This window comes from Paraburkholderia sp. RL17-337-BIB-A (genome assembly GCF_046025895.1).
Lineage (GTDB): Bacteria > Pseudomonadota > Gammaproteobacteria > Burkholderiales > Burkholderiaceae > Paraburkholderia > Paraburkholderia fungorum_C.
Map to the genome: position 1 here is coordinate 2,533,411 of NZ_JARESY010000002.1, position 56,252 is coordinate 2,589,662.

General features: G+C 61.3%; 51 protein-coding genes, 2 tRNA genes, 3 rRNA genes and 1 pseudogene (2 of these 57 only partly in view). 19 read left to right on the forward strand and 38 right to left on the reverse strand.

Going from position 1 to position 56,252, the window contains the following annotated elements; genetic code table 11:
• Positions 1–135 carry the beginning of an alpha-ketoglutarate-dependent dioxygenase AlkB family protein gene (locus P0D84_RS32025; RefSeq protein WP_408343279.1) on the reverse strand. 471 nt of this gene lie to the left of the window's left edge, so the window shows 135 of its 606 coding nt (coding positions 1–135); its start codon is at positions 133–135; the stop codon falls past the left edge of the window.
• Positions 136–279: 144 nt separating this feature from the next.
• On the opposite strand from P0D84_RS32025, the gene P0D84_RS32030 reads away from it, so the two are divergent.
• The gene (locus P0D84_RS32030) at positions 280–864 is read left to right on the forward strand and encodes a malonic semialdehyde reductase (protein ID WP_408343281.1); all 585 of its coding nucleotides are present in this window, start codon (positions 280–282) and stop codon (positions 862–864) included.
• Between the two features lie 23 nt (positions 865–887).
• Here P0D84_RS32030 and P0D84_RS32035 read toward each other — a convergent pair whose 3' ends face one another.
• Positions 888–1,217: a hypothetical protein gene (locus tag P0D84_RS32035; RefSeq protein ID WP_408343283.1), complete on the reverse strand. Its 330-nt coding sequence runs from the start codon at positions 1,215–1,217 to the stop codon at positions 888–890.
• Between the two features lie 367 nt (positions 1,218–1,584).
• Between P0D84_RS32035 and P0D84_RS32040 the strand changes: the two genes are divergently transcribed.
• The gene (locus P0D84_RS32040; RefSeq protein ID WP_408343285.1) at positions 1,585–2,748 is read left to right on the forward strand and encodes a metallophosphoesterase; all 1,164 of its coding nucleotides are present in this window, start codon (positions 1,585–1,587) and stop codon (positions 2,746–2,748) included.
• Between the two features lie 133 nt (positions 2,749–2,881).
• Here P0D84_RS32040 and P0D84_RS32045 read toward each other — a convergent pair whose 3' ends face one another.
• Positions 2,882–3,403 (reverse strand): hypothetical protein, encoded by a 522-nt coding sequence (locus P0D84_RS32045; RefSeq protein WP_408343287.1) that lies wholly within the window; start codon positions 3,401–3,403, stop codon positions 2,882–2,884.
• A gap of 662 nt (positions 3,404–4,065) precedes the next feature.
• On the opposite strand from P0D84_RS32045, the gene P0D84_RS32050 reads away from it, so the two are divergent.
• Entirely contained in the window at positions 4,066–4,773 is a 708-nt protein-coding gene (locus P0D84_RS32050) for an MgtC/SapB family protein (protein ID WP_408343289.1), read from the forward strand.
• Positions 4,774–4,937: 164 nt separating this feature from the next.
• Positions 4,938–5,192 (forward strand): GlsB/YeaQ/YmgE family stress response membrane protein, encoded by a 255-nt coding sequence (locus P0D84_RS32055; protein WP_028197420.1) that lies wholly within the window; start codon positions 4,938–4,940, stop codon positions 5,190–5,192.
• Positions 5,193–5,257: 65 nt separating this feature from the next.
• On the opposite strand, the gene scpC is transcribed toward P0D84_RS32055, so the two are convergent.
• The 3 genes from scpC to P0D84_RS32070 form a co-directional block, all read right to left on the reverse strand.
• The gene (scpC, locus tag P0D84_RS32060) at positions 5,258–6,772 is read right to left on the reverse strand and encodes a succinyl-CoA:acetate CoA-transferase ScpC (RefSeq protein WP_408343291.1); all 1,515 of its coding nucleotides are present in this window, start codon (positions 6,770–6,772) and stop codon (positions 5,258–5,260) included.
• A 188-nt stretch (positions 6,773–6,960) separates the two neighbouring features.
• Positions 6,961–7,176 carry a hypothetical protein gene (locus tag P0D84_RS32065; RefSeq protein ID WP_408343293.1) on the reverse strand — a complete coding sequence of 72 codons (216 nt, stop codon included), beginning with the start codon at positions 7,174–7,176 and terminating at the stop codon, positions 6,961–6,963.
• Between the two features lie 171 nt (positions 7,177–7,347).
• Complete coding sequence (locus P0D84_RS32070; protein ID WP_408343295.1) at positions 7,348–9,513, reverse strand: FUSC family protein; 2,166 nt, start codon at positions 9,511–9,513, stop codon at positions 7,348–7,350.
• 202 nt (positions 9,514–9,715) lie between these two features.
• Here P0D84_RS32070 and P0D84_RS32075 point away from each other — a divergent pair, with 202 nt between their 5' ends.
• Together P0D84_RS32075 and P0D84_RS32080 are read left to right on the forward strand one after the other, a co-directional pair.
• Positions 9,716–10,717 (forward strand): LysR family transcriptional regulator, encoded by a 1,002-nt coding sequence (locus P0D84_RS32075; RefSeq protein WP_408343297.1) that lies wholly within the window; start codon positions 9,716–9,718, stop codon positions 10,715–10,717.
• A 206-nt stretch (positions 10,718–10,923) separates the two neighbouring features.
• Positions 10,924–11,169, forward strand: a pseudogene (locus P0D84_RS32080) (lipocalin family protein); the annotation flags it as partial.
• A gap of 216 nt (positions 11,170–11,385) precedes the next feature.
• Here P0D84_RS32080 and rrf read toward each other — a convergent pair.
• From rrf to phnS, 13 genes are all read right to left on the reverse strand, one after another.
• Positions 11,386–11,498 (reverse strand): 5S ribosomal RNA (rrf, locus tag P0D84_RS32085).
• Between the two features lie 153 nt (positions 11,499–11,651).
• Positions 11,652–14,530: ribosomal RNA gene (locus P0D84_RS32090) — 23S ribosomal RNA — on the reverse strand.
• Positions 14,531–14,867: 337 nt separating this feature from the next.
• A tRNA-Ala gene (locus P0D84_RS32095) sits at positions 14,868–14,943 on the reverse strand.
• Between the two features lie 75 nt (positions 14,944–15,018).
• A tRNA-Ile gene (locus tag P0D84_RS32100) sits at positions 15,019–15,095 on the reverse strand.
• Positions 15,096–15,159: 64 nt separating this feature from the next.
• A 16S ribosomal RNA gene (locus tag P0D84_RS32105) occupies positions 15,160–16,690 on the reverse strand.
• Together the 16S, 23S and 5S rRNA genes with 2 tRNA genes alongside form the textbook arrangement of a ribosomal RNA operon.
• A 580-nt stretch (positions 16,691–17,270) precedes the next feature.
• Positions 17,271–17,831 carry a phosphonate degradation HD-domain oxygenase gene (locus P0D84_RS32110; RefSeq protein ID WP_408343299.1) on the reverse strand — a complete coding sequence of 187 codons (561 nt, stop codon included), beginning with the start codon at positions 17,829–17,831 and terminating at the stop codon, positions 17,271–17,273.
• Between the two features lie 4 nt (positions 17,832–17,835).
• Positions 17,836–19,287, reverse strand: coding sequence for a phosphonoacetaldehyde dehydrogenase (phnY, locus tag P0D84_RS32115; RefSeq protein WP_408343301.1), 1,452 nt, complete (start codon positions 19,285–19,287; stop codon positions 17,836–17,838).
• Positions 19,284–20,558 (reverse strand): phosphonoacetate hydrolase, encoded by a 1,275-nt coding sequence (gene phnA, locus P0D84_RS32120; protein ID WP_408343303.1) that lies wholly within the window; start codon positions 20,556–20,558, stop codon positions 19,284–19,286. Before phnA ends, phnY begins: the two co-directional genes overlap by 4 nt.
• Before the next feature lie 57 nt (positions 20,559–20,615).
• Positions 20,616–21,350 (reverse strand): phosphonate utilization associated transcriptional regulator, encoded by a 735-nt coding sequence (locus tag P0D84_RS32125; protein WP_408343305.1) that lies wholly within the window; start codon positions 21,348–21,350, stop codon positions 20,616–20,618.
• 74 nt (positions 21,351–21,424) lie between these two features.
• A complete protein-coding gene (gene phnV, locus P0D84_RS32130; RefSeq protein ID WP_408343307.1) occupies positions 21,425–22,288 on the reverse strand; it encodes a 2-aminoethylphosphonate ABC transport system, membrane component PhnV in 864 nt (287 codons plus the stop codon).
• Entirely contained in the window at positions 22,278–23,225 is a 948-nt protein-coding gene (locus P0D84_RS32135; RefSeq protein ID WP_408343309.1) for a 2-aminoethylphosphonate ABC transporter permease subunit, read from the reverse strand. The genes phnV and P0D84_RS32135 overlap by 11 nt, the downstream gene beginning before the upstream one ends.
• On the reverse strand, positions 23,203–24,303 hold the full coding sequence (gene phnT / locus P0D84_RS32140; protein WP_408343311.1) for a 2-aminoethylphosphonate ABC transport system ATP-binding subunit PhnT: 1,101 nt from the start codon (positions 24,301–24,303) through the stop codon (positions 23,203–23,205). Before phnT ends, P0D84_RS32135 begins: the two co-directional genes overlap by 23 nt.
• 88 nt (positions 24,304–24,391) lie before the next feature.
• On the reverse strand, positions 24,392–25,483 hold the full coding sequence (phnS, locus tag P0D84_RS32145; protein WP_408343313.1) for a 2-aminoethylphosphonate ABC transporter substrate-binding protein: 1,092 nt from the start codon (positions 25,481–25,483) through the stop codon (positions 24,392–24,394).
• Positions 25,484–25,846: 363 nt separating this feature from the next.
• Between phnS and P0D84_RS32150 the strand changes: the two genes are divergently transcribed.
• Entirely contained in the window at positions 25,847–26,959 is a 1,113-nt protein-coding gene (locus P0D84_RS32150) for a 2-aminoethylphosphonate--pyruvate transaminase (protein ID WP_408343315.1), read from the forward strand.
• A gap of 193 nt (positions 26,960–27,152) precedes the next feature.
• On the opposite strand, the gene P0D84_RS32155 is transcribed toward P0D84_RS32150, so the two are convergent.
• Entirely contained in the window at positions 27,153–27,908 is a 756-nt protein-coding gene (locus tag P0D84_RS32155) for a DeoR/GlpR family DNA-binding transcription regulator (RefSeq protein ID WP_179737906.1), read from the reverse strand.
• Between the two features lie 179 nt (positions 27,909–28,087).
• Here P0D84_RS32155 and P0D84_RS32160 point away from each other — a divergent pair, with 179 nt between their 5' ends.
• The 3 genes from P0D84_RS32160 to nadE all read left to right on the forward strand — a co-directional run bounded on the left by P0D84_RS32160 (position 28,088) and on the right by nadE (position 32,308).
• The gene (locus tag P0D84_RS32160) at positions 28,088–29,647 is read left to right on the forward strand and encodes an ABC1 kinase family protein (RefSeq protein ID WP_408343318.1); all 1,560 of its coding nucleotides are present in this window, start codon (positions 28,088–28,090) and stop codon (positions 29,645–29,647) included.
• A gap of 327 nt (positions 29,648–29,974) precedes the next feature.
• Complete coding sequence (locus tag P0D84_RS32165) at positions 29,975–30,847, forward strand: DMT family transporter (RefSeq protein WP_408343320.1); 873 nt, start codon at positions 29,975–29,977, stop codon at positions 30,845–30,847.
• Positions 30,848–31,447: 600 nt separating this feature from the next.
• The gene (gene nadE / locus P0D84_RS32170; RefSeq protein ID WP_408343322.1) at positions 31,448–32,308 is read left to right on the forward strand and encodes an NAD(+) synthase; all 861 of its coding nucleotides are present in this window, start codon (positions 31,448–31,450) and stop codon (positions 32,306–32,308) included.
• Between the two features lie 126 nt (positions 32,309–32,434).
• Here nadE and P0D84_RS32175 read toward each other — a convergent pair whose 3' ends face one another.
• From P0D84_RS32175 to P0D84_RS32200, 6 genes are all read right to left on the reverse strand, one after another.
• A complete protein-coding gene (locus tag P0D84_RS32175; RefSeq protein WP_408343324.1) occupies positions 32,435–32,704 on the reverse strand; it encodes an RNA-binding protein in 270 nt (89 codons plus the stop codon).
• A 5-nt stretch (positions 32,705–32,709) separates the two neighbouring features.
• The gene (locus P0D84_RS32180) at positions 32,710–32,856 is read right to left on the reverse strand and encodes a hypothetical protein (protein WP_408343326.1); all 147 of its coding nucleotides are present in this window, start codon (positions 32,854–32,856) and stop codon (positions 32,710–32,712) included.
• A 277-nt stretch (positions 32,857–33,133) separates the two neighbouring features.
• Positions 33,134–33,478 (reverse strand): hypothetical protein, encoded by a 345-nt coding sequence (locus tag P0D84_RS32185; RefSeq protein WP_408343328.1) that lies wholly within the window; start codon positions 33,476–33,478, stop codon positions 33,134–33,136.
• Positions 33,479–33,579: 101 nt separating this feature from the next.
• The gene (locus tag P0D84_RS32190) at positions 33,580–34,242 is read right to left on the reverse strand and encodes a hypothetical protein (RefSeq protein ID WP_408343332.1); all 663 of its coding nucleotides are present in this window, start codon (positions 34,240–34,242) and stop codon (positions 33,580–33,582) included.
• 244 nt (positions 34,243–34,486) lie between these two features.
• Positions 34,487–36,151 carry a S10 family peptidase gene (locus P0D84_RS32195; RefSeq protein ID WP_408343334.1) on the reverse strand — a complete coding sequence of 555 codons (1,665 nt, stop codon included), beginning with the start codon at positions 36,149–36,151 and terminating at the stop codon, positions 34,487–34,489.
• 254 nt (positions 36,152–36,405) lie between these two features.
• On the reverse strand, positions 36,406–37,965 hold the full coding sequence (locus P0D84_RS32200) for a S53 family peptidase (protein ID WP_408343336.1): 1,560 nt from the start codon (positions 37,963–37,965) through the stop codon (positions 36,406–36,408).
• A gap of 305 nt (positions 37,966–38,270) precedes the next feature.
• On the opposite strand from P0D84_RS32200, the gene P0D84_RS32205 reads away from it, so the two are divergent.
• Positions 38,271–38,780, forward strand: coding sequence for a DUF1993 domain-containing protein (locus P0D84_RS32205; RefSeq protein ID WP_408343338.1), 510 nt, complete (start codon positions 38,271–38,273; stop codon positions 38,778–38,780).
• Between the two features lie 219 nt (positions 38,781–38,999).
• Here the strand turns inward: P0D84_RS32205 and P0D84_RS32210 are convergent, their stop codons facing one another.
• The gene (locus P0D84_RS32210; RefSeq protein ID WP_408343340.1) at positions 39,000–39,320 is read right to left on the reverse strand and encodes a YnfA family protein; all 321 of its coding nucleotides are present in this window, start codon (positions 39,318–39,320) and stop codon (positions 39,000–39,002) included.
• Between the two features lie 133 nt (positions 39,321–39,453).
• Here P0D84_RS32210 and P0D84_RS32215 point away from each other — a divergent pair, with 133 nt between their 5' ends.
• Positions 39,454–39,627 (forward strand): DUF1289 domain-containing protein, encoded by a 174-nt coding sequence (locus tag P0D84_RS32215; RefSeq protein ID WP_408343342.1) that lies wholly within the window; start codon positions 39,454–39,456, stop codon positions 39,625–39,627.
• Between the two features lie 330 nt (positions 39,628–39,957).
• Here P0D84_RS32215 and P0D84_RS32220 read toward each other — a convergent pair whose 3' ends face one another.
• A complete protein-coding gene (locus P0D84_RS32220) occupies positions 39,958–40,587 on the reverse strand; it encodes a LysE family translocator (protein ID WP_408343344.1) in 630 nt (209 codons plus the stop codon).
• Between the two features lie 156 nt (positions 40,588–40,743).
• Between P0D84_RS32220 and P0D84_RS32225 the strand changes: the two genes are divergently transcribed.
• Positions 40,744–41,211, forward strand: coding sequence for an Lrp/AsnC family transcriptional regulator (locus P0D84_RS32225; protein ID WP_408343346.1), 468 nt, complete (start codon positions 40,744–40,746; stop codon positions 41,209–41,211).
• 66 nt (positions 41,212–41,277) lie between these two features.
• Positions 41,278–41,511 carry a hypothetical protein gene (locus tag P0D84_RS32230; RefSeq protein WP_408343348.1) on the forward strand — a complete coding sequence of 78 codons (234 nt, stop codon included), beginning with the start codon at positions 41,278–41,280 and terminating at the stop codon, positions 41,509–41,511.
• A 313-nt stretch (positions 41,512–41,824) separates the two neighbouring features.
• Here P0D84_RS32230 and P0D84_RS32235 read toward each other — a convergent pair whose 3' ends face one another.
• Complete coding sequence (locus P0D84_RS32235; protein ID WP_408346196.1) at positions 41,825–43,279, reverse strand: carbohydrate porin; 1,455 nt, start codon at positions 43,277–43,279, stop codon at positions 41,825–41,827.
• Between the two features lie 1,175 nt (positions 43,280–44,454).
• Between P0D84_RS32235 and P0D84_RS32240 the strand changes: the two genes are divergently transcribed.
• On the forward strand, positions 44,455–44,610 hold the full coding sequence (locus P0D84_RS32240; protein WP_408343350.1) for a hypothetical protein: 156 nt from the start codon (positions 44,455–44,457) through the stop codon (positions 44,608–44,610).
• A gap of 134 nt (positions 44,611–44,744) precedes the next feature.
• The gene (locus P0D84_RS32245) at positions 44,745–46,412 is read left to right on the forward strand and encodes an NRAMP family divalent metal transporter (protein ID WP_408343352.1); all 1,668 of its coding nucleotides are present in this window, start codon (positions 44,745–44,747) and stop codon (positions 46,410–46,412) included.
• A gap of 143 nt (positions 46,413–46,555) precedes the next feature.
• Here P0D84_RS32245 and P0D84_RS32250 read toward each other — a convergent pair whose 3' ends face one another.
• Positions 46,556–47,032 carry an OsmC family protein gene (locus P0D84_RS32250; protein WP_408343354.1) on the reverse strand — a complete coding sequence of 159 codons (477 nt, stop codon included), beginning with the start codon at positions 47,030–47,032 and terminating at the stop codon, positions 46,556–46,558.
• Between the two features lie 117 nt (positions 47,033–47,149).
• Here P0D84_RS32250 and P0D84_RS32255 point away from each other — a divergent pair, with 117 nt between their 5' ends.
• The gene (locus P0D84_RS32255) at positions 47,150–47,791 is read left to right on the forward strand and encodes a GntR family transcriptional regulator (RefSeq protein WP_408343355.1); all 642 of its coding nucleotides are present in this window, start codon (positions 47,150–47,152) and stop codon (positions 47,789–47,791) included.
• On the opposite strand, the gene P0D84_RS32260 is transcribed toward P0D84_RS32255, so the two are convergent.
• On the reverse strand, positions 47,792–48,157 hold the full coding sequence (locus tag P0D84_RS32260; protein WP_408343357.1) for a hypothetical protein: 366 nt from the start codon (positions 48,155–48,157) through the stop codon (positions 47,792–47,794).
• Between the two features lie 357 nt (positions 48,158–48,514).
• On the opposite strand from P0D84_RS32260, the gene P0D84_RS32265 reads away from it, so the two are divergent.
• Positions 48,515–50,521 (forward strand): bifunctional DedA family/phosphatase PAP2 family protein, encoded by a 2,007-nt coding sequence (locus P0D84_RS32265; RefSeq protein ID WP_408343358.1) that lies wholly within the window; start codon positions 48,515–48,517, stop codon positions 50,519–50,521.
• A 275-nt stretch (positions 50,522–50,796) separates the two neighbouring features.
• Here the strand turns inward: P0D84_RS32265 and P0D84_RS32270 are convergent, their stop codons facing one another.
• Together P0D84_RS32270 and P0D84_RS32275 are read right to left on the reverse strand one after the other, a co-directional pair.
• Complete coding sequence (locus tag P0D84_RS32270; RefSeq protein WP_408343360.1) at positions 50,797–51,051, reverse strand: DUF2934 domain-containing protein; 255 nt, start codon at positions 51,049–51,051, stop codon at positions 50,797–50,799.
• A gap of 273 nt (positions 51,052–51,324) precedes the next feature.
• Complete coding sequence (locus P0D84_RS32275) at positions 51,325–52,107, reverse strand: ABC transporter substrate-binding protein (protein WP_408343362.1); 783 nt, start codon at positions 52,105–52,107, stop codon at positions 51,325–51,327.
• 304 nt (positions 52,108–52,411) lie between these two features.
• Here P0D84_RS32275 and P0D84_RS32280 point away from each other — a divergent pair, with 304 nt between their 5' ends.
• Positions 52,412–52,924 (forward strand): DUF6622 family protein, encoded by a 513-nt coding sequence (locus P0D84_RS32280; protein ID WP_408343364.1) that lies wholly within the window; start codon positions 52,412–52,414, stop codon positions 52,922–52,924.
• A gap of 87 nt (positions 52,925–53,011) precedes the next feature.
• Here P0D84_RS32280 and P0D84_RS32285 read toward each other — a convergent pair whose 3' ends face one another.
• The 5 genes from P0D84_RS32285 to P0D84_RS32305 all read right to left on the reverse strand — a co-directional run.
• Positions 53,012–53,686 (reverse strand): response regulator transcription factor, encoded by a 675-nt coding sequence (locus P0D84_RS32285; protein ID WP_408343366.1) that lies wholly within the window; start codon positions 53,684–53,686, stop codon positions 53,012–53,014.
• 138 nt (positions 53,687–53,824) lie between these two features.
• The gene (locus P0D84_RS32290) at positions 53,825–55,138 is read right to left on the reverse strand and encodes an ATP-binding protein (protein WP_408343368.1); all 1,314 of its coding nucleotides are present in this window, start codon (positions 55,136–55,138) and stop codon (positions 53,825–53,827) included.
• Positions 55,139–55,352: 214 nt separating this feature from the next.
• Positions 55,353–55,667 (reverse strand): DUF4148 domain-containing protein, encoded by a 315-nt coding sequence (locus tag P0D84_RS32295; RefSeq protein WP_408343370.1) that lies wholly within the window; start codon positions 55,665–55,667, stop codon positions 55,353–55,355.
• Positions 55,668–55,782: 115 nt separating this feature from the next.
• Positions 55,783–56,052, reverse strand: a complete 270-nt coding sequence (locus tag P0D84_RS32300) for a hypothetical protein (protein ID WP_408343372.1) — start codon at positions 56,050–56,052, stop codon at positions 55,783–55,785.
• Between the two features lie 91 nt (positions 56,053–56,143).
• Positions 56,144–56,252, reverse strand: the 3' end of a protein-coding gene (locus P0D84_RS32305; RefSeq protein WP_408343374.1) for a hypothetical protein. The gene runs 188 nt beyond the window's last position; only the last 109 of its 297 coding nucleotides appear in the window; its start codon lies beyond the right edge, outside the window; its stop codon occupies positions 56,144–56,146.

Genomic DNA, 56,252 nt, shown 5'->3' on the forward strand with positions numbered 1-56,252 from the left:
CGTGCCCATCATGTCCTGACGCCATTCGACTTCGTCGATGAGTTGTTTTAAAGCGTGCGCTGCGGTCGCGGGCGCGAGCCACTCGGGATACCAGTCCACGTCCGGCGCCGGAAGGTCATCGAAAAGGTCCGCCATGAGATTACCTGAATGCGATTGCGCACGCGATACATGCGCGATTGAGAACCCTGGCTATTATGGCGGCAACAACGATGTCGCTCACGCCTATGGTTTGCGCTTTCATCCTGCTCTCTCACTCTGCTACTTCAAAGGAGCCCCACCATGATTCTGTCCGATCAGGCGCTCGATCAGCTGTTTCGCGAAGCGCGCACACATAACGGCTGGCAGGCCAAACCGGTCGACGACGCCGTGCTCAGGCAACTCACCCAGCTCGTGCTGCTCGGGCCGACCTCGGCCAATTCGAGCCCCGGCCGCTTCGTCTACGTGAAAACGCCCGAAAGCAAAGAGAAGCTGCGTCCTGCCCTGTCGGCGGGCAATCTCGAGAAAACGATGGCGGCGCCGGTGACGGTGATCGTCGGGATGGACATGGCGTTTTACGAGCATCTGCCGAAACTGTTCCCGCATGCCGACGCGCGCAGCTGGTTCGCCGGTAACGACAAGGTGATCGCGGATACCGCTTTTCGCAATTCGACGCTGCAAGGCGGCTATCTGATTCTCGCAGCCCGCGCGCTCGGTCTGGACACCGGCGCGATGTCGGGCTTCGACGCCGCCAAGGTCGACGAGGCCTTCTTCGCCGGCACGAGCGTGAGGTCCAACTTCTTGATCAATCTGGGCTACGGTGACCCGTCGAAGCTATTCCCGCGCAGCCCGCGCTTATCCTTCGACGAAGCGGCCCGGATTGTCTGACAGGCCAATGGCCGCCGGTGCGTTTATCTGAAGAGCGCCACGTAGAACACCACCGCGCCGATCAACGCACCGATGAAGCAGAAGCCTTCCTCGGCCTCATCGCCATTGGAACGCAACCACGCGCCGACGACGCCGAACAGCCCCGCGATGCCAAGCGCAACGCATACCATCACCACGTAAAATAACGCGCTTTTGCCCAGCTCGGAGAAGTCGATGTCGCGCACGCCGAAGTACAAGGCGAGCGCCATCAGCGATATGCCCACCAGCGGCAGCATCACGTGGACGCCCTCTGGTCCGACGTGATGCGTGTGATGTCCGTGGCGTACGTGATTGCCTGATCCAAGCAGTTTCATGATGCGTCTCCTGCCTCGCCCTCTACCGGCGACAAACGAACCATCGTGGGGCCGCGACGGCCTTCGGACAAACCGGTTCTATTTGAGAATAGTCCACGCGGAACACAATTCAAAGCCCATTTAATTAGCATGTCACGGCAATTCAGCCGGGCTGCGGCAGACGGGCGAATTGCTGCAATGCGACACTCGCCTGCCGCGTCAAACCTGCACGTGTTCGGCAACCCGGTGTGAGCCAAATTGGTGCCGTCGGCACGCGGTTGCACATCTCGGTAGAATGGTTCGGCTCGTCCACTATTTCAGGGTTGCGGTTGGCGAGCCACCGCCGTCTTTTCACTCGAGCCGGCCCCTTCCCGCCTCTATCCTCTCTATGCGCCGCACATCGTTTCTTGTTCGCTTCATCCTGATTGGCATCCTGCTGCATATCTACGTCGGCTTTCGTCTGCTTCCCGACATGCCGTTTGGTGGCGCAGCCCGCTGGCTGTGCGCGTTGTGGCTGGTGCTGTCGATTTTTCTGATTCCGCTCGGCATGCTGGCGCGCACCATCAAGCAGCAACCGCTCAGCGACAGGCTCGCGTGGGTCGGCCTACTGGCGATGGGTTTCTTCTCATCGCTGCTGGTCCTGACATTCGCGCGCGACCTGGCGCTCGCTTCGCTGCTCACCGTCGATGCCATCTGGCCGAACACGATTGCCATTGCGCACTGGCGTACCGGCTCAGCGGCAGCGGTACCGTTGCTTGCGCTGCTCTCTACACTCGTCGGCCTGTTCAACGCACGGCGCCGTGCCAAGATCGTGACGATCGATATACCGATCGACGATTTGCCGGCGGCGCTCGACGGCTTCACGATCGTCCAGATCAGCGATATCCACGTCGGCCCGACTATCAAAGGCCGTTATGTGGACGCAATCGTCGACGCGGTGAATCGGTTGAAGCCAGATCTGATTGCTGTCACCGGCGATGTGGTGGACGGCAGCGTGCCGCAACTGACGAGGCATACGCAGCCGCTGTCGCGGCTCAGTGCGCGCCACGGCGCGTTCCTCGTGACCGGCAACCACGAGTATTACGCCGGCGCGAACGCCTGGATCGACGAGTTCCGGCGCCTCGGGTTGACCGTTTTGCTCAACGAGCATGTGGTCGTCGAACATGACGGCGCTCGCGCCGTGATCGCCGGAGTAACCGATTTTTCGGCAGGCCATCATGACCCGCTGCATCGCAGCGACCCCATCGCGGCCCTTGCCGGCGCGCCTGGCGACGTGCTGATCAAAGTACTGCTCGCGCACCAGCCGCGCTCAGCCGAAGCGGCCGCAGCGGCGGGTTTCACGCTGCAACTATCCGGCCACACGCATGGCGGCCAGTTCTTCCCGTGGAATTTCTTTGTGCGCTTTCAGCAACCGTTCACGGCAGGTCTCGCACGGTTGAATGGCCTATGGGTCTACACGAGTCGCGGCACGGGCTATTGGGGACCGCCGAAACGCCTGGGGGCTCCTTCGGAAATCACGCGATTGCGTCTCGTGCCCGGCGAGCCCGACTGAAGCGTCGAAGCGGACGCCCAATATCGCCCCGCCGAAGTCATATCGGATTGCGCAATAAAAAGCGCGGAGGTCCGCAAAGGACCTCCGCGCTCCGGCGCTGACGCGCCGCTTCAGTTGACAAGTGTTACTGCGATTACTGCGCGGGCGCCACGGCCACGCTGACCTGCGGTGCGTACGCCACCGACACTTGCATACCGGGCATCACACCAGCGACCTTTGCTGGCTCGCGTCCCTGAATATGAAACACCGCGCCATTGGGGCTCTTCAAGGCCATGATGCCGGAAGCGTGGTCGATGGCCTGAACTTCGGCCGTCACGTTCTGCGCGGTGTTCTGCTGTACCGGTTGAGCAGCCGTGTGGCCGTCGGCACCGCGCGTCACGCTGACCATGGCGTTGCGCATCATCCGGATATGCACCTTGCCACCCTGCCTGATCTGCGCCAGGTTGCTCGTCTCGGTGATGTTGAACGAAGCTTCACCGCCCTGTGCGTCGAGCACGGTCACCGAATGTTTAGCCTGATCGACAAACTTGACGACACCGTCTGCCTGCAGCGTGCTGCTGCCTTCAAACGGCGCGGGTAGACCGGCGGCGAACGACACGAACGGAGCAGCAGCAATCAATGCACCGGCAATGATGCCAGGAGCTTTATTTTTCATACATTCCTCAATTGGGGTGAACAGCGGAAAAAAGACGATGTTGTGCGGATCGGATGCGCCTGCAAGGGCGCCAGGATAACCGAACGATTGCCAGCGAAACCGTGAGAAGTGAAACGCGAATCGAGCGCCGAATCGCAAAGCATGTTTCAAAGTGTGCGAACAGTGTGTTTTCCGGGATGAATATCGTCAATATTCGGAGTCCGTATTTATGCGAGGAAAATACTGATCCTGTCGCGGGAAATTCCGCAAGCATCTGTACGTGGTCTCCGCCGCCCTGCTTCATCCCCGCTTGACTTAACTTTGCAGAGCTGCCTAAAATTCGCCCAATTCATTTAACCGGAATCACGATCTTGGACAGCAGCAGTCGTACCAGTCGAGCTTCGATTCGCCCGTTCGCCTGATCGGCAAGATTTCCGCGCCAGCCTTTGCCTGTCGCCGTCTTGCCTTTGGGCCCGACGGTGCACGTCGTTTATATCCTCGTACTACCCGTGAAGTGCCGCATGGCTCGATGCCTTGCGCGTGCTTCATGACTTTTGCGCCGCGAGCCCTGGCTCGCTTGCCTCGCCACACCTGAGCGCGCCCGCGTTCCCCCCTGCGGACACGTGGTGCTGTCACGCGTGGGGTTCACACTGTGCGAACACGCGCCCTAACCTTTCTTACCGATGACAATTGAATTCGTCTGGCGGCTCTTTGCCGCCTTCAGCTGCGGCGTCGCGATCGGCCTCGAACGGCAGATGCGCCAGCGCAACGCAGGCCTGCGCACCATCACGCTGGTCGCGAGCGGCGCGTGCCTGTTCGTCACACTCGGCGTGCTCACCGGCAACGGCACCGCCGGCATCACGCAGATTGCCGCGTATGTCGTTTCAGGCGTCGGCTTTCTCGGCGGCGGCGTGATCATGCGCGACAAGGGATCCATCCAGGGAATCAACACCGCCGCGACCTTGTGGTGCTCGGCGGCGGTCGGCGTATTGTGCGGTGCGGGTCATTACGGACCGGCGCTCGCCGGCACCGCCGTCGTGCTGTTGACCAATACGGTGCTGCGTGAAGTGAGCCGTACGATCAACGCGACACCCGTTTCAAACGCCGACCTGGTGCGTGAATATGTGCTGACGATCGTATGCCGCGAGGCTGACGAGATCCACATTCGTACCGCAGTATCCAACTCGATGTATTCGACACCGCTGTCGTTCCAAAGCCTGACGAGCGAAGACGTGGAAGGTGACACGGGACGCATTCGCGTTACAGCAACATTAAAGCTGCATCCGAAAGATCAGCCGAAGCTGGAACAGATGGCAAGCCGCATCAGCATGGAAAAGAGCGTATCGAGCGTCAGTTGGACCGCGAGAGAAGCGGAGCCGACGCCGGAGTGAGTCGCCACGCGTAAGCTCCCCCCGTATTCGCGCGCATCGTCTACACTTAGCTTGCAATAGATTTAGACAATGTTAATTCAGCGTCCTGAATATGGACTGTCCCATAACCTTCGACTAAGCTCTGTCACCGTGAATTTTTCACACTCAACCATGGAGTCTCGATTATGGAACACGGCATCATTGCATGGCTCATCATCGGCGCGATCGCCGGCTGGCTGGCTGGCGTGCTTGTCAAGGGCGGCGGCTTCGGTCTGATCGTCGACATCATCGTCGGGATTGTCGGTGCGTTCATCGGCGGCTGGCTTGCCGGCGTGCTGCACATTTCGCTCGGCGGCGGCTGGATCGGTTCGATCATTACCGCTGTGATCGGCGCCGTCATTCTGCTGTTTCTTATCCGGCTTGTTCGGCGCGGTACCTGAGCGTAGCACCTGATGTCTTACGGCGTCGGGGGTAAATGCCGCCTGACGCCGGTTTTATCTGAAGTTTAGAGAAGCGCTTGCACTGTCGGCAACATCGAGCCGGTGTCACGCAGCCGCATATGCCAGGCGAAAGCCTGGTCCAACTGATGCGGCGTTTGCCCACCCCATTGCGAGGCGTCCCGATAATAGTCGCGAAGCAGATCGCGATAGAGCGGATGTGCGCAGTTCTCAATGATCAACATCGCGCGTTCTCGTGGCGCGAGGCCGCGCAGGTCGGCCAAGCCCTGCTCCGTTACGACCACGTCCACATCGTGTTCGTTGTGATCGCAGTGCGGGACCATCGGCACGACACTTGAGATGCGGCCGCCCTTCGCCATCGACTTCGTCGCGAAGATCGCGCATGACGCATTGCGTGCAAAATCGCCCGAACCACCGATGCCGTTCATCATGTGCGTGCCGCCCACGTGGGTGGAATTCACATTGCCATAGATGTCGAACTCCAATGCGGTATTCAACGCGATCAAACCAAGCCGGCGAATCACTTCAGGATGGTTGCTCACCTCCTGCGGACGCAGCACCAGGCGATCGCGATAGCGCTCGAGTTCGCCGAACACCTGCGCCTGACGCGCGGCCGACAACGTGATCGATGCACCCGAGGCGAACGTCACCTTGCCGGCGTCCATCAGATCGAAGGTCGAATCCTGCAGTACTTCTGAGTAAATCTCGAACGCGCCGAAGGGCGAATCGGCGAAGCCGGCCAGCACCGCATTGGCAATCGTGCCGATACCCGCCTGCAACGGCGGCAAGTGTCGGGGCATGCGCCCGCGCGACACTTCGTGTTGGAAAAACTCAATCAGATGGCCTGCGATCAATTCGGTTTCCGGATCCGCAGGCAGTACCGTGGACGGACTGTCCGCCTTATCGGTAATCACGATCGCCGCGATTTTGTCGAGCGGAATCTCGATGGCCTGCGCGCCGACACGATCTTGCGGACGCACGATCGGCAGCGGATCGCGATTCGGTCTGCGGCCCGGAATCCAGATGTCGTGCAGCCCTTCGAGAGCGAGCGGCTGGGCGAGATTGATTTCGACGATGACCTTGTCGGCGAGGATCGCGAAGCTGGCCGAGTTACCGACTGAAGTGGTCGGCACGATGCCACCGGTTTCGGTGATCGCGGCAGCTTCGATAATGGCGACGTCGAGTTTGCCGAGTTGATTTGCGCGCAACATCTCGACGGTTTCGGACAAATGCTGATCGACGAACATGACTTCGCCGCGATTGATCGCATCGCGCAAGGTCTTGTCGACCTGAAACGGCAAGCGGCGCGCTAACACATGCGCCTCGGTGAGCATGCGATCCACGTCATGGCCAAGCGATGCGCCGGTCATCAACGTAATTTGCAGCGGCTTGCCTTCCTGACGAACCCGCTCGGCGAGTGCGACAGGGACAGCTTTGGCGTCGCCCGCGCGCGTAAAGCCGCTGGCGCCGACGTGCATGCCGTCCTGAATCAGAAGCGCCGCCTCGGCGGCTGAAGTGATTTTTCCGCGGAGCGCGGAGCAACGAATCCGGTCTTGATACATGAAACTGAGTCTCTCCATAGTCACCAGTCCGGTCTACCGGTGCGCACGTCTGCGGCGTGCTTCGCTCAGTAGCCAGATTGTCGCACCAGCCGCGGCGTCTCGATGGGACGGCGTCGCGGCCAGATGTTTCGTCGCGTGAAATTCCCGCGAAGATCCTGCAGCACTGCTGATGTTGCTCGTGGCGCTGTTTAGCTGCCGAAGTAGATATTGCAGAAGCTCACGGGCCCGACGCATTCTTCGGCCTTGGCCTTCGGTACAGTGATGCGATTTTTCTCGACGACATTGTTGGCGCGCGGTGCATTCGCTTGCGCGACCTGTTGTTCCGGGGCAGCCGGTGCGGTCTGTGCATGAGCGACAACAGCGGACAGGGAGCAGGCAATCAAGGCAATTTTCAACATATTCATTTCGTTCTCCAATACTTACGGTTCCGTCCCGCAGGAACTCCCTTTGAGGGGATTGCGTGGCAGTGGTGAAACTATATGACTGCCACCTACATGGATAAACCGGGCTGGACGGAAGTGATCTTTCCATCTGGCAGAAGGATCGGGGCGAACGTCTGGTCCAACGCGCATGGGTCAGCGCGCGTTGAAAGGCGCGTCTTTATCGAGCAACGCTGTGCGGATGAAGTGCAGACAACTGAGGATGCGCTGCAGGTCATGCCGCCTGTCGCGGTCGGCATGAACGGCTTCCAGGACGTCCTGCACGATCCACGTAGTCGAGCGCACGGATATAAGAGCCCGCTCGACAGCATGCGAGTTGGGACGCGCGAAGAGCCGCGCGAGGTCGCCTTCGGTCTGGGCGAGGCTGCTGCCCCAGCGTGAATGAAGCGCTTGCGCGTAGCTGGCACGCGCCGCTTCATTGCGCAGATCGATCACGGCGTGCCCTACTTCGAGCGTGACGAGCATCCAGCGCAAGGCATCGCGGCGGCGGCGGGAGCGCCGTGTCAACAGCATGCGCAACTGCGAGGTCAGATCGTGGGTGCTCGACTGAAAGCGCTGATTAAGGCCGGGCAGTTCGTCCTTGCATGCGGACACAACTTGCGCGCGCAAATCGCCCTTGATTCTCTCGGTGAGCCACGGCATATCCGAGGGAAAAACCACCGCGAACACGATCGCCGCGAGCAGGAGCGAGGCCGTGATCGCTATGCCGTTGTTGAGCAGCAGATCGGGCGCATACGTGACGACGTTGTCCGGCCCGGCGAGCAGGCAGAAGAACACCGAAAAGCCGATGCCATACCCTGCCGCGAACTTGCGCGATGCGATGAACGCGCCGAATGCAAGCACCGGGGTAAGCGTCGCGCAAAGCAGCGGAAAACCGTCGATGTTGGGATAGACGTAGCACGTGAAAAGATAGCCGGTCATGGTCGCCAGCACTGCGCCGACTGCCATCTGCACGGCCATTTTCGACGCGTTCGGCGCGGTCGACGTCAACGCGCAGACAAGCGCCGCGCCGATCACCGCCAGGCCGCCGCTGGGCCAGTCGGTGGCGATCCAGAACCAGCCGGCGATCGCCATGATGACTGCCGACCTGGCAAAGGTAAACGCGACCACAAAGCTGTTCGTCTTGCTCACGTAGCCGCCGGGCGTGCGCGGCTCGACTCCTGGCTTGCGCCGCGCCAACGATGCGTAAGTCTCGGAGTAACGGATCCATTCGTCGACAAAACGATATAGCAGTTCCGCAGCCGTATCGAAATCCGCCAGCGATTCAGCGGGTGCGGCTTCCAACGGCCGTCTCGTTTCGCGCACGCGCCGTGGCAAGCTCGTCTGGAAGAGCCGTAGACCGGCGGCCACGCGCGCTGCGTCGGCGTTCGCGTCCTGAGTTGATGCCAGCAATACCGACAGCTCGTGGAAGTACGGCGTAATCGCATCGACTATTCGACTGAGGCCGTTCACGCGCAGACGTTTGAGCAATTGATGCAGTGCATGCAGCCGCGCGCACGCGTCCATGAATTCGCCGTTTAGACGACCGAGATGCTGGCTGCGTGAACGCATGGCCGGATCTTCGAAGGCAGCAAATGTTCGCGTCGCTTCAAACCCGACGATCTCGTCGACGAGGTCCGCAAAGCGCCGTTCAAACTGGCCGCGCTCGATGCCACGACCCAGCACCTCGGCAGCGAACGCAGTAAAATTGATATATCGAATGTGGAGCGCGCGCCGCAATGCAAGGCTGGAACGCTGTGGCACAACCAGCGCGCTCACCGCGCTCGAGCACACGATGCCAACCGCCACTTCCGCCGCGCGCGTGAGCGCCGCGAGAAACAGGTTGTGAGGCGTCGTGACATTTGGAATGCCGATCAGGGCAGCGGTATAACCTGCCAGCACAAAACCGTACCATCTGAAATGCCGATATCGGACCGCCGCTGCGATACAGGCGCTCACCCAGCCGATCATGCCGAGCATGTACAACTCGGGTTGCTGGACGAATAGCGCGCCGAGCGTCAGGGCCGCGACCGTGCCCGCCGCGGTGCCGAGAATCCGATAGAAACTCTTGGCGAGCACCATGCCGCTGAATGGCTGCATCAGCACGAACACCGTTGTCATCGCGATGCGCGGCTGCTGGAGATCCAGCAACATCGCAATACCCAGCGCCAGCAAACCCGCGGCGACCGTTTTCAGCAGATGCAGCCCGATCAGACCGTCGCTGTTCGCCCAGTCGCGAATGGCCGGACTGAGCGTTGGCAACATGACGCTCCACTGCCGGCGGGAATCCGCCGTCGGTTTGATCGCATGTTGGCGTTTCATTGGAAAGCAGCGCGCCCCGGTTTGTCGCTGATAGAAGCGCCGGTGAACGCTGCTGCGCGCACCGGCAGGCAAGGCGCCGATTGTAGGAGCATGCGCTGCGCGCATTAATAGGATGGCCGCGGAACGTCTCTTCCAGAACGAACAACAATGAGCTTGCGGGATAGGCGGACAATACGGCTTCTGCTGTGAAATAGAAGGATCGATGGATACGTTACAAAATATGCGAGTGTTCGTGCGCGTGGTCGAAGCGGGTAGTTTTACCGCCGCCGCGCAGTCGCTCAACTCGACGACAGGCGCGATGTCCCGCGCCGTCTCGGAACTCGAAGCGCATCTGCGCACGCGCCTGCTGAACCGGTCGACGCGGCGCCTTGCGCTCACCACAGCTGGCGAGCGATACCTGAAGCGATCTCAGCAAATCCTTGCAGATGTCGACACTGCGGAAGAAGAAGCAAGCTGTGCCCACGAACGCCCCAGCGGCGCGTTGCGCATGCACAGCTTCGCCAGCATCGGCCAGCATTACGTGCTGCCGGCTATTTCCCGGTATCGCGCGCTTTATCCCGAAGTGACCGTCGAGCTGACGTTATCGCAGCGGATGCCTGATCTGTTCGAAGGGAGTGCCGACGTCGCCGTGATCAGCGCCTCGACTTTGCCCAATTCGGACCTCGTATCGCTCCTGCTGGGTACAACGTTCAGCATCTTGTGTGCATCGCCTGCGTATGTGCACGCTCATGGCGCGCCGCAACGGCCCAGCGATCTGGCGCATCACGAGTGTTTGATTCTGCACACACCTGCATTTCCGCCCCACGAATGGGTGCTCGACGGCCCGCACGGCAGCGAGGTGATGGAAGTGAACGGCCCCGTGCAGGTGAATATCGCCGAATCTCTGATCGTCGCGATTCGCGAAGGAATGGGCATTGGTATGGTGCCGCTCTACGCGGCGATTGCCGGGTTACGTGACGGGACGTTAATCCGCGTGTTGCCCGAATATACGCTGCAGCAGACGAACGTTTACGCACTGTATCCCTCACGCAAATTCATCGACGCGAAGACGCGCACGTGGGTCGAGTTCTTACGCGCGCATCTGCCGAAGATGATTGCACGCGATGAGGCGTTGCTTGCGGAGGTTGGCCAGATGTATGCAGCCGATGGCGTCACGCCGGTAGGGGCGGCTAACATCGAGGACGGGGACGTCGCTGCGCATTGAGACAGATTTAAGGCGAAGTGCAGAGACCGCGCTTGGGTAAGGCAGCGACGCGATTAGCGAAGTGGCAGGCCATTTGTGATTGCACCAAGGGTCTGCCAGAGAGCAGCAATTTTTTTGATCGGAAAGGAGTGAGCGCCGGAAGATTGGGGTGTATGGGCAACGTCGCGCGATGTTTCCAGATCCAGCCATTGTGACGAGCAGGTCACTTCGCTCCGGTTCGCACATGGCGCTCGCCACGCACGAACACGCCGTATCCCGTCTCGATGACGGTTAAAACCGGCACGTTGCGCCTCGATCCGTTGATGGACGACCAGGAACTCGATTCCCGCCAGTCGACCGGCGCAGTGTATTGGGAAGGCGCCGTGCGGGTGAGCCGCGACGGCGCGGACGTTGGACGTGCTTATCTGGAACTGACGGGATATGCGAACGCACTCCGGATCGGGAAGGAGTGACGCCGGAGCAGTGTGAGCGCATCGGGCCTTGTCGCGCGATGTTTCCAGATCCGGCCGTTACGACGGATGGACCACCTGGGCGAAGTGCCGGCGGAGCGTGCCATCGCAGTCGTGATGGCACGGCTGGAGGCGAAGGCCCGTTCTGTGCCTGTTTTTGCAGATGGTAAACGCAGAAACCCCACCTTTTGGGGGTGGGGTTTCTGTTACTGCAGGGGAGCCTGACGATTACCTACTTTCACACGGGAATCCGCACTATCATCGGCGTGGAGTCGTTTCACGGTCCTGTTCGGGATGGGAAGGGGTGGGACCGACTCGCTATGGTCATCAGGCATGACTTGTTGTCGCACTGCTCGTGGAGCAGTACAACCAATCTGGAAGAAGTAGTTTCTGGTGATGCTCACCAGGGGTAAAGCTGTTGGGGTTGTGTTGTTTCTGGCACAACACGTGATCTCAACCGTGGCGTAGTAAAACACACCGGTTATAGGATCAAGCCTTACGGGCAATTAGTATCAGTTAGCTTAACGCATTACTGCGCTTCCACACCTGACCTATCAACGTCCTGGTCTTGAACGACCCTTCAAGGGGCTCGAAGCCCCGGGGATATCTCATCTTAAGGCGAGTTTCCCGCTTAGATGCTTTCAGCGGTTATCTCTTCCGAACATAGCTACCCGGCGATGCCACTGGCGTGACAACCGGTACACCAGAGGTTCGTCCACTCCGGTCCTCTCGTACTAGGAGCAGCCCCCTTCAAATATCCAGCGCCCACGGCAGATAGGGACCAAACTGTCTCACGACGTTTTAAACCCAGCTCACGTACCTCTTTAAATGGCGAACAGCCATACCCTTGGGACCGGCTACAGCCCCAGGATGAGATGAGCCGACATCGAGGTGCCAAACACCGCCGTCGATATGAACTCTTGGGCGGTATCAGCCTGTTATCCCCAGAGTACCTTTTATCCGTTGAGCGATGGCCCTTCCATACAGAACCACCGGATCACTATGACCTGCTTTCGCACCTGCTCGACTTGTCGGTCTCGCAGTTAAGCACGCTTATGCCATTGCACTATCAGCACGATTTCCGACCGTACCTAGCGTACCTTCGTACTCCTCCGTTACACTTTGGGAGGAGACCGCCCCAGTCAAACTGCCTACCATGCACTGTCCCCGATCCGGATCACGGACCAAGGTTAGAACCTCAAACAAACCAGGGTGGTATTTCAAGGGCGGCTCCACGCAGACTGGCGTCCACGCTTCAAAGCCTCCCACCTATCCTACACAGACCGGTTCAAAGTCCAATGCAAAGCTACAGTAAAGGTTCATGGGGTCTTTCCGTCTAGCCGCGGGGAGATTGCATCATCACAAACACTTCAACTTCGCTGAGTCTCGGGAGGAGACAGTGTGGCCATCGTTACGCCATTCGTGCAGGTCGGAACTTACCCGACAAGGAATTTCGCTACCTTAGGACCGTTATAGTTACGGCCGCCGTTTACCGGGACTTCAATCAAGAGCTTGCACCCCATCATTTAATCTTCCGGCACCGGGCAGGCGTCACACCCTATACGTCCACTTTCGTGTTTGCAGAGTGCTGTGTTTTTATTAAACAGTCGCAGCCACCAGTTTATTGCAACCCCTTCACCCTAAGCGCGCAGGCGCGTCAGGCTACAGGGGCGTACCTTATCCCGAAGTTACGGTACCAATTTGCCGAGTTCCTTCTCCCGAGTTCTCTCAAGCGCCTTAGAATACTCATCTCGCCCACCTGTGTCGGTTTGCGGTACGGTCTTGTTAAACTGAAGCTTAGAGGCTTTTCTTGGAACCACTTCCGATTGCTTCTTCACCTAAGTGAATGGCGCCACGCCCTTGAATTACGCACCCGGATTTGCCTGAGTGCCTTCTCCAACGCAGCGACCGGGACTTCCAACACCCGGACAACCTTCCGCGATCCGTCCCCCCATCGCATTTAACAATGGTGCAGGAATATTAACCTGCTTCCCATCAGCTACGCATTTCTGCCTCGCCTTAGGGGCCGACTCACCCTACGCCGATGAACGTTGCGTAGGAAACCTTGGGCTTACGGCGAGGGGGCCTTTCACCCCCTTTATCGCTACTCATGTCAGCATTCGCACTTCCGATACCTCCAGCGCACTTTTCAATGCACCTTCGCAGGCTTACGGAACGCTCTCCTACCATGCACATAAATGTGCATCCGCAGCTTCGGTATATTGCTTAGCCCCGTTACATCTTCCGCGCAGGACGACTCGATCAGTGAGCTATTACGCTTTCTTTAAAGGATGGCTGCTTCTAAGCCAACCTCCTGACTGTTTTAGCCTTCCCACTTCGTTTCCCACTTAGCAATATTTGGGGACCTTAGCTGGCGGTCTGGGTTGTTTCCCTCTTGACACCGGACGTTAGCACCCGATGTCTGTCTCCCGTGATTGCACTCTTCGGTATTCGGAGTTTGCTATGGCGTAGTAATCCGCAATGGACCCCACAACCATGACAGTGCTCTACCCCCGAAGGTGATACACGAGGCACTACCTAAATAGTTTTCGGAGAGAACCAGCTATTTCCAGGTTTGTTTAGCCTTTCACCCCTATCCACAGCTCATCCCCTAACTTTTCAACGTTAGTGGGTTCGGACCTCCAGTACGTGTTACCGCACCTTCATCCTGGCCATGGATAGATCACCTGGTTTCGGGTCTACACCCAGCGACTGAACGCCCTGTTCGGACTCGCTTTCGCTACGCCTGCCCTAATCGGTTAAGCTTGCCACTGAATGTAAGTCGCTGACCCATTATACAAAAGGTACGCCGTCACCCCTTACGAGGCTCCGACTGTTTGTATGCATGCGGTTTCAGGATCTATTTCACTCCCCTCCCGGGGTTCTTTTCGCCTTTCCCTCACGGTACTGGTTCACTATCGGTCGATCACGAGTATTTAGCCTTGGAGGATGGTCCCCCCATCTTCAGACAGGATTTCACGTGTCCCGCCCTACTTGTCGTACACCCAGTTCTTCCTCGCTGTTTTCGTCTACAGGGCTATCACCTGCTATGGCGGCACTTTCCAGAGCCTTCGACTAACAATGAAGATAAAGAGTACAGGCTGATCCCATTTCGCTCGCCACTACTCTGGGAATCTCGGTTGATTTCTTTTCCTGCGGTTACTTAGATGTTTCAGTTCACCGCGTTCGCTTCTCGTGACCTATGTATTCAGTCACGGATACCTCAAAAGAGGTGGGTTTCCCCATTCGGACATCGACGGATCAAAGCTCGTTTGCCAGCTCCCCGTCGCTTTTCGCAGGCTACCGCGTCCTTCATCGCCTGTGATCGCCAAGGCATCCACCACATGCACTTGTTCGCTTGACCCTATAACGGGTGTGTCTCAACACCGATCCGAAGATCCATGCCTCGCCACAATCGCTACAGGTTGAGTATTCGTGTTGCGCCGTATTCCAAGGCAATCTTTCGATTACCTTTTCATACATTGATACAATCACAACCCTGATTCACCTACTCAACCACCCATCTCTAAGTGATCTTTCGTGAATCTCTTTACTACTTCTTCCTGATTGTTAAAGAACGACAGCCGATATGATGGTCGCTATGACCACCTATCACTCTGACTGGCTCAATCGCCAATGCCTGTTTCACTACACCGCAAACCTCTTGCAAGGTCCGCCGCAGTAAAACCGGCATTGAAGATTGGTGGAGGATGACGGGATCGAACCGACGACCCCCTGCTTGCAAAGCAGGTGCTCTCCCAGCTGAGCTAATCCCCCAGTCACACACAGATATTGCTATCTGTATTGATGCCCCAGGGGTTTCAGTCATTAGCGCAGCCACCGCAGAAACAGTGGTGGGTCTGGATGGATTCGAACCATCGACCCCCGCCTTATCAAGACGGTGCTCTAACCAACTGAGCTACAGACCCCTGAGTCTGTCTTTTTCACAGCCGATAAGCGTGAGCGCTCAACGCATTGACACGTTAGCTCGAGAAAGGAGGTGATCCAGCCGCACCTTCCGATACGGCTACCTTGTTACGACTTCACCCCAGTCATGAATCCTACCGTGGTGACCGTCCTCCTTGCGGTTAGACTAGCCACTTCTGGTAAAACCCACTCCCATGGTGTGACGGGCGGTGTGTACAAGACCCGGGAACGTATTCACCGCGGCATGCTGATCCGCGATTACTAGCGATTCCAGCTTCACGCACTCGAGTTGCAGAGTGCGATCCGGACTACGATCGGTTTTCTGGGATTGGCTCCCCCTCGCGGGTTGGCGACCCTCTGTTCCGACCATTGTATGACGTGTGAAGCCCTACCCATAAGGGCCATGAGGACTTGACGTCATCCCCACCTTCCTCCGGTTTGTCACCGGCAGTCTCCCTAGAGTGCTCTTGCGTAGCAACTAGGGACAAGGGTTGCGCTCGTTGCGGGACTTAACCCAACATCTCACGACACGAGCTGACGACAGCCATGCAGCACCTGTGTTATGGCTCCCTTTCGGGCACTCCCACCTCTCAGCAGGATTCCATACATGTCAAGGGTAGGTAAGGTTTTTCGCGTTGCATCGAATTAATCCACATCATCCACCGCTTGTGCGGGTCCCCGTCAATTCCTTTGAGTTTTAATCTTGCGACCGTACTCCCCAGGCGGTCAACTTCACGCGTTAGCTACGTTACCAAGTCAATGAAGACCCGACAACTAGTTGACATCGTTTAGGGCGTGGACTACCAGGGTATCTAATCCTGTTTGCTCCCCACGCTTTCGTGCATGAGCGTCAGTATTGGCCCAGGGGGCTGCCTTCGCCATCGGTATTCCTCCACATCTCTACGCATTTCACTGCTACACGTGGAATTCTACCCCCCTCTGCCATACTCTAGCCCGCCAGTCACAAATGCAGTTCCCAGGTTAAGCCCGGGGATTTCACATCTGTCTTAGCGGACCGCCTGCGCACGCTTTACGCCCAGTAATTCCGATTAACGCTTGCACCCTACGTATTACCGCGGCTGCTGGCACGTAGTTAGCCGGTGCTTATTCTTCCGGTACCGTCATCCCCCCGGGGTATTAACCCAGAGGTTTTCTTTCCGGACAAAAGTGCTTTACAACCCGAAGGCCTTCTTCACACACGCGGCATTGCTGGATCAGGCTTGCGCCCATTGTCCAAAATTCCCCACTGCTGCCTCCCGTAGGAGTCTGGGCCGTGTCTCAGTCCCAGTGTGGCTGGTCGTCCTCTCAGACCAGCTACAGATCGTCGCCTTGGTAGGCCTTTACCCCACCAACTAGCTAATCTGCCATCGGCCGCCCCTGTAGCGGGAGGTCTTGCGATCCCCCCCTTTCCTCCGTAGAGCGTATGCGGTATTAATCCGGCTTTCGCCGGGCTATCCCCCACTACAGGACACGTTCCGATGTATTACTCACCCGTTCGCCACTCGCCACCAGGGTTGCCCCCGTGCTGCCGTTCGACTTGCATGTGTAAGGCATGCCGCCAGCGTTCAATCTGAGCCAGGATCAAACTCTTCAGTTCAAACCTGTTACTGTTTTTCGGTTCTGTTACGAACCGGTCGCTCACTCAACGTACTGACGAATGATCCTCCTGCCAGCGTGTTTCCACCCCAGCAGGAAAACCTTCCTTTCATTACTGTGTGAGACTTGATACTTTCGCTTCCAGCAAACCCCGAAGAGTTCACTGCGCGTCGCGCATCAAGCGCCCACACTTATCGGCTGTTAATTTTTAAAGATCGATTACGCATTCACTACCGGAACCGCACCGCGCGCTGCTGGCATCAAGCTTCAACACCACAACCACCCGGTACCGCTTCGTTCTGCGTCGCTGCATCAGCAGCAGAGAAACGAGATTATGAAGAACTTTCGCTACGCCGTCAACAGGTTTTTCTAACTTTCTCAACCCGCTCACTTCGCTGAAAGCCTTGCCACTGCTGGCTCTCCCGCCTCCCGTGCCCCGTTGTCCGAAGCACGAAAGAGCGAGATTCTAGCGAGCCGAACCGTGCCTTGCAAGCGTTATTTTGATACGCATAGATTGCGCGGGAAATGGCGCGAAGATGGCGCAACAAGCGAACCCGAAGATCAGCCGAAAACCATCTCGTTCAGCCGGCCACGCGCTTCTGCATCACGCGCTCGACTACGCCCAAATAGTGATCGAGACCCGGCGTCGCGCGATTCGCTTCTTTTGCGCGATCGTCCCACTTGCGCAGGCGCAATGCGTCTTCCGCGTAGGGCTTCTGCAGAAACGCCTCGGCCGCTTCCTTACTGAAGATGCCGCCTTGCAGTTCCAGGCTTCGCACCGAATCGGCGGAAAGCTGGCCGAAGTACGTATCGTCGATTGCACACAAGCAGCGCTTGGCGTCGACGTGCAGCCGGATCGGCTCCAGCACCGCATCAGACAACACCGGCCGCAAGAACGGCAGCGCGAAATACTGATGCAGATCGTCGATGCCGCGCCCCGTCGGCGTCTCGCCCTGCAGATTCAGCAGATGCCCGAGGTCGTGCAAAAACGCAGCGGTGACGAGGTCGTCGTCGGCGCCCTCTTCTTCCGCCAACGCGCCGCTTTGCAGCGCATGTTCAAGCTGCGTCACCGGCTCGCCGCTATAGGCGAGGCTGCCGTACTGTTCAAATAACGAACGGATGTCGTTCAAACTCAGTGCCACGCTCTTACTCCCACGGTAATGAAAAGGTCTTCAGGTTGGTGAAGCTCTTCATCGCCTCCTGAACGCCTTCCTTATAGCCAAGCCCGGAATCCTTGATGCCGCCGAACGGCGTCAGCTCGATCCGGTATCCCGGCACTTCCCACACGTTGACCGTCCCCACGCGCAATTCGTTGATCAAGCGCGTGATTGCGTCCTGCCGGTTCGTGCACACCCCCGACGACAGCCCGAACGGCGTCCCGTTACTGATACGGATGGCGTCGTCGAGCGTGTCGAAGGCGATGATCGGCGACACGGGGCCGAAGGTTTCTTCACGCACCAGCGCCATCGACGGATCGACGCCATCCAGCACCGTCGGCGCATACAGCGCGCCGACGCGTTGATTGCCGATCCGCAAGCGCGCGCCGGCCGCGATCGCCTCATTCACACGCGCCTCGAATAACTGTGCGGCGGCGACGTCGATCACGGTGCCCATCTGATTTGATGCATCGAACGGATCGCCATAGGTCCATGCACGCGTCTTCTCCACGACCAGATCGGTGAAATCCGCCGCGATACTCTTTTGCACCAGCATCCGCTTGACCGCGGTACACCGCTGGCCGGAGTTCTTATACGAACCTTGCACTGCAAGCGTCGCCGCACGATCGAGGTCGGCGTCTTCGAGCACGATCAGCGGATCGTTGCCGCCCAATTCCAGCACGATGCGCCGGTAGGCCGCCTTTGACGCGATATATTTGCCGATCGCCACGCCGCCCGTGAAAGTGACGAGCTCGGCCAGCGGATGCGTGATCAGCTCATCGGCGATTTCGCGCGGATCGCCAGTCAGCACCTGCAGCATCGGTGTCGGCAAACCCGCTTCATAAAGAATGTCGGCCAGATACAGCGCCGACAGCGGCACCTTTTCCGACGGCTTGAGCACCACACGATTATTCGTCGCGATCGCCGGCGCAATCTTGTGCGCGACCTGGTTCATCGGATGGTTGAACGGCGTAATTGCGACGATCACCCCAGCCAGCGGCTCGCGCTGCGAAAACACACGACGCTTCTTGCCATGCGGCGTGAGATCGCAGGAAAAACTCTGCCCGTCGTCACGCAAGGCTTCGATCGAAGCGAACTTGAACACATCGGCAACGCGGCCGATCTCGTAGCGCGAATCCTGCTTCGACAAACCCGACTCGAGCGAAATCAGGTCCGACGCGTCCTCGGTCCGCTCCCGCAGCAATGCAGCGGCACGCTCAAGAATCTGCGAACGCTCGTAACGCGTGAGCGTCGCCTGATACGCCGCGGCATAGTCGAACGCGGCGCGCACGTCGTCGATGCTCGCCAACGGGACCGTGCCCACCCGCGTCCCCGTATAAGGATCGAACACGTCGAGCGTGCGCGAGCGCGTCGCGCGCTCGCCCTTGAGCCGCAGCGCTTCCGCCCGAAACGCCGGATGGTCCCGCAGCACGGCGTTCATGATGCCGACACGTGATTCAATGCGACGTCGAAGATATCGAAGTTGCGCAACCGCTTATCGGTGCGCAATCCTTCGACGCGGCGATTGAACAGCAGCGGCACCTCCTGCTCCGAAATCCCGCCGTGCGAGCGCAACGGCACCGTCAATCCGGACAGATCGTGTTCATCGCGACGCGTGCCGAGCACCACTTGCGTGGTGCTGACCACCACGATGTCGCCGACGCGGTCGTTCGGTAGCTCGAAGCGCTCGCATGCGGCGCGATTGTCGAGCACGACTTCAATGCCCTGCAAACCACCAATCCGCTCGATCACCTGGCCGACGCTCACATCGTGCGGCAGGTAAACCGTCGCGAACGAACCGAGCGCGCCGTGATGCACGACATACGGATCGGTGATCGGAAGAATCACGCGCGCTTTGCTGGCCCCAAGCCAATCGTCCAGCACGTCCTGCAGATAGATCACATTCGGCTCGCCGGTTTTCGGGTCGTGCTTGGCGTTCATGCCGTGGTCGGCGGTCAAGCCGATCACCCAGCCGAGCGCGTCGAGCTTCGCGAGGTAGCCGTCCATCATTGCGTAGAAGTCGTTCGCGCCCTGGGTGCCCGGTGCCCATTTGTGCTGGATGTAATCGGTGGTCGACAGATACATCAGGTCGAGCTTGCGGGTTTCGGCAAGCCGCACGCCGGCGGCGAACACGAATTCGGACAAACCCGCGCTATACACGTCAGGCACCGGCAAGCCGACCAGGTCGAGCACTTCATCGATGCCGTTTTCTTCGCGCGTCACCTTGTCGGCTTTTTCCGCCGAAAAGCAGATGCCCTTCAGTTGCCAGCCGAGCAGCCGGCGCAGCTTGTCTTTCGCGGTAACCACGGCGACCGCGGCGCCTGCTTCGGCAGCAGCGGCCAGCAAAGTCCCCGCGCGCAGATAGGCCGGATCGTTCATCATCACTTCCGCGCCTTCGCCGCCATTTGCGTCCGGGTCCCAGAAGTAATTGCCGCAAATGCCGTGCACCGAGGGCGGCACGCCGCACACGATCGAGAGATTGTTCGGGTTGGTGAACGACGGAATCACGCAGTCGCCCTTGAAGGCCGCGCCGCCCTCGATCATTTTGCCGAGGAAAGGCGCGACGCCCGCTGCGACCGCGGCTTCCAGGTAATCGTATTCACAGCCGTCGACGCACACCACGACGGTCGGTTGCGAGGGCAGCCGGTAGCTGCGGCCGTTAACTTCAATCGTACGTTCGCTTGCGCTTGCGTTTGTATTTGCGTTTTCCATCTCTATCTTCCATGCGTGAAGAGCACACGTGCTCCAGTCAATCCATTACAACCAGTCTCAATCGTTCGATGCCACCGGCATCCGCACCGCGCCCAACGGCCCCGCCGGTTCGCACGCCTCACGCGCGCGCTGCAGGCCGCCGTTCACATGCGCATGCATTAGCGTTGCGGCATGTTCGGCGTCGCGCGAGGCCAGCGCCGTCAGGATCGCGCGATGCTCGGCCAGCGAGCGCTCCATCGCGTCGGCATGCACCACCAGCGCGGCGCGGCGAAACAGGCTCAGTTCGCTCACCAGTCTTCGATACGTCTCATACAGCTTGACGTTGCCCGACGCCGCCACGATCGCGTCGTGAAACGCCACGTTGGCGCGCGCGTAGGCATCGTGGTCCTGCGCGTCGAGCGCCGCGCGCATCGCGTCGAGCCACTCGCGCAACGCGGCCAGTTCGCGTGCATCGATACGCGCAGCCAGCATCCGGCACGCCGCCTCTTCGAGCACCGCGCGCACCGCGTAAATCTCATCCGCTTCCGTCAGCGACACCGTGCGCACGAACACACCGCGGTTTTTCTCCGTGCGCACCAGGCCGGCCTGCTCCAGCGCGCGGAACGCCTCGCGCACCGGCCCGCGCGATACCTGCAGACGCGCGGCCCAATCGGCTTCGTTGAGTTTGTCGCCCGGCTCGAGCGCCCCTTCGACGATGTGCCGTTCGATTTCGTCGCGGACCAGCGTCGTCAGCGAATGCCTGCGCACAACCTCAATCGGATCGACAGAAGCAGTTAGCATATATTCGGTCATTTTGACAAATTTTGCCACATCGATATGTGTTGGCGCGCCGCTGGCACGCCAACACAACCCTCAGGAGATGCTCGTCAGTCCACCCGACGACGCGGGACACGCGCCGCGATCAGCAGCAGCGCAGCAAGCGAGACCATCAGCAGAATCAGCGACAACGCGGAGGCCGGCAGGTAATAACCCCGCTCCACCTGGCCGACCACGACGATCGGCACCGTCGCGAAACCCGGCGGATACACAGTGAGCGTGGCGCCAAGTTCGCCGAGCGACAGCGCGAAGCCCAAAGCGAGGCTCGCGCGAATGGCTGGCACCAATTGCGGCAGCACGACGCGGCGCAGCACCATCGACGGCGGCGCCCCTAGACTCGCTGCCGCTTCGCGCAGAACGGTCAACTCAGGGCGCAGTGCGGCGGCCGCGCAGCGGTAGCAGAACGGCAGCACCAGCGCGAGTTGTACGAACACGACGATCGCCGCCGAGCTCGACAGATCGAACGGACGCTTGTGGTACGCGATCAACACAGCCAGCCCCAGCACCACGCTCGGCACGCCGTTGGGCATCATCGCGATGGTGTCGACGAACGCGCCGAGACCGCGCCGGTCGCGTCCTTCGAGCGCCAGCGCCAGCCATAGGCCGAGAATCGTGCCGAGCACGGCGACGCCCATGCCGATTTCCAGGCTCGTGGTCAGCGCGTCGAAGTCGCTGGAACCCAGCCGTTCAAACCAGCGCGTGCTGAGACTGTCCGGCAGGATCGTGCCCGACCAGTGCCCGGCCACGCTCGATAGCGCGACCACCATCACCGGCAAGACGAATAGCCAGAAGCACAGCAACGCGGCAAAGCCGAGAAACAGGCCGCCGAGCACGCGCACCGGCAGACTGCGGCGCACCGGCCGCGCCCTCTTGTGCATGACCGGCAAGACGGTCGGGTCGAGTTCAACGGCCATGGCCCACTCCTTTCACCTTGCGGCGGTTGACCTGGCGGTACAACGCGTACAGCGACAACGACATGATCAGCATGACGACCGCGCCGGCGGCGGCAGTCGGCAGATCGAGGTCGACCGTCGCGGAACTGTAGATCGCGACCGGCAGCGTGATCAGATGCGCGCTGCCGAGCACGAGCAGAATGCCGAACTCGTTCAACGTCAGCAGGAAACACAGGATCGTGCCCGCGGCGATACCTGGCCACGCGAGCGGCAGGATCACCTTGAACGCGACCATCCAGCCGCTTGCCCCGAGACTGCGGGCAGCCTCGATCAGACGCATGTCGAGCGTGGCGAACGATGCCAGCGTCGGACGCACGACAAAAGGCGCGTAGAACACCACTTCGGCGAGAATCACGCCGCCCACGCCGAACAGAAAATCGAGCGGCGGCGCCTCGAGATGAAACAGCCGCTGCAAGCCGATGCTGACCGAACCTTGCGAGCCGTACAGAAAGATCAGCGTGAAGGCGACCAGAAACGACGGGAACGCGACGAACAGCTCAAGGAAACGCGTGATCATCCGCGCGCCCGGAAACGGCTTGAAAAACAGCATCGACGCCAACGCGACGCCGAGCAAGGACGCGAGCCCCGCACTGGCAAACAGAACCCACAGCGTCGTGCCGACCACGCCGCGCGTTTCCGGATTGCCGAAAAACGCGGAGTAGGCCTGCAGGCTCAAACCATGCGGACCGGTGAAACTGAGCAGCACCAGACGCACTAGCGGATAAATAACCAGCGGACCGAGCACGACCACCGCCAGGAACAGCAGGTGCCATTGCGCCGCACGTTCGCGGCGCTTCACCGCTGCCGTGTGCGAGGCTGCACTGGCAGTGCGGCGAGCCTCGGCGGCGGCCGCCGCGCTCATCGAATCAGGCGTATCAGGGGTTGATAAGGACGACATCGTCAGCCTCATAACGCAGTGAAACACGCGCGCCCTTCTCCGGCATCATGCCGTGGCCACGCTGCATGGTGACCAGCACGGGCTCGTTAGGCATCGCGTCCAGAGCGACCGACACCGACAGCACCGCGCCGTACCATTCGACCGACGTAATCGCGCCATGCAACTGCCCTTCGCCGAGCGGCACGATCCGCAGCGCTTCCGGACGCAGACAGGCCACCCGGTCACGTTCGTTGTAGCGCACGTCGCCCATGCCGAATGCGACCTGCGGCGGCAGCAGGTTGGCCGCGCCCAGATAACGTGCGACAAAGCCGTCGTTCGGCGTGTCGTACAACTGCTGCGGCGTGCCGAGTTGCGCGATGCGGCCTTCGCGCATCAGCAGCGTACGGTCGGAGAGCACCAGCGCGTCGTCCTGATCGTGCGTCACGCAGACGATCGTCAGATTCGGCAGGCGCTCATGCAACGCCTTCAGTTCGGAACGCACCGAGGCGCGCAGATTGGCGTCGAGTGCGGAAAGCGGTTCGTCGAGCAACAGCACGTCGGGCTCGATCACGAGCGCGCGCGCCAAGGCCACACGCTGCTGCATGCCGCCTGACAATTGCGCGGGCATATGATGCCCGGCGTCGCCCAGTTGCACGAGCTTCAAGGCATCGGCGACACGTCGCGCGACATCCTTCGACGGCGTGCGGCGGGCGCGCAACCCGAAAGCCACGTTATCGAACACCGACAAATGCGGGAACAGCGCATAACTCTGAAACAGCAAGCCGAGATTGCGCTTGTGCGGCGGCACATGCGTCAGGTCGTGGCCGGCAACCGTCAAGGTGCCGGCCAGTCCGTCCGCTTCAATGAACCCGGCGATGAAACGCAACAGCGTGGTCTTGCCGCACCCGCTGCGGCCGAGCACGGTGAGCAATTCGCCGCGCTGAATGGTCAGCGACAGATCGTCGAGCACGGTGCGCGAGCCGAAGCGCACCGTCAGATGGTCGATCTGCACGCCGCCCGGCGTGTTCGAACGCGCGGCGTCGAGCGCGTCCGGTGAGGCGCCGAGCGCGTCTGGGTGAGCAAGACTGGCCGTATTCACCGGGTTCATCCTCCAACTGGATTAATGCTGATGCGGCGCCTCGCACGAACACGGGGGCGCCGCCTGACTCAATGGCAAACGGTCCGGCTTACTTCGGCTTGACGACTTCGAGTTGCTTGCCCGACGAACCGATCACGTCATTCTTCCAGCGTGCGGTCCAGTCAGCCTTCTTCGCCATCACCTGGTTCCAGTCCACCGGAATCAGCGTCACGCCGGCGATGGCCTGCTTGACTGCTTCGCCGTTCTTGCCGGTGAGCGGCACGTCGGTACGACCCGGGATACCGAAGATATCCGGTACCTTGGCCTGCACGTCTGTCGACATCAGGTAGTCGATCAGCTTCTTGCCTTCTGCCTGGTTCGGGCCGTTCTTGATCAGGCCGATCGCGTACGGCAGCTGGAAGGTGGTCGGCTTACCGCCGGCGCTGGCTGCGAGGAAGATCGGCTTGAGCGACAGACCGCCGTTGGCCGCATCGTCCAGATCCATCTGCAAGTCGCCGTTGGCGAAGGCGATTTCGTTACGCGAGAGCAGCACGTCGAGGTAGCCGGTGCCCTTGGTGTGGAACTTGGCGCTCTGCTCGAGCTTCTTCAGGTAGTCGAACGCCTTGTCTTCGCCCATCAGCGCCGAGGTCAGGATGATCACGGCCATGCCGTCGCCCGCCGTGGCCGGGTTCGAGTAAGCGATCTTGCCGCTGTAGTCCGGGTGCAGCAGGTCGGCGAAGGTCTTCGGCTGGGTCTTGACGACGTCCGGGTTGATCGCGAACGAGAAGTAGTTGTTCACGAACGTCGCCCATGTACCGTTCGACGCCTTGGCGATGGCCGGCACGTTCTTGTAGTTGGCGCTCTGATAAGCCTGCAACAGGCCGCTCTGGTCGGCTTGCTGGATGAACGGCGGCAGCGTGACGAGCACGTCGGCCTTCGGCTGATCCTTTTCGATGGTGGCGCGGTTCACCACTTCGCCGCTACCTGCCGTGACGATGTTGACCTTCACGCCTTCCTTCTTTTCGAAGGCCGGCAGCACATCCTTGTAGAGGTTTTCGAGGCCGTCGGCGGTGTACAGCACCACTGCGTCAGCCGCATGAGCCTCTACCGCCATGCCGCCGAATGCTGCGGCGGCGACCAATGCCGGCAACAGTTTGCGTGCGAGGCCAGCCGTGGCGTGAAGGGAATTCGTCTTTGTCATGTCACTCTCTCCGTAAGGCAAAAAACCAGACGGTCGGGATATCCCGATACCTGTTGTGATTGAACGGCGGTAGCGCCGTGCCGCTTGCGTGTTGCCCACAGCCAGTTGTCGTGCAGTTTTCGTATGGATTGCAGATTGCCGACAACTTTGCCGCTTCTTCTCCAGCCTGACCTACAGCCCATCTACGACACTCGCGCCATCTGCCATGCGTGATCGGGCATGGCAAGGATTACAGGTTTCCATGACAACGCCATGACTATTCTGTCGGCTTCCAAAAAATGACACAATTCGCCAATAATATCCAAATCAATCTTTTCGTCACCCAACGTGGGCGACGGACATTCATCTGATGACGGAGGCTGTGTGATCCTTGGAAACGACCCAATCCTGTTGACGCCGGGCCCCCTCTCCACTTCGCCGCAAACCCGCGAGGCGATGTTGCGCGACTGGGGTTCGTGGGACGCCGCGTTCAACCGCATGACTCATGACGTATGCGCCGAGCTGGTGAAGATCGTACATGGCGAAAATGGCTATGTATGCGTGCCGCTTCAAGGCAGCGGCACGTTCGCGGTCGAAGCGGCGCTCGGCACGCTGGTGCCGCGTCAAGGCTGCGTGCTGGTTCCGAACAACGGCGCATATTGTGCCCGTCTGGTCAAAATATTGCAGCGAATGGGGATCGCTTATGTCGAACTGGCGCTGCGCGACGACGAACCGGTCAGCGCCGCCGCCATCGAAGACGCCTTCAATCGCAATTCGCGCATCACCCACGTCGCGCAAGTCCATCTGGAAACGAGTGCGGGTCTGCTCAATCCGCTCGACGACATCGCCGCGGTGTGTCAACGGCACGGCAAGAGCCTGATCGTCGACGCGATGAGTTCGTTCGGCGCGTTGCCGATCGACTTACGGCGCGGTGGCATCGACGCGCTGATTTCGGCGAGTGGCAAATGCCTGGAAGGCGTGCCGGGAATGGGCTTCGTGATTGTGCGGCGCAGTGTGCTGGAAGAAAGCGAAGGACGTTCGCCATCGCTCGCGCTGGATCTGCACGATCAATACGTTTATATGGAGAAGACAACGCAGTGGCGCTTCACGCCGCCGACTCATGTGGTCGCCGCGTTGCGTCGGGCACTCGATCAGTTCATCGCGCAAGGCGGACAAGCGGCGCGCGGCGCACGCTACAGGCAGAACTGCGCGGCCTTGGTGGACGGTATGAAAGCGCTCGGCTTCGAGCCGTTTCTGAAGCCTGAAGTGCAGGCGCCGGTGATCGTCACGTTCCATGCGCCGCGCGACCCTGCGTGGAATTTTGCGGACTTTTATGCCGCGGTGCGCGAGGCGGGCTATGTGCTCTATCCGGGCAAGCTCACGCAAGTGGAAACGTTCCGCGTGGGCTGCATCGGTGCGATCGATGAGAACGAACTACGCAACGCGGTGGCGGCGATCGGCCGTACGGTCGAGAAGTTGGGTATCCGTGTGAGGTAACGCGCGGCGAGGTGGAGGTTGGGCTGGTGGGGCTGGTGGGGCTGGTGGGGCTGGTGGGCGCTTGCGCGGTTGCGCGGTTGGGCTGGTGGACTGGGACTGGTGGACCGGCGAGCTATTGGGGCTGGCCGGTGAGGCGGAAGAACTGGCGTTTGACGCCTTCCTCGGTTTCAGACGCCGGGACCCAGCTTCCGCTTCAGGCAATCAGGATTTCCGGCCCATGCGCCGTGATCGCCTTACCGAGCGTCTTCTCCGGCGCCAGTTCGGTGACCAGATAACGCGCCGATTCGATGCCGTTGATGCGCACCGGCGTCACGCGCCCAAACTTCGAGTGATCGGCGACGACCACCACCATGTCGGCCGCGGCGATCATGCGGCTGCGCACTTCGGCGGCCATGCGGCTGTAGTCGGTCAGGTAGCCATCCGGTGAAATGCCGCCCGCGCCGATAAAGGCGAAGTCCGCGTGGTATTGCGTCAGCTGATGGACCGTGTCGAGGCCGAAGGTGGCGTCTTCGATATCCGACAGTTCGCCGCCGAGCAGCGTCACGCGGTTATCGTTGCGGCGGCCGAGCAGCAGCGCGATACGCCAGTCGTTCGTATAGACCGACAGGCGATGCCGGTCGAGCAATGCCCGCGCCACCGCCTGGGTGGTGCTGCCCGAATCGATGATCAGCGAAGCGCCGTCCGGCACGAACTCGGCCGCGCGCTCGCCGATCGCTCGCTTCGCGCCAGCGTTGGCGGCTTCGCGCGTATCGAGGTCGGGCTCGCGCCGGTCGCTCGACAGCGCGCCGCCGTGGGTCGTGACGAGCAGACCGCGCCCGGCCAGCGCATTCAGATCACGGCGAATCGTCTCGCGCGACACATTCAGTTCGCGCACCAGTTCAGCGACCGAGAGCGCGCCGGTTTTGGCGACTTGCGCCAGGATATATTGGTGACGTTGTTCTGCGAGCATCTGTTGAGGGCCGGAAGCCGGCACGCTTGGGTTTCGCCATGGGTGAAAGGCCGGCGTATTGTATTACGCGCGGCGCGGGGATGCTCCTGCGCACGCGCTTACCTGCTAACCTGAACGCCCTGCCGCGCGCCGACGCCTGTCGATGCCGCGTGGTCCGTGGTCCGTCAACCGAACTGCCGATGCCGCCACTGTTTCGCCGTTTACTGCTGTTGTTCCACGCGTTGCGTTATGGCGCGCGCCTGATCTGGCTTGCCGCCCCGGCGGACCACAAACTGCACTGGATGATCGAGCTGGTCGGCCGCGTGCACGCATCCGGGCGCAGCGGCGAGCGCCTGCACAGTGTGCTGCCCGCGCTTGGACCACTCGCGAGCCGCTTTGCGCAGACCCTGGTTGAACGGCCCGAACTCGCGACCGGCACCCTGCACGATGCCATCGACGCCATCGATCATCTCGAAGCCCCCCTGCCGCCGCAGGCATCCGAACAGGCATTGGCGCGTGCATTCGGCCGGCCGCTCACCACCCTCTTCAGCGCAGTCGATCTGGTGCCGGTGCGCAGCGGCTTTGCCGAACAGACGCATCTCGCGCGGCTCCTCGTGCCGGTCAACGGCCATAGCGAAGTGGCCATCAAGCTGGTGCGCGCCGATCAGTTGCAACAGATCGGCGACGAGCTCGCGCTCTTGCGCTGGGTCGCGCGCTGGCTGGAGAAGCTTTCCGGCTCCGCCCGCCGGCTGCAACTGCGTACCTTGGCGCAGACCTTCACCGACGACATCCTGCGCCGCTTCGATCTGCGCGCCGAGGCCGCCAATCTGAGCCAGACCGGCCATCATTTCGACGGCGATACGCGCATCGTCGTACCGGACGTAATCTGGGACCTGTGCACCAACCACACGCTGACGATGCAGCGCGTCAGCACCTTGCCCGCCAGCGACCTGCCCGGCCTGCATGCCCATCAGGTCAAGCTCGCGCCACTGGCCGCGCATATCGTCGAGGTGGTGACCGAACAGGCGTTCGAGCACGGCTTCTTTCACGCGACGCTCGATGCACGCCGGGTGCGCGTGAGCGTCGAACCGGACACGCTGGGACGCCTCGTGCTGGCGGAGTTTTCGATCATGTCGAGTCTGTCGACCGGCGAGCGCGAGTTCTTCGTGCATGGCGCGACCGCGCTGTTCGACCAGGACTACGGCCGGCTTGCCGAACTTCATCGTGAAGCGGGGCATGTGCCGCACGACACGCGTAAGGAGATGCTCGAAGCCGAATTGCGCACACGCGCCGAAGCCCATTTCGCGGCCGAACCGGAGGACCGCTCGGCGGGTTCGCTGTTTCATCATCTGCTGCACACGGTGCATCCGTTCGACGGCGCCGTGCCCGGCCGTCTCGCCACCGCGCAGCGCTCGTTCCAGCAGGCGGAAATGCTGGCCCGCGCGCTACATCCGGGCGTCGATACGTGGACTGTCACACGATGCGTGCTGGCGGGGATTGCACGGCGCGACATGGATCACCGCGGCTGGATCAAGCGCATCTCGCGTGAGCTGCCGCATTTGGCGCATATGCTGCCGCGCGTGCCGCAACTGGCCGTGCGCTACTTGCAGCATGAGCACGATCGCGCCCGCACGCCGCGGCAGAATGCAGAGTTGATGCTGGACATCGGCCGTGAATATCGGCGCACGCGTGTGTTGCTATGGGCATGTGCGGTGTGCGGCGGAGTGCTCGGCGCGGGGACCGTTTTATTGATGTGGTGAGGTTGGCGGTGAGGTTGGTGGCGATGCCGGCGGGACGCTGGTGCTGCTGATGTGGTGATGCCGCCGGGACGCTAATGCCGCTGATATCGTGATGCCATCGGGACGCAAACGCTGCTGATGTGGTGATGCCGCCGGACGCAAACGGTGCTGATATGGTGATGCCGTCGGGACGCCAGGGCCGCTGACCTGGTGACTGATAAGGAGAGGACGCGCCGCGGCGCGATTCAGGCATCCGCCATTGCGCAAAACACCCGCGATTGCAGCTTCGAACAAGACGCGCGTCGCGTGTCCCGGCAAGATTGCGGCTTTTCCCTCCCCCCGTCTCCGATGCTCGCTTCGTCAATCGCCGCCGTATTCGTCGTGTTGTGGTCGACCGGTTTCGTGGTCGCCCGGGCCATCACACCCTACGCCGATCCCAATCTGTTCCTGCTCGCGCGCTTTGCCGGCACCGCGCTGATATTCGCGCTTGCCGCGTTCGCCGCACGCGCCATGTGGCCGACCGGCCGCGATCTCGGCAAACATCTGCTCGCGGGCGCGCTACTGCAAGGCGTCTATCTCGGCGCGGGCTACTGGGCCGTCGCCCAGGGCTTGAGCGCCGGCGTGATGGCCTTGCTCGGCGCGTTGCAGCCGCTCGCGACTGCCGCCGTCGCCGCGCCGCTGTTTGGCGAGCGTCTATCGCGGCGCGGCTGGACCGGCATGGCACTCGGCCTGGCAGGCGTCGCGCTGGTTCTGGGACCGAAGCTCGCCGCGGCGGCACCGCCCACCCAACACGGCCACGCGCCGCCGTGGCTGGTCGTGTTCATCTCGATCCTTGCGATTGGCGCAATCACCGCAGGCACGTTGTTCCAGAAGACTTCGCTGGCCAAGGCCGATATCCGCAGCGCAAGTGCCGTGCAGAATGTCGGCGCGGCGGTGGTTGCGGCAATTCTTGCGCTGGCGCTCGGCGAGCATCGTTGGATTGCATCGGCCGCTTTGTGGGCGTCGCTGGCCTGGGGCATCGTGATGCTGTCCGGGATCAGCGTGACCTTACTGGTGTGGATGGTCAGGCGCGGCGATGCTGCGCGTGCTACCGCGCTGATGTTTCTCGCGCCGCCGCTCGCCGCGCTTGAAGGGTATGTCGGCTTCGGCGAAACGCTGTTGCCGGTGCAGCTCGCTGGATTTGCCGTGGCGCTGGTGGGCGTGCTGCTGGCGAGGTCGTGAGAGTTTGAATGGCGCACACCGGTCTGCGTCAATCAATGCGCGTTCGTCATGCGTGCCGGGCGGTACTTTTTGCTCGTCAACCGTGACTGAACGCTGCTGCTGATTGCTCGAACCGTAGCAGCCTACGCTACGGGCCTGTCCGCTAGCGGACATCCCGGGTCGCGCGAACGTTGTCGGCTCGACACTCGCTCCGCGCCCTCGGCCGCCTGTTCATCCGCGAATCACCGCAAGCGGGTGCAGGCTGGCCTGGCCGATTGGGGCAGTTCATCGCGTATTTGAGCAAACCTGATTATTATTGACGGCTCGCCGGCTCATCCGGCGCTCGGAACGGGCATATTGCTAAACACACTGGCATCTCCCCATGAGGAATCGGCCATTCACCCCTATCACAGCATTGACAGTCCATATTTAACGTTCCGCGCGGCTGTTTAAAAGCCGCGCAAAATGAATTTAAAGCCAATATCCCGCGATAAAACCGCGATATTGATTCGTCACATCATGCCTGCAGAACCGGCGCGTTCGTGGCGCTGCCGCTCCTGCAAGCCGCGCGAACGTTGAAACGTCGACACGCGCACCACCGCACACGGAGGCAAGAGGAACATGACGCAACCAGACTCAGCCGCACGCCAGGCAAGCATCGCAGCGGAAATGCACGTCGCCGCCGAGTTCGACGCCGCACAGGAAATCGAGCGCAGGGTGGCTTTTCTGGCGAACTACCTGCGCAGCAATGGCCTGAAAACCTACGTGCTTGGCATCAGCGGCGGCGTCGATTCGACCACCGCCGGGCGGCTTGCGCAACTCGCGGTCGAACGGCTGCGCGCCGAACATTACGATGCGCGCTTCGTCGCGATCCGTTTGCCCTACGGTGTGCAAAAAGATGAAGCCGACGCGCAGCAGGCCTTGAGTTTCATTCGTGCGGACGAGAATCTCACCGTCGATATCAAACCCGCTGCCGATGCGATGCTTGCCGCGCTCAATAACAGCAACGTGCGATTCAACGACGACGCACAGCAGGATTTCGTGCACGGCAATATCAAGGCACGGCAGCGAATGATTGCGCAATACGCGGTCGCCAGTGCGCGGGCCGGCGTGGTGATCGGCACGGACCACGCGGCCGAATCGGTGATGGGATTTTTCACGAAGTTCGGCGACGGCGGCGCCGATGTGCTGCCGCTCACCGGCCTGAACAAGCGTCGGGTGCGGGCACTGTCCAAAGCCTTGGGCGCGCCCGAAACGCTGGCGCACAAAGTGCCGACCGCCGACCTCGAAATGTTGCGTCCCCAACGGCCGGACGAAGACGCATACGGCATCCCGTACGACGACATCGACGACTTTCTGGAAGGCAAACCGGTGAGCGACGCCGCGCGCGAAACGATCTTGCGCTTCTACGATGTCACGCGGCACAAGCGGGCACTGCCCTACACGCCGTTCGATTGGCCGGTGAAATCAGGTGGGGAATGAGAGAAGGCGTGCAATAACGAGAACGCGCGGAGAGGATGCGCATCAGGAATGCGCCAGACGCCGCGCGCTCTTCCCATTCGACGCACTCGGCAACTCGACGCTTTACCACGCGCAGTTGCGACAAGCTCAGTGAGCAGGTGGCGACTCGTCGTCGCTGAACAGATCGGCGCTTGCCTCGAGCGTCAAGCCGCCCAATTGCTTGCCGTGGATCTGACGCGCAATCACGTCGCCCACATACGGCACGTCCGCGTCCAACTCGACCGTGGCGTAGGCGCCAGGCTTCCCGGCATCAACCACCTCGATATTTTTCGCGTAATGCCCAAGCTCATGCTTGAGAAAATCCCGCACTTCCTGCTCGCTGCACGATTCCGCGATATTGCGCACGATCAGGTTCATGCGGCCTACCCTCGGCGACTGCTGCGATCCGCGGCATGCACGCGCACCGGGCGCAGTGCGGCACGCTGTTTCTCCTGAGCGGCTGCGAGCTGGCGGATCAATGCAGCGCCAGCCACACCCAAGGCCGCCAATGACAGATAGAAGGCAATCATTTAAATCTCCCCTTCGAATTTCGTCCTGTTTTCAGGATAGCCACAATCGACAACAAAAGCGATGCGGCACAATGCCGTAAAAGACGGATCTAAAATCTTCCGTTAGTGCACTGTACCTGAATAAACAGCAGTAAAAATAGCAAAACACATGTTCATTCAGTGATGCAGGCCCGGCACAGGCGCCAGACGCAGACGCTGGACGCAAAAACCGGCCGCGCTACGCATTGCCACCGGCATCCTGTGGGGGACGTGCGCAAAGGCGGGCTGACCGTCGGGATCAGTCCGCCGCTTGCACGTTGGCGGCGCTTACCCACCATGCATTCTTGCCTTGCGGAACCAGCACGGCGGACGGATCGTTGACGCCGTCGTCGGCAACTTCGCATACCGCAAGCCCGTCCGGCAAGCGTTTCACCTCCCCGGCTGCCTGCAGGAGCGCGACCCGCTGCGCGTTCAACGGCCGCAGTTGCCGGTACACATCAAAACTGATTGCTGCGGGCACATCGCCGCGAATCTGCAGCGAGTCGGCATTGCCGCATCGCACGGGTTCGGCGGCAAGCGCCGCAGCGCTGCCGAACAGACAGCCGAAAGTGAGTGCCAGTGCGGCCAGGCGCGAATGGATCATAGTGATTCTCCGACAATAAGTAGGGACAGCGCGCTGCTGTTAGCGCGGCCGGGAAGCACGCGAATGAACCGCCAGCTCAACGCAGACTGAGACAGGCGGCCTTATGGCGCGCTGCCGCGGCCGTCGCTTCGCGCATTGCTCTCGCCGGTTGCGACATCGAGACGGCTCACGTCGCAAGACATCTGGCCGAAGCCCGAATAGACCACCGACCAGTTACCGACAATCGCGGCTTGCGCCTCCGGGAGGCTCAGTTTCCCCTCGCAAACGCAGCGTTTGAGCATGACCGCGGCGCGCGCCTTGCGGCGCTCGCCCTGCTGGCCTGCCCACGGCAGAAGATCGAGATTGGAGGGTGCATCCGGCGAGCCCCCGAGCACAACGGGCACGCGCCGGTCCAGCGCGAAACCCGGACCGTTGTCGGCGTCGATGCCGCGCGCGGCAAGCATGCGGTCCTTGTGTGCCATCAACTCGTCGAACGGCGGTGCGACCGTGTCCGCGTAGCCGGGCCGGCAAATCGTTTCGCTGATTGACCGCTGCGTGACGCGCTCGTCGAGCATTGCTGCATCCTGAGCCCAGACTTGGCCGACGCGCAATAGGAGTACCGCGGCGAAGCCAAGCAGCATCGCAACGCGCGTTGTGCGGGCGGTGCCGGCACGACGGGCGAGGCTGCGCCGGCGCGGGAGCGTCAGCGGAATCGCCTGGTATGTAGTGCTGGTTGCGTCGCTGTAACGGATGCTGCGACGCCTGTCTGCAATGCCTGCGTTCATTCTTCGGCGCGCCGGCAGCGGCGCGCAATAGTTCAATTCGCAGACTAATTAAAACACATCCAATATCCCTGCGTGAAATAGACAAACTCGCGCAGATTCATGCGGAAGCGTTAGGGGGCGCCTGAAGGTGTCTGCAGGCGCGGCCTTGCCATACGTGAATGCACGTTGCAAGGCCGCGCCGAACTGCTGCGTAAAGGCAACGCCGCAGCCTGCGCGCCGCTCAGGCCCGGCGCCCACAGCGTGCTTACTTCGACTTGCTCGCCACCCGGGCCTGCAACGCACGGATACGCCCGAGCGCCTGAGTGTTGGACACCGTCGCGTCATACATGCTGGCGAGGTCCGCCTTGAGCGCGGTACGCGAGCCACCGTCCAGATAGACCATATGACCCGACGGATAAAAGCGCGCCGACAGATTCTGCCGCACCTGCTGGCTGAGAAGCGGCATTTGCTGCAGATCGATCACGGTCTGATAGAACGGCGTGACGTAGTCGAAGAAACCGTTCGCCGACAGGACCTTCAGGTCAGGATTGAGCGCCATCACCGCGGCAAGGTCGCCGGCGGTGTACAGAATGATGTTGCCTTTGGCATCGAGCCCCTTCTGCGCGCCGGTCGGATCAATGTGGCCGAAGTCCCAGTACTTGAACGCCTGATCGTTGAGGTCGGTAAAGGCCGAATTCGACGTGTATTTCAACTGCTCGTTCAGATACACGTTCCACATCGTCGTGTACACGCCGGTCACCGCCGTCATGGTCGGATCGTTGCCGCCGGAATTCGGGTCGATCTTGCCGGCGATGCCAGTGTTGATTGCCGTCACGCGACCGTCATACTCACCGAGCGCGAGTCCCTGCGACTTCAGCAAACTGGTCAGGAACAGCGAATTGCCACGGCTGTCGTACGACGCGATATCGAGGCTCCAGGCAAGCAAGGTAGTTTTGTCGATACCGGTGTATTCGCTGAGCTTCTCGACGGTTGCGGAATCCGTGGTCGGAAACTTGCGCAGCGCCGCCAGATAGTCGGTGCGCGCGAATTGCGCCACTTCTTCGGCAAACGCACCGAGATCGGTCGGGCGCGGCGCGATGCCGAGTTTCTTGTGATACCACGCGTCCGCGGCGGCGGTGGGCAACGCGCCGACTGGATTGCCGGATTGCGTGTAATCGAGAATCGACGATTGCAGCGTGATGCCGTTCAGGTCGACACCGTCTTCGTGCAAACGGTACGCGAGGACACAGCTGCGCGCCGTGCCATAAGACTCGCCGTACAGATACTTCGGCGAATTCCAGCGATTGTTTTTGGTCAGAAAGCGCTTGATGAACTGCTTGATCGAGTCTGCGTCCTGGTCGACGCCCCAGAAGTCGCGGTTCTTTTTCGGCGCAATCGCCGCCGAATAGCCGGTGCCGACCGGGTTGATAAAGACAAGGTCGCTCTTGTCGAGCAAGCTGTCCGGGTTGTCTTCCATCGAGTAGGGTGCGGGCGGCGTAAAGCCCGGCATCGACGTCTTGATGCGGCGTGGCGCGAACGAGCCCAGCAGCACGAACACCGAAGACGAGCCGGGACCGCCGTTGTAGAAGAAAGTCACCGGGCGGGTTTCCTCCTTCTGGTTGTCCTGCGTGAACGCGACGTAGAACATTTTGGCGTCGGGCTGCGAACTGCTCGGGTCGACAATTACGAGGTGTCCCACCGTCGCCGTGTAGTTGATCTTGTGGCCGCCGATCGTGGTCGAATGGTGCGTGAGCGCGGCTGCTTCAGCGGTGTCGGTAACGGAGTCGTCCGGACCGTTGCCGTAAGCAACCGAGTCGAAGAACGGCTGATCGCCGGCATGACGCGACGTGCCGGCGGCAGCCGTTGCGGACGAAGCATTCGTACTGTCTGACGACTGCGGACTAACGGAAGCTGACTCGGTGTTCGTCATGATCGCTCCATGGGTTCGTTAACGTCTTGGTGTCTCGTGTGTGTCTCGCGGTGTCCTGCGGTGCCGGCGTTGCTCTGCGTGCCTGTGTCGCCTGCACTGCCCTGCGTGCCTGCGATGCCTGCATCTCCTGAAGCCATGCACCGTACCCCTGCGGCCTGAACGCGGCGCACCTTGGGACCAGTCGCGGCCGGCCCGCGATCGCCTCAGCCGACAGTCCGCCAGGCTCGCCCCGAACCGACCCGCGGCTCATCAGACTATAGTGCCGCCGCCACCTTCTGACCATTGGGGCTGCCGAGACCCGTGCATGCATCCCAGCCCGGCGACGCGGCGAAGCTGCCGTTGTTGCCTTGCGTGATGTCGTTGCACGCGCCCGGCGCCTTGTACAACTTCGGGTTGATGAAACCGGCCGGTTGCCCTTTCGCCGCATTGATCCGCGCAATCAGTGCCGCCCACAGCGGCGCGACCGCGCTGGTGCCGCCGACCACCGTCTGCGTACCGTCGATCAATACGCTATAGCCGGTGACAGGCGACGCATCACCCGCCACGTCCGGCACGCCGCGCCCGCTGAGCGCCTTCCTGCCGCCGCTCGATGAAGTCGCCGACAGGCCCTTTTGCCACACCGGCACCGGAAAGGCGTGGCTCACGCCACCGCCGCCCGCGCCGCCCTCTGCGCCGTCGTTCCACACCACCTCACGCGAGATCGATGCGCCCGACGCAGTCAGGTTCGTGCCGCCGCATGCCAGCACATAAGGGCTCGACGCCGGAAAGTCGACCTGATCGCCGCCGCCGGAGCCATCGCTCGAGCCGCTATCGCCGGACGCCGCGCAAACAGTCACACCCAGAGCCGCTGCCGTTTGCAGCACGCTGTTGAAAGCTTGCAGCGACTGGCTGGTCCAGTTCGACTCCGGGGCGCCCCAACTGATCGAGACAACCGACGGTTTGTTGGCCGTGTCATGTACCGCGCGGCTCACCGCGTCGATGAAACCGGCATCGCTGTTCTGTGTGAAATAGACCGCGACTGTCGCGCCAGGCACGATCGCACCGACGATTTCGATGTCGAGCGTGACTTCGCCGTCGGGACCGCTCGGGTCGCCGCTCGGCTGATTGCTGCCCTGATCGACGCCTACTGATTTCACCGTTGGCGACGCAACCCCAAGGCTCCCAAAGTAACTTTTGAGGTCGGACGTGTTGTACCCGCCGCCGAGTTCGATGATGCCGACACATTCGCCGCTGCCGTCGCTTTGCGGAAACTGATACAACGATGCGAGCTGCAGCGGCGTAAAGGACACCGCATGCCCTTTGGCCGGCTGGAACGGCGGCCGGATGCGAAAGTGCGGCCGAGCCTGAGGCCGGTTATCGAGTCCGAGCACGGCCTCCACGACGCCGTGCAGATCGTCCGGCACGCTGATCGTGCCGGTGCGGCCACGGAACTGTCCCGCGCTGTGATGCTGGTAATGTTCCAGCTTCACGCCGAAGGCGGTCTCGAACTGCGCAATCGTGCCGCCCAGCAACACCTGGCGCGCCGCTGGATCCTCCCGTACCACCGTCAAGCCGTGTGCGGTGGCAAAGGTTTTAACCTTGGCGATGTCTTCCGGCGCGGCGCCATAATCTTTGGCCAACGCCTCGCGCGAAAGGGGCTTGACGCTCGGGTCGCCCGCTTCGATCTTGCTCATCAGTGCGTTGAACTGCGCCTGCTGCTGCCGGCGCAGCATCACGAAAACCTGGATCCGCTCGGCCGGATCGCATTGCCCGACAACTTTCGAACCTTGCTCTACCGTGCGCTCGCTTCCCGGCAGCGTTTGTCTGTTGACCATGGTGTCGATTCTCCTGTTAGCGTGACGGCGCGAGCCGCGAGGCGGACTCCAGGCACGGCACGCGCCTGCCCGAACTCACCGCCGCGCGATCCGCGGCGGCGGATTGTTTCAAGGACTGCGCCAAATCGTCCGACCCATGCATTCGAACACAGTTCCGGTGTGCGCGGCAGTTGTCCGAATGGCTAACGCCTGGTTGGATCAATGCGCATCGTGCAGCGCCCGCGCTATGATGCTGAAGCGGCAATCCAGCCGTTGCAGCGCCTCGCGCGCCACCCGCGCGCACGATCGGAGAATCAGAGGAACCCATGTCAATTTCGATGTATCAAGCATCATTGCCCGTGCTGGTGCGCGGCATGACCAACCTGCAAGTCATTCTCGGCAAGGCCCAGGCGCACGCCGCCGAAAAACAGATCGAGCCGTCCGTGTTCACGAACGCCCGGCTCGCGCCGGACATGCTGCCGCTGGTGCGGCAGGTCTATATCGTGAGCGATACGGCGAAGGGCTGCGCCGCGCGCCTGGCCGGCGTCGAAGCGCCGAAGTACGACGACGTCGAACAGACCTTCGACGAACTCCATGCCCGCCTTCAAAAGACGATTGATTATCTGAAGGAATTCAATGCGCAACAGATCGACGGATCGGAAGAACGTGAGATCACGCTGAAAATGCGCAGCGGCCCGATCGAATTCACGGGGCTGTCGTATCTGCTTGGTTTCGTGCTGCCGAACTTCTATTTTCACGTCACGACGGCGTACGACATTCTGCGGCACAACGGCGTCGAACTCGGCAAGCTCGACTATCTGGGCGGTATCAAGTAAGCACGCTGGCGTGCTAATGCGTGAGCGGCGCGGGAATGCGGCTCGCGCAGCACGCGGGTCACGTGGTTCACGAGCCACGTGCGACTCGCACTGCGGTCGCGTGTGTGTCACGCATGAACTCACGCATGAGCCACACATGAGCCACGCGCGAACCTTGCGCGTTGCGCAAAGCGGCCCATGAACCGCGCATGCCCCAAGCACAAAGCCACGCGAAGGGCATCAAACGCGCGGTTGGAACGCGATGATCGCCATGCCGGCCAGCGTGAACGCCACGCCGGCCGCATCCCACAGCGTGGGGCGCACTTCGTCCACGCACCATAGCCACGCGATAGCCACCGCCACATACACACCGCCGTAAGCCGCGTATACGCGGCCTGCGGCGGTGCCATGCAGCGTCAGCAGCCAGGCGAACAAGGCGAGGCTGAGCGCGCCAGGCACCAGCAGCCAGACGGAGCCGCCCTCCTTTAGCCAACGCCAGGGCAAATAGCAGCCAACGATTTCGGCAACGGCGGTCACGGCATAAAGCAGAAAAGTTTTCATCGAAGGATAGAAGCGGGTGGTTGTGTTGCCGCGCAACTGTGCGCAGCTCTATCGGCCTTATTAACACAATCACTTTGCGCGCGGACATGACGCATGCGACAGTCGTCGCACCTGCCCCTATTCCCTAACTGTCATGAGTATCGCGTCACCCTGTGTCGACATCTGCAAGTTCGACGGTAAAACCGGCCTTTGCATCGGCTGTCTGCGCACTCGCGACGAATGTAAAACCTGGAAAAAGATGAAAGACAAGCATCGCCGGAAAATCATCGAGGATCGCTCACGCCGGGAGCATAAATTGCGTAAGTGAGCAGCCGCGCCGGATCATAGGAACGGACTGCCCACATGGTTAAGCGATCATCGCTTGTGCGGCGAACAAGGCGCGGCCACGCAGGAGCGCTGCTCGCCGTTGCGAACCGATACAAGCCGGTGCGAATCGGTGGGAACCGATAGGAACCAATCGAGCCGGGGCGAACCTGTGCGAACGGTGCGAACGGTGCGAACGGTGCGAACGGTGCGAACGGTGCGAACGATGAGAACGATGAGAACGGACACGAACCGCTCCGCACCGGTGGGATCGGTGCGAACCAATCAGAACCGGTGCGACCCAAAACCGACGCGCCATCATCCCCGCAGTACATCAGTCCAGCGAGAGCCGCAGCGCGAAGCCGATCAGCGCCGCGGAGAAAGTCCAACGCTGCAGTGTCTGCGCGAGAGGATGAGCCCGCATCCAGCCGGCGATGCGCGCCGCGCCGATCGCGTACATGGCGTCGAAACACGCGCCGATGGCGAGCAGCACCAGACCCAGTTCGACCATCTGCAGCGCAACCGGTCCGGCCTCAGGACGCACGAACTGCGGCAGTAGCACCGAGCAGAACAGCAGCGCTTTCGGGTTCAACAGATTGGTGAGCAAGCCCTTGACGAAAGCGGCATGCAAAGGCCGCGACTCGACGTCCGCCGCAATGCCCTCAGGCAGCGCGAACACAGGTGAGCGGAAGATCTGGATGCCAACCCACGCCAGATAAACCGCGCCGCCATAACGCACCACATCGTATAGCCAGGGCGCACTGCGCAACAGCGCGGCCACTCCGCATGCCGACAGCGTGACGTGCGTCGCACGCGCCACGCCCAACCCGCCAGCCGCCGCGAAGCCACTGCGCATGCCGCGCCCGATACTGGTCTGTAGAACCAGCGCCATGTCGGGCCCCGGCACGGCGTAAACCACCAACAACGCAGCGATATAGACGACCAGAAGATGTGCGGAAATCATAGAAGCCTCTTATTTTTAAGGTCTCTATTTTGCTATCGTCGATGGAGGGTTTTCTGGCGAAATGCAGGCGGTGACAGCTCTACTCTTGGAGGAATACGCTAATATTCCAGCCCCTAGTCATGTTTTCCGCTAACACAGAGTAAGCGCCCCAAAGTCATGTCAACTGACCTCGATAAAACAGATCGCGCGATCCTCGCCGCGTTGCAGAACGACGGCCGCATGTCGAATGCACGCCTGGCCGAAATGGTCGGCCTGAGCGAGACGCCTTGCGCGCGCCGCCTCAAGCGCCTCGAGAACGACGGCTATATCGACCAGTACCGAGCGATGCTTTCGCGCTCCGCCCTCGGCCTCGGCGTGGTCGCGTTTGTCTACGTGCGTTTTGCCGTGCACGACCGCGCGGTGGCGACCCGTTTCGAACGCGAGGTGCAGGCAATCCCGCGAATTCTGGCGTGTCACAACGTGTCGGGCAGCGCCGACTACATCCTGCAGGTGGTCGCGCGCGATCTCGACGACTACGGCACTTTCATGCGCGACGAGATGCGCAGCCTGCCGGGCGTGACGTCGGTGGAATCGGCGTTGTCCCTGCGGGAGGTGAAGGCTAACGGCGGGCTGCCGCTGTCCTGAACGCGGACGTGGCATAGTCACCCATTTGATACGGCGCGAGCCGACCAGACGAGCACGGAGTTTTTCATGGATCACGAAAAGGCAAGAGCCGAAGAAACAGCCGCGATGGAGCGCGTAGTGACCGCAACCAGGCGGGTCCAGGCGGCCTTCGCGTCGCTGCAATCGCAATTTCCGCCGGCCGGCACCGGCCAGCCTTCGCAGTTCGCGCTGCAAACCTTCGACGCTGCCTTGCAGGAACTCGAAGACGCCCAAGCCGCATTCGACGAATTGCTCGGCGATCTGCTTGACGGCAATCGTTGAGTGGCATAGCTGTTTTCTTCACTGCATAGCCGCTGCGTAGTACGCGAGCGGCGGTCTTCAGTTTCCATCGAGACGGTCGCCGCGTTATTCGGAGAGGCGGGTCGGACTTGACCGTTAGTTGCATATTTATGGCCCGAGATGAAACTGCCCCGCTGGCGCCAGGACCAACAGTGAATATGGCAGACGTCTAACGGCATGATCGCCTGGTCGTCCGCAGCAGCATCCGCAGGTCCGGGCCGGCATCGACCGGCCGGCCCGCGAACCAGGGTTCAATACGCTGTTGCTTGCAGAAGCGCCCTCCCCGCCCGTCCACTCAAAAAACAATATTGGTCCGCAATCCGACGATCGCTTCGTTACCGACGCGCTGCGACGGATTGCCCGGATCCGGTATGCCGCCCGCCGGACGGAAGACATATTGGAAGTCCGCCTGTAACCGCCACCACGGCGCGACCTGATACTGGTAAGTCACCTCCACGACAGTCTCAGCGCTGCGCGACGGATAGCCAGGTGTCGTCAGCGAGGCGGTATCGCTTGCCAGCCCTTGAGCACGCGAGCCGATCTTCGCGTAGCCGACGGCCAATCCGGCAACGTCGTTGTCGCGCCCTTTGAACGGCGCTTTGAGCGTCACGCCTGCATTCACACCCAGGTCCACCAGATTGCGATCGCCCGGCGCGCCCATCACTCTCGCGAAAACGCCCACCGACTGCGGACTGTCCCCGCCCCGCTGCCAGACCGTCTGGTCGGCAACCGCATAGAAGCTGGAGTCGCCCCGGTGATTCGCCGGTACGCCGTTGCTCGCCGGGTTCGCCAGCGACAAACCGGTACTGTCGAAACGCTGGTCCGCGAAATTTTGCGTGTCGTACCAGAAGCCCAGCTTGTAGGTACCGGGCAAACCGGTTGCCTGCGTACCCGACGAGTTCGCTGGAGGCTGGTTGATTGCGTACTGCACCTCGCCGATGAACAACGCGCCGCCGCGCAGATTGAAATTCGTTCCGGGGCGGTTCTGTTGCTGTGGGTCGCCCGTATCGCTGCCCGCCGGATTGCCGTCGAAGACGCCGGCCATCACGGCCCATGCGTCCGAAGGTCTGGCGCGCAATCGCACACCCAGTGACGACAATGGATAAGCGGGCCCACCCGCCGGCATGTCCACCGACGGCAATACAGGCCAGCCGAAAGTTGCGTTGATGAACGGCGTTGCAAACTGGCTCACCATGAATTCCTGGTCGAGACTCTGTTGCCCCATCTTCACATCTACTTTTCCGCCGATCAGGGATTGCTGATACCAGAGCTCCCACAATCGCGTCGCATCGTCGGCCTCGATGCCGCTCGCGCTTTGCAGGGTCAGCAGATTCCGTTGGCTCAGATTGCTGCCGTGAATCTGCAACGCCGACACATTGAACGTGCCGCCCGGCAGTCCCAGCGCTTTTTCCGTATCGACAGCGATACCGAACTGGGTGAATCCATCGTAAGCGCCGCCCCGTCTAGCGCCACCCGACAGGTTGTTCAGATACTCGCTGGTTTCCTGCAGGTTGAAGGTCACCCCGTAGTTACCGAGCCAGGGACGCAGCCCGCCCATGTCGCCGAGCAGATTCGAGCGGTCCCAGAGCCCAGTGGGCGCGGCTGGCGCCTGTCCCGCGGCAGGCGCCTGAACTGCGGCAGGTGTCTGATCCGAAGCAAGCGTTTGTCCCGCTGCCAGCGTCTGTGCCTGCACCGAGGGCGCGACGCCAAACGACAACAGGAAGGTTAGACCGAGGGGACCGCCGGACATCCACCGCCCGGTTTTTGCAGGGTCTTTCTGCGCGAGACGAGATTGAGCGCCGCGCACGCGGCGCGCCAAAGAACGATACGACGACGATTTGACGAACATAAGCTCACTCCCATCGAGCCCGGCCACGCCGGGCGATGTACGAAGACGCGACCGGGTCTCGCAAACGATGCGATAACGATCAAACAGAGGGAGCGTGCGACTGGCAGACCGGCAGCAACCAGTCACTGAAGAAGCGCACTAACCCGAACGGAGCGAGTTAGCGGCGAAGGAGTGATCCTGCGGCTAACTCGCGGACATTGCGCCGGCGTAGACCGGCATCGGACTTCCACTACTAGAGCATGTGTCCACGAGGGACTCCTTTTGCTGAGACGGGCGGATTGTATTCGGCACACTCATAAAATCGCAAGCAAAAAGCGCATTAAAGAAATCGCACTCCGAATTGCGGCGGCGCCTTCGCGCAGACATCAGGCCGCGCTATTCACCGCTGCACGGTGCCCTTCATCTACCTGTCCTTCCTGTCACTTATGAAAGACTCATCCCACTCTGGTGATGACGAATTGGTACGCCACAACACATAAAAAAAGAATATTTGCTTCGCTTAACGAAGCATGTTGACTTCTGCTTGCGGGAGTGCCTAAAATTCGCCCGTCATCACAAACGGGGCCATTGCCTTGGACACCAGCAGTAGTCGATCTTCGAACAGTTTCACTGCCTGACCGGCCCGACGCCCGCGCTCTCTTTCTCAGCCGCCGTCTTGCCAACAGGCAGACGGTGCGCGACGTAGTAACTCTCTCCGTGCACCTTAACTAGCGCCACTCGCCCGCGCCGTGCTCGACGCATATCCTGCGTCCGTGCGCCCATACGTCCGAATGGCATCGCGTCGCGAGCATCCACTCGCGGCTGCGTTCGCCCACGCCGGTTCGATCCGTTCGAACTCCGGCGCGGCCGAGCGCGTGAACAAACACGTGCGTACTCAACGCAGATAAGCAACACCGATAAGGAGCCGCCATGCCGGACAGTGACAGTTATCCCTTATGCCGCTCAATTGCCGCGCAATCTTTCTTTTGCCCGAGGAAAGTGAGTAGACCTTCGCCGCCACGCGCATAACGTCGGCCGCGCTCCGTGTCTGCTGGCTTTCTGCAATCCGCGTAGAGCCATACGCACGGAGAAATACCATGTACATCGCCATCCTCGTACCGACCCAGCAGCAAACGCATATCCACAGCGACGCTGCACTCGCGCTTCACAGCATCAAGCCGCACTGGCTCGCCGTGTCCTGGCACCGCGTTAAAGCGCTGCTCTCGCACTCAGTTTATCCCTCGGCTTCGTAACGACCGCTGTCAGTACCCACGCTTTCGCAATCCGCATGCGACGCCGTCGCTCGCCCCTATTCGGACGACACTCGCGCTGCGGATCCTGAAAGCGCGCCACTGCCCAAAAATCACACCTACTCAGGCGGCTAAAAATGTCCACTCCAATTAACGTCTCACCACCACGCAGCGCCGTTCTCGACGAAGCGCATCTCGGCGACATCAAAGGCGCGCTCGGCACCATCGCGCATCACGACACCGCACCGCGCAACAACTGGTGGGCCCGCATCCGAACGCTGCTCGCGATCCTCGGGCCGGGTCTCATCGTGATGGTCGGCGACAACGATGCCGGCGCCTTCGGCACCTACACGCAGGCAGGACAGAATTACGGAACCACCTTGCTGTGGACCATGCTGCTGCTCGTGCCCGTTCTTTTCGTCAACCAGGAAATGGTGCTGCGCCTCGGTGCGGTGACGGGGGTGGGCCATGCGCGACTGATCTTCGAACGCTTCGGCAAGTTCTGGGGCGCATTCAGCGTCGTCGACCTGTTCATATTGAACGCGCTCACCATCGTGACCGAGTTCATCGGCATCACGTTCGTGCTCGGTTTCTTCGGCATTTCGAAAGTGACTGGCGTCTGCATCGCCGCGGCGGTGACGATGGCCGCGGTCAGTACAGGCAACTTGCGCCGCTTCGAGCGCTTCGCGGTCGCGCTCTGCGTGTTGAGCCTGCTGCTCGTGCCCGTACTCGTGTCGATTCATCCGCCCGTCGGCCAGATCGCGCGTGATCTGGTGATGCCGAACTGGCCCGTCCATTCGAAACTGAGCGATGTGATGTTGCTCGTGATCGGCATTGTCGGCACCACGGTTGCGCCGTGGCAGCTGTTTTTCCAGCAGAGCTATATCGTGGATAAACGCATCACGCCGCGCTTCATGAAGTATGAGAAAGCCGACCTGTGGATCGGCATCGTATTCGTAATGATCGGTGCGGTGGCCATGATCTCGTTCTGCGGCGCGTTGTACGCAGGCAAACCGGAGTTCGGCAATTTCACGGATGCGGGCGGCGTGATCGCCGGCCTCGAAAAATATGCCGGCCGCACACCCGCGGTTCTCTTCGCGATAGCGTTGCTCGATGCCTGCATTATCGGCGCGGCGGCCGTCTCGTTGGCCACCGCTTACGCAATTGGCGACGTGTTCAAGATTCGTCACTCGCTGCACCGCGGCGTATCGGACGCAAAGGGCTTCTACCTTGTCTACTTCGGCATTGTCGCGGCCGCGGCGGCGCTGGTATTGATTCCCGGCAGCCCACTCGGACTACTGACTGAAGCGGTGCAGACGCTCGCCGGTGTGCTGCTTCCGAGCGCGACGGTGTTTCTGCTGCTGTTGTGCAACGACCGCGCCGTGCTCGGCCCGTGGGTGAATTCGAAGAAGCTCAACCTTTTCACGGGCGCAGTGGTCTGGGTGCTCGTCATGCTCTCCATCATCCTGACTGCGTCGGTGATGTATCCGGACATTACCGGCGAAGCGATTATCGAAGTCCTGGCGGGTGGCACGCTACTGGCCGTTGTCGGCTACGCTGCAACCGTGACGCTTCGGAGGCTGCGGCCCGCACCGACGAATGCCGGGGCTCCCGCGGTTTCAACTCACGAGCAACCGCTTTCGAAAGATGCGCGCAATACTTGGCGCATGCCGCCGCTGGAAGAACTGCCGACGCAGCAACTGACCTTGTCCAAACGCGTCTGGATGGGCGTGCTGCGCGGTTATCTGATCGTGGCCGTTGCGCTTGTCATCGTGAAGGTCGTACAGATGACATTGCTGCATTAAATCAACGCTGCCCGTCCGCTTACGGTTCTTCCCGGTGAGCGGCGGGCAACGGTCGATCTTCACGCGAAACACGCCACGCAGCTTTGCCTGACCAGTTGCGTTGCGATCTCTCTACCGGATGCCCGGTGACCGCCGCGCGTCCATCATGCTGCATCCGTCGCAATTGCCGCCTCGCACAAAACAGGAAAGTTGACGGAGTTCGCGATATAGCACTTCTCGTGCGCGACATGGTGCAAACGCCCGGCCAGCTCGACATCGCCGCCGGCCCGAATGACGACGTGCGGACGCAGAACGATCCGAGAAAAGCGGCCCTGCTCCGGCGTATCCAGCATCGTGCCTTCGGCGTTGTCGCGATAGCTCACAACAACGACGCCCGCGTCCGAGCAAAGATGCAGATACCAGAGCTTGTGGCAGGCGGAGACCGAGGCGACCAGCAGGTCTTCCGGATTCCACCGCTTTGCGTCGCCGAGAAATGCCGCGTCTGATGATCCGGGAATCTCGGGCTTGCTTCCCGCCGCGATGATGTGGTCCCGACCGTAATCACGATATCCCGAGGTGCCGCTGCCGCGATTGCCTGTCCACTGCACCGATACGGCATATTTGTGCTCGCCGTGCGCCATGCCACTCTCCTTTCCATTAACCATGGATTCGAACTAACCACACATGCATTCTATACGCACGCACCGGTTTTGGTATACCATTATTCCAAACAACCAGTACCCGAGGACTCACCGCAGATGGACCACAAACTGGAAACGACCGCCGATGCCATCGCCGTCTCACTGCGCGAACTGATTGCGGCCGGCGAACTGGAGGACGGTGCGCGGCTGGTCGAGCGCGAACTCGCCGATCGATTCGGCGTGAGCCGGGTGCCGATGCGAGAGGCCATACAAAAGCTCGAGGGCGAAGGGTTGGTCGAACTCATGCGCAATCGCGGCGCCGTTGTGCGAACCCTGAGTGAGTCCGACCTCGACGAGATCTACCGCCTGCGCATGTTGCTCGAAGGGGACGCCATCTTCCACGCAGTCAAGCGCATGGACACCGAGACGTTATCGCGCGCTGAACTCGTTCACCGGCTGCTGGGCGACGCCGATACGGCGCAAAGACAGGGCGAACTGAATCGCGAGTTTCATGAATTGCTATACCGCCCATGTGAGAACGGCCGGCAATTGAAAGCGATCCGCGAGTTGCGCGCTCAGGTCGAACGTTACGAACGATTGCAAAGCACGCTGCTCGCCGATACGCCGGCCTTCCAGGACGAGCATCTGAAGATTCTCGAAGCCTGCGAGGCCGGCAACGCACGCCTTGCGCGATCAATGACAGTGGAACATCTTGCCTCGGCAAAGCGCATTGTTGTGCAACTGATTCGGGCTGAGTGATTACTGCGATCCGAACGCTCTACCCGTTACATTCGGTGCACGAGGATCCGGATTCATGTTCAGGCTGGTGCCGTTCGCCCGCATGTTATTGAGCGCCGGGCCCGAGCCAACGCTGCCGGTCCCGCCGATCGCAGTGGAGTGGCCCATCGTACCCACGCCTGGCATCGGGCTCGGAGTTGCCGCTCCCGTGCCCAAACCCATCCCCATTCCCGTTCCCAGCCCCGTTCCCATGCCCGCACCGTTGATCCCGCCTGCCTGCAAACCAACCATGCCATTGGCGCCCATGTTTGCCGACTGCGCGTAAGCCGCACCCGTCAGACCGATTACCAGCGCCGACACCAAAAAACTCTTTGTCACGATTTTCATAGCCCACTCCGTCATGCCGTCAAATTGTCGACCAAAGTACTCACACCATCGCCGCGATGTCGAGCAAACGACGCTCATGAAGGAAACCGGTCAAATAGTAAGACCAGCCACCGGCCACGTTTGTTCATTGCTGAAATTCAGGGTTTGATCGACGATCGACGATCTGAGCGGGCCGCTTCAGCTACCCGAACCCAGCCGCACGTCCAGATCAGCGAGCGGGACCGCACGGACTGCAATTCGCCTGCGGCCTCGTAAGGTTTCGCGCCGCCAGGCCACCGGCTACTGGTTTGCAGGAATATCGGGCAAGGCCGTGCGCGTTATGATCAACCGTTACGCCAGAACGGCCGATCGCGCACGATGGAGCACGCCTACATCCACCTTTTGCACCAGCTTGCCGGCCATCCGGCGTGGACGCTCACGGTCGTCTTTCTTGCTGCTTTCCTGGAGGCCATCGCCGTCATCGGCACCTTCATCCCGGGCAGCACTGCCATGTTTCTCGCCGGCGCGCTGGCCGGCACAGGTGCGCTGAGCCTCGGCTGGGTGTTCCTGTGGGCGATCGTCGGCGCGATCGCCGGGGACGGCATGAGTTTCTGGATCGGCTGCCGCTACAAGCACAGGATCGTTCAGCTGTGGCCGTTCCGCACCCACCCGCAGGTACTCGACGCCGGCAAACGTTTCTTCGAGAAGCACGGCGCCAAGAGCGTCGTGTTCGCCCGCTTCATCGGACCATTGCGAGCGATCGTGCCGGTGGTGGCGGGCATGCTGGGCATGCCGCCGCTGCGCTTCTACGCGATGAACGTGTTGTCGGCGCTGCTATGGGCGCCCGCGCATATCCTCCCCGGCGTGGTATTCGGCGCCTCGGTGCTGCTGGCCGGCGCCGTGTCGTTCCGCCTCGTCGTCATCATTGCGTTGCTGGTCGGGATCGTCTGGCTGAGCTTTCGCGCGACGGGTTTCCTGCTCTCGCATGCCAGTGCGTGGTCGGGCGCGGCGGGCCGCTATCTGGGAAGCTGGGCGTGCCGTCACCCGGGCCCGTTCGGCCGTCTCGCGCGGCGGCTGCTAGACCCTGAACAGCCAGATGCCACCAGCGTCGTCGTCACGTCGCTGATCGTGGTGGTGTCGGGCGCGCTCTTCTTTGGGGTTCTCGACGACGTGATCAGCGGCGATCCGCTGGTCAGCGTCGATCTGTCCGTCTATCACTTTTTGCAATCGGTGCGCACGCCCTGGAGCGACACCGTGCTTGCAGGATTGGCCACGCTTGGCAGCGTCGTCACGCTGACGGCGCTGATCGTGACCGTGGTGATATGGATGCTGTTGGAGCGGCGTTGGCGCACCATCGGTTACTGGCTTGCCGCGGTCGTATTTTCCCAACTGCTGATCTTCGCCTTGCAATTCGCGATGCACCGCGCACCGCCCAATGAACTGTTGTCCGGCGCCTACGTGTTCCCGAGCAATCACGTCGCCGCGACGGTAATCGTCTATGGCTTCCTGGCGTTCCTGCTCGCGCGGCGCGTCGGCATGCTGGAAGGTTTGCTGGTGGCGACCGTGAGCACGGTGGTCGTGATCGTGGTCGCGCTGGCGGGACTTTACTTCGGCCGGTACTGGGTCTCCGACGCAATCGGCGGCGCCGCGCTCGCGTATATCTGGGTGGCCATCGTCTCGTTGACAGCGATGTTGCGGCATCCCGAAGTGCCGCCCACACGCAGCTTCATGCCGGTCGTGATTCTCGCGGTAATGCTCGTGAGCGTGGGGGTGCAGCTAAGCATCAATCCACCGGCGGCGCCGCCGGATGCCATGTCGCGCCCGTCGCCCGTGCTGGTCACAGAAGCGCAGTGGACAGTGTCGCTGTGGAAGAGACTTCCCTGCTATCGCTCCGATATGGGCGGCGACCGCAAGGAACCGCTTACGCTGCAATGGGTGTCGAACCTCGATTCGATCAGAGGGCAACTGCGCGCCCAAGGGTGGATCGAAGGCACGGACCTGTCCGCGCACAGCCTGCTCTCGCTTGCCTCGCCGAATGTCGCGGCGGTGTCGCTGCCGGTATTGCCGAAGCTGAACAACGGCGTGCCTTCGTCGCTGGTCTTCATGCGTCCCGGCGACACACGCGACGAACGCGACGTCCTGCGCTTCTGGCCGAGCGGCTATGCCGTGGAAAACGGCCTGTCAGCCACCCCGCTGTGGGTTGGAGCGTTCGCGCACGAACGGCTCTCCCGGGCCTCATGGCCGATCAACATCCTGCGCGTCGAAAAAGAAGTGTCGTCGTTCGATGCTCATACGAAAACGAGCGCCGGCCTCGGCGCGGCGCTCGTCGCCAGGGTAAGTTGCCATGGCGTGCCGGTGTCGCTGCTGTCCTCTCCGGTGGAATGAGCGGCGTGTTGGCGCGCGTCTGCGCGGTTGGCTGCGTGGCTGCGCGTGTTCCCCATGCCAATCAGGAAATCGCCCTGCCCTCAATCACTTGGCGGAATTGGCCAGGACTTGTCCACAAGGATATGAACATTTTCTGTGGATAACCTCTGGGCCATGCGATCCGCCTAAGCCGAAGCCGGGCACGCGCTCGCCTTATGTCGAGGCAATCTGACCGCCAGTGGGCGGTGCCGGCGCAGGCCACCGAAGCTGATTGGCCTGCCCGGGCTTTGCTGGGTTCAGTGAGCGGTCGGGCCCGCATCGCCGCGCAGCATGTCCTGCAATTGTTCCTCCGGCGCAATCCTGCCCGCGCGCTCCCGTTCCGCCGACTGGTCGGCGCTGGGGTCGGGACTGCCCGCTGCATCATCGCCTTCCGCTTCGATCTGCCTGCGCGCCTCCTCCCAGTGCGTTTCCGCATTGCCGTCCGGCGACGGGTCGTTTTCCCAGATGTGATACGCCCGAGTGCGAATGCGGGCTTCGAGATCGCTGTCCATGTTCCGTTTCTCCGTGAAATGCGCGCGACGCTCGGGACCATCGGAACAATCGGGCCGCGCCGTCTCGCACATTCCCTGCAGCATCCGGCATGCCACGTTTGCGCGTACTCGTTCTACGCGTGGCTCGGCGCGAAAAACCAAAGATCAACCGCCGAGCGCCGCTGGGCTCGTGCCGCGCGCCGGGCAACCGGCGTCGTTCTGATCGCCGCGGGTGCCCTGGCCGCCTTCGCTAAAGTCTGAGGCCGCACGCGTTGCGCGTCGGCCGGCCCGTTTTCACTGACCGTAGACGTCGAAGTCGAAATACTTTTTCGCGATCCTGTCGTACGTCCCGTCCGCGCGCGTGTCGGCGATCGCCTTGTCGATCTTCGCTTTGAGGTCGGTGTCTTCCTTGCGCAAACCGATCGCGGTGCCGCTTCCCAGCGTCTTCGCGTCGTAAAGCGCATTGCCGGCAAATGCAAAGTCTTTGCCGCGCGGCGTGCGCAGGAAACCAACGTCAGCCTGCACGGCGTTCTGCAGCGATGCGTCGATGCGGCCAGCAATCAGGTCCGAGTAAACGAGATCCTGATCCTGATAGGACACGATTACCGCGCCGACCGGCTCCCAATAGGTCTTCGCATACGTTTCCTGGATCGAGCCCTGCTCGACGCCGATGCGCTTGCCCTTCAGCACTTCCGGCGTCGGCGTGATGGTCGAGCCTTTCTTCGCGACGAGGCGGGTCGGGATACGGAATACCTTCGACGAGAACGCGATCTGCGCCTGACGCGCCGGCGTCATCGACATGGTCGATAGCACGCCGTCGAACTTGCGCCCCTTCAGTGCGGGAATCATCCCGTCGAAGGCGTTTTCGACCCACACGCATTTTGCGTCCAGGCGGCGGCAGATCTCATTGCCCAGGTCGATGTCGAAGCCGACGAGCTTGCCGTCGGCGGATTTTGATTCGAACGGCGGATAGCTCGCGTCGACACCGAACCGCACGGTCGACCAATCCTTCGCGGTTGCGCTGGCGGACGATACAGCGAGCAGCGCAATCGTCAGGGTTGCAAGCAGGGATTTCATGTTTCTCCTTTTATGACTCTATTAAACAAATGGACGGCGTACATGAACGACGACAACCCGGCGCTCAGCACGCCGGCGCGGCGGGACGCGTTGCGCCAGCCATAGGTGGCGTGCAGCGCACACTATAAATGACTACAAGTCGTGCAAACTCGCCCTTTGCCGTTGCGCGGACAACTTAACCCAGCGCTAACGGTGCGCGTTCCGCCTAATTCTTCGCTAATTCCATGCCGATACGATGAGCGTCATTCGCTGGCTCGGGCGTTATCCACGCCTCGAGAAATCACTCGATCTGAAGGAGCTCACCATGTCACCAGCAGCAATCATTCACGGCACGCCAGTCTGGGTCTGGGTGCTACTCGTCGTCCTGCTATCGCGCGGCTTCAAGGCACTGAACAGCGGCACGGCACCCCTCTCGAAGCTCGCCATCGTCCCACTCATCTTCGCGGGCTGGGGTATTGCGCATCTGATTTCGGATCCGCTGGCGGGATGGGCCGCCGTGATCGCCTGGATGACAGGCTCACTCGTCGGCATCGCGGGCGGCATTTTCATCGCGAGCCGGTCTCGTTTCATTGTCGATCCGATTGCGAATACCGTCATGCTGCCGGGCTCCGTGCTGCCGTTGCTACTGATTGTCGCCACGTTCGTTACCAAATTCTGGCTCGGGTTCGAAATGGCGACCACAACCGACGCATCGTCGCTTGGGATGTATGTCCTGATCGACGCCGTGGTGTCCGGCGTCGTCGCTGGCGTGTTCGGCGGGCGCTTCTTCACCTACTGGCGGGCGATGAGCGCGCGCCGGGTTATTTGCCTGCAGTGAGACGCAGCGCGTTCCGGCGCATGAATGCAGAGCTTCAAGGAAGGAGCGCACATGATTAAGCTGCCAGGATCCACGGCAAAAACGACCTCATGCCTTGGGGGAATCGCCCAGCATGACGGTCCAGCCGAGGCCGCGCACATTGCGGATAACCGACTGCCCGAACTTCTTGCGCACCGAATGAATCAGCACGTCGACCGCATTGCTCTCCACCTCCTTACCCCAGCCGTATAAGCGGTCTTCCAGCTGATCGCGCGACAGGATCGTGCCGGGGCGCTCGAGAAACGCCAGCATCAACGCGAATTCGCGCGCCGATAGCACCGACGTCACGCCATTGCAGCATAGCGTGCGCTTGTCGAGATCGAGATTGAAGGAATCGTCGCCGAGGCGCGACACCGCATAGCCCGCTTTGCGGCGCAATACCGCGCGAATGCGGGCAAGCAGTTCGGGAACGTCGAAGGGTTTGAGAACGTAGTCGTCAGCGCCGACGTCGAGGCCTTGCACGCGCGCCTCCAGGTCGTCGCGCGCGGTGAGGATCAGCACCGGCACCTTGTTGCCGGCCGCTCGCGAGGCTTTCAGCAAGTCGATCCCGCTCATGCCCGGCAAGCCGAGATCCAGCAGCACGACCGTGTATTCGGCCGCCGCGATCGCCGCGCCGCCGGCGTTGCCGTCGCGTACCCAATCGACGCTGTAGTCCGCGTCCTGCAAGGCACGCAGCAGGCTTTGTCCGATCTGCAGGTCGTCTTCAACCAGGAGAACTCGCATGATGTCGTTTCCACAGCAACGAATAGTGTCGTTGGCCGCGGCGCGAGGAATGGAACACGGGTTACGATTCCGGGCCGAGCCCGCCAGTGCAGCCGCTACGCGGGCACGGGTCAGAACGCATGATAACTGACGCGAGGCCTAAGACGCTGACGGAAATCCGATCGACGCAACGATCCCCGACTGGCCGTCACGACGATTGCGAAGACTCGCTGCGCCGCCATATTTGGTCGCGATCGCCTCGACGATCGACAGTCCGAGGCCGCTGCCCTCGATTTGCGAATTCGCTCGAAAGAAGCGGTCGAACACCCGTGGCAGCAGTTCTTCCGCAATGCCGGGCCCTGTGTCGGTTACCTCGACCCACACCATCTCGTCGCGTATCTGTACGCTCAGATCGACCTTGCCGCCGTCTGGCGTGTAGCGGATCGCGTTGCTGACCAGATTGCGCACGGCAATGCCGACATCGGCTTCGACCGCGCGGACAAACGCGCTGGCCATTTCGTCGGCGCCGATATCGATGCCGCGCTTCATCGCGATCGGCAATACTTCGGCGACGGCGTCGACGACCACCGCGAGCACGTCCACGCGCGTCAGCGTATCGGCTTGCAGCGCCGCATCGGCGCGCGCAAGCCTGAGCAATTGTGCGATCAGACCGCCACTGCGGGTGATGCCGCTGCGCAATTCGCGAAACCGCTCCTGATTGCCGGGCGCAATATGCGGCTGCAGATTGTCCGCCTGCAATTGAAGCGCGGTAAGCGGCGTGCGCAGTTCGTGCGCGGCGTCGGAAATAAACTTTCGTTCGGACTCGATCGATTGTGCGAGCCGATCGATCATCAGATTGATCGAGTCGATGAAAGGGCGTATCTCGATCGGCACACCCGAGGTCGACAATTGCTGAAAATGACTGACGTCGATCCCCTGCACTTGCGCACCCAAACGATTCAACTTGCGCAACGAGCGGCGCACGACAAGCAGCACGGCGATCCACACCAGCGGCACGAGTACGATCATCGGCCAAAGCGTATTGACTGCGCGTTCTTGCGTAAGCTCGTGCCGCACCGACGAGCGTTGCGCGACCTGAATCACCATCGAGGGCTCACGCAGCGTGTAGATGCGCCACTCGTCACCGCCGACGGCGGTCGTCACGAAACCCGCCGGCGCCTCGCGCGGCAGCGCCAGCGACGGTTCGGTCGAGCGGTAAGGCGTGGCCTGATCGTCTTTCCAGATCGTAATGACAATGTCGCGTTCCGGTTGCGAGCCGCGCGCGGGAATGGTGGGCAGCGAATCCGCGAGACCGCCGCGCATGCGGCCGGCGACCTGTTCGAGCCGAAGGTCGAGCAACGCGCTCAGGCCTGCTTTCGACAGCTGATACGAACTGACGCCCTGCACCACGCCGACGATGCTGACCAGCACGCAAAGCGCGAGGACAAGCTGGTTTCTTAGAGACTTGATCATAGAGACGCAGAAAAAGTGTTTCGTCCAACGGGGGATGCGTGGACGCCGGGACACTCAGTGCAACGCGAGAGACGGGTGGGACTGGTTTTTTTGTAAAGCGATTCTACTCCCGCGACCCGGCGCTTTCCGGCGTCGAAACGACGGCAAAGGCGCGCAGCCTTTGCTGCGCGCCCACCGTTTGCAACGAGCGATAGAGAACGGGTTTAACAATCGCTCAGTGCTTGATATAGATCGACTTCAAGCCGACGTCGTTCAGCGAATGAATGCCAGTGCCGCTTTGCGACGCGCCTTCGTCGACGCCGCCATAACCGGCCGATACGTCGCCTTGCTGGTCGACGCTTGTTTGCGCAACCTGAATTCCCGCGGCGCCATGCGGATGGTCGCCGGCGGTGTAGTAGCCGGCCTGTTCAAGTGGCGCGAGTTGAACCGGCACTTGCGCACGCGTCGCCGGTTCATTCGACTGCGCGAACGAAGCGATCGGAAACGCAAGAGAAACGGCAATGGCAACGGTTTGGATCAGCGATTTCATGGTATTTCCCTCCAGATGTGTTTTCCCGTCATTCGGTGAGTAAGGTGTTCTCTGCCATGGACTTCACTGTAAAGAAGAAAAATTAGCGAAGAATGAGCAGCCGTCTGGACGTGAGTCAGCGGGTCGCCGCCTCGGCTGCGGCCTGCATTTCGTAGCGCGCGTCCTGCATCAACCGGATCGCGCGTCCAGCGTGGCCGCCCATGTCGTAGTCGTTCGCACGTTGCGCCGCGCGCATCCGTTCGATGGCCTGCTGCGCGTTGAAGTCGGCGGCTTCGATATTCGGATGACGGCTCATGAAATAGCCGTCGTCGGCGATCGCACAGCCCGAGATCAGGGAAAGTGCGATGGCGGTTGCAGCAACCACGGTCAACTGTCTTTGCTTCATGATGCATGCTCCATTGAGGTGATGAACGTCCGGTGTTCAGGCATGTCGCCTGCCCGCGGCGATTGATTCAGCGGCTGGCTCAGACGCCTCATTAGCGCCAGTAGCCGTAGCCGTATCCATATCCGTAGTGCCGGTACCATCCTCGCGGGTGTCCGTAATAGCCAACGACCACGGGTGGCACATACACGGGAGGCGGCGGC

Excerpts from the sequence above, each read along its gene's own strand:
- P0D84_RS32030 (WP_408343281.1), top strand. The coding sequence starts at position 280 with ATGATTCTGTCCGATCAGGCGCTCGATCAGCTGTTTCGCGAAGCGCGC.
- P0D84_RS32035 (WP_408343283.1), bottom strand. The coding sequence starts at position 1,217 with ATGAAACTGCTTGGATCAGGCAATCACGTACGCCACGGACATCACACG.
- P0D84_RS32040 (WP_408343285.1), top strand. The coding sequence starts at position 1,585 with ATGCGCCGCACATCGTTTCTTGTTCGCTTCATCCTGATTGGCATCCTG.
- P0D84_RS32045 (WP_408343287.1), bottom strand. The coding sequence starts at position 3,403 with ATGAAAAATAAAGCTCCTGGCATCATTGCCGGTGCATTGATTGCTGCT.
- P0D84_RS32050 (WP_408343289.1), top strand. The coding sequence starts at position 4,066 with ATGACAATTGAATTCGTCTGGCGGCTCTTTGCCGCCTTCAGCTGCGGC.
- P0D84_RS32055 (WP_028197420.1), top strand. The coding sequence starts at position 4,938 with ATGGAACACGGCATCATTGCATGGCTCATCATCGGCGCGATCGCCGGC.
- scpC (WP_408343291.1), bottom strand. The coding sequence starts at position 6,772 with ATGTATCAAGACCGGATTCGTTGCTCCGCGCTCCGCGGAAAAATCACT.
- P0D84_RS32065 (WP_408343293.1), bottom strand. The coding sequence starts at position 7,176 with ATGAATATGTTGAAAATTGCCTTGATTGCCTGCTCCCTGTCCGCTGTT.
- P0D84_RS32070 (WP_408343295.1), bottom strand. The coding sequence starts at position 9,513 with ATGAAACGCCAACATGCGATCAAACCGACGGCGGATTCCCGCCGGCAG.
- P0D84_RS32075 (WP_408343297.1), top strand. The coding sequence starts at position 9,716 with ATGGATACGTTACAAAATATGCGAGTGTTCGTGCGCGTGGTCGAAGCG.
- phnY (WP_408343301.1), bottom strand. The coding sequence starts at position 19,287 with ATGAACGCCGTGCTGCGGGACCATCCGGCGTTTCGGGCGGAAGCGCTG.
- phnA (WP_408343303.1), bottom strand. The coding sequence starts at position 20,558 with ATGGAAAACGCAAATACAAACGCAAGCGCAAGCGAACGTACGATTGAA.
- P0D84_RS32125 (WP_408343305.1), bottom strand. The coding sequence starts at position 21,350 with ATGACCGAATATATGCTAACTGCTTCTGTCGATCCGATTGAGGTTGTG.
- phnV (WP_408343307.1), bottom strand. The coding sequence starts at position 22,288 with ATGGCCGTTGAACTCGACCCGACCGTCTTGCCGGTCATGCACAAGAGG.
- P0D84_RS32135 (WP_408343309.1), bottom strand. The coding sequence starts at position 23,225 with ATGTCGTCCTTATCAACCCCTGATACGCCTGATTCGATGAGCGCGGCG.
- phnS (WP_408343313.1), bottom strand. The coding sequence starts at position 25,483 with ATGACAAAGACGAATTCCCTTCACGCCACGGCTGGCCTCGCACGCAAA.
- P0D84_RS32155 (WP_179737906.1), bottom strand. The coding sequence starts at position 27,908 with ATGCTCGCAGAACAACGTCACCAATATATCCTGGCGCAAGTCGCCAAA.
- P0D84_RS32160 (WP_408343318.1), top strand. The coding sequence starts at position 28,088 with ATGCCGCCACTGTTTCGCCGTTTACTGCTGTTGTTCCACGCGTTGCGT.
- P0D84_RS32165 (WP_408343320.1), top strand. The coding sequence starts at position 29,975 with ATGCTCGCTTCGTCAATCGCCGCCGTATTCGTCGTGTTGTGGTCGACC.
- nadE (WP_408343322.1), top strand. The coding sequence starts at position 31,448 with ATGACGCAACCAGACTCAGCCGCACGCCAGGCAAGCATCGCAGCGGAA.
- P0D84_RS32175 (WP_408343324.1), bottom strand. The coding sequence starts at position 32,704 with ATGAACCTGATCGTGCGCAATATCGCGGAATCGTGCAGCGAGCAGGAA.
- P0D84_RS32180 (WP_408343326.1), bottom strand. The coding sequence starts at position 32,856 with ATGATTGCCTTCTATCTGTCATTGGCGGCCTTGGGTGTGGCTGGCGCT.
- P0D84_RS32185 (WP_408343328.1), bottom strand. The coding sequence starts at position 33,478 with ATGATCCATTCGCGCCTGGCCGCACTGGCACTCACTTTCGGCTGTCTG.
- P0D84_RS32190 (WP_408343332.1), bottom strand. The coding sequence starts at position 34,242 with ATGAACGCAGGCATTGCAGACAGGCGTCGCAGCATCCGTTACAGCGAC.
- P0D84_RS32195 (WP_408343334.1), bottom strand. The coding sequence starts at position 36,151 with ATGACGAACACCGAGTCAGCTTCCGTTAGTCCGCAGTCGTCAGACAGT.
- P0D84_RS32200 (WP_408343336.1), bottom strand. The coding sequence starts at position 37,965 with ATGGTCAACAGACAAACGCTGCCGGGAAGCGAGCGCACGGTAGAGCAA.
- P0D84_RS32205 (WP_408343338.1), top strand. The coding sequence starts at position 38,271 with ATGTCAATTTCGATGTATCAAGCATCATTGCCCGTGCTGGTGCGCGGC.
- P0D84_RS32210 (WP_408343340.1), bottom strand. The coding sequence starts at position 39,320 with ATGAAAACTTTTCTGCTTTATGCCGTGACCGCCGTTGCCGAAATCGTT.
- P0D84_RS32215 (WP_408343342.1), top strand. The coding sequence starts at position 39,454 with ATGAGTATCGCGTCACCCTGTGTCGACATCTGCAAGTTCGACGGTAAA.
- P0D84_RS32220 (WP_408343344.1), bottom strand. The coding sequence starts at position 40,587 with ATGATTTCCGCACATCTTCTGGTCGTCTATATCGCTGCGTTGTTGGTG.
- P0D84_RS32225 (WP_408343346.1), top strand. The coding sequence starts at position 40,744 with ATGTCAACTGACCTCGATAAAACAGATCGCGCGATCCTCGCCGCGTTG.
- P0D84_RS32230 (WP_408343348.1), top strand. The coding sequence starts at position 41,278 with ATGGATCACGAAAAGGCAAGAGCCGAAGAAACAGCCGCGATGGAGCGC.
- P0D84_RS32235 (WP_408346196.1), bottom strand. The coding sequence starts at position 43,279 with ATGTCCGGCGGTCCCCTCGGTCTAACCTTCCTGTTGTCGTTTGGCGTC.
- P0D84_RS32240 (WP_408343350.1), top strand. The coding sequence starts at position 44,455 with ATGTACATCGCCATCCTCGTACCGACCCAGCAGCAAACGCATATCCAC.
- P0D84_RS32245 (WP_408343352.1), top strand. The coding sequence starts at position 44,745 with ATGTCCACTCCAATTAACGTCTCACCACCACGCAGCGCCGTTCTCGAC.
- P0D84_RS32250 (WP_408343354.1), bottom strand. The coding sequence starts at position 47,032 with ATGGCGCACGGCGAGCACAAATATGCCGTATCGGTGCAGTGGACAGGC.
- P0D84_RS32255 (WP_408343355.1), top strand. The coding sequence starts at position 47,150 with ATGGACCACAAACTGGAAACGACCGCCGATGCCATCGCCGTCTCACTG.
- P0D84_RS32260 (WP_408343357.1), bottom strand. The coding sequence starts at position 48,157 with ATGAAAATCGTGACAAAGAGTTTTTTGGTGTCGGCGCTGGTAATCGGT.
- P0D84_RS32265 (WP_408343358.1), top strand. The coding sequence starts at position 48,515 with ATGGAGCACGCCTACATCCACCTTTTGCACCAGCTTGCCGGCCATCCG.
- P0D84_RS32270 (WP_408343360.1), bottom strand. The coding sequence starts at position 51,051 with ATGGACAGCGATCTCGAAGCCCGCATTCGCACTCGGGCGTATCACATC.
- P0D84_RS32275 (WP_408343362.1), bottom strand. The coding sequence starts at position 52,107 with ATGAAATCCCTGCTTGCAACCCTGACGATTGCGCTGCTCGCTGTATCG.
- P0D84_RS32280 (WP_408343364.1), top strand. The coding sequence starts at position 52,412 with ATGTCACCAGCAGCAATCATTCACGGCACGCCAGTCTGGGTCTGGGTG.
- P0D84_RS32285 (WP_408343366.1), bottom strand. The coding sequence starts at position 53,686 with ATGCGAGTTCTCCTGGTTGAAGACGACCTGCAGATCGGACAAAGCCTG.
- P0D84_RS32290 (WP_408343368.1), bottom strand. The coding sequence starts at position 55,138 with ATGATCAAGTCTCTAAGAAACCAGCTTGTCCTCGCGCTTTGCGTGCTG.
- P0D84_RS32295 (WP_408343370.1), bottom strand. The coding sequence starts at position 55,667 with ATGAAATCGCTGATCCAAACCGTTGCCATTGCCGTTTCTCTTGCGTTT.
- P0D84_RS32300 (WP_408343372.1), bottom strand. The coding sequence starts at position 56,052 with ATGAAGCAAAGACAGTTGACCGTGGTTGCTGCAACCGCCATCGCACTT.